The following is a 57671-nucleotide window of genomic DNA, read 5'->3' as shown; positions in this document are numbered from 1 at the left end:
GCGAAGCGTCAAAATTTTCGGTGCATACTTCGATAAGTTTGGACGAGTAGTCGGCAAGCTTTCGAGCATTTTACCTAGGATGAAAATACGGCCTTGGCGAGCTTGTTCAAGCGATTGCTCCAAAATAGCGCGGTTGATGCCGGCAATCTTGATATCCATTTGAATAGCTGTAACGCCTTCAGCTGTACCTGCAACTTTAAAGTCCATATCGCCGAGATGATCTTCCATCCCTTGAATATCAGAAAGAATTGCAAAGTGATCGCCATCTTTAATGAGACCCATAGCAATACCAGCTACTGGCGCTTTGATTGGTACCCCTGCATCCATCATAGCAAGTGTGCTTGCGCAAATGCTTGCTTGTGAAGAAGAACCGTTAGATTCCAAAACTTCCGAAACAAGACGAATCGTGTAAGGGAATTCAGCTTCAGATGGAATAACTTTGGAAAGTGCACGTTCTCCGAGAGCACCATGCCCGATTTCACGACGGCCTGGCGGACGAAGCGGACGTGCTTCACCAACGCTGAACGGCGGGAAGTTATAGTGATGCATGAAACGTTTTGTTTCTTCTGGTGAAATACCATCCAAAATTTGAACGTCGCCCATTGCGCCAAGTGTACAAATACTTAGTGCTTGTGTTTGTCCACGAGTAAACAGCCCTGTTCCGTGTGTGCGAGGCAAAATTGCCACATCACAATCGATTGGACGAATTTCATCAAGGGAACGGCCATCTGGACGAACTTTATCATGAGAAATAAGACGACGTACTTCTTCCTTCACGATGTCATAAAGAACTTCTTTAACATCAGAGAGAAGTTCTGGCGTATCGATATATTGCTCTTCAAAGTGAGCAACTGCTGCGCTGTTAACTGCATCAATTGCTTCTTGACGAGCATGCTTTTCTTCAACCTTAATCGCTTCAACCAAACCAGCAGAAGCATAAGCGCGAACATCAGCATTCACTTGCTCATTTACAGTATGTAGCTTAACTTCCATTTTCGGTTTGCCGGCTACAGCTTGCAGCTCTTCTATTTTTGCTACGATCTTTTTGATTTCGTCATGACCAAACATAATCGCTTCAAGCATTACTGCTTCAGAAACTTCGTTTGCTTCTGCTTCCACCATCATAATCGCATCTTTCGTTCCAGCGACAACTACAAAAATATCCGTTTCTACGCTTTGCTCCACCGTCGGATTAATTATGAATTCGCCATTAACACGACCCACGTTTACTCCGCCAATTGGACCGTCAAAAGGAACGTCAGAAATGGATAGTGCAGCAGAAGTACCGATCATAGCCGCAATTTCTGGTGAACAATCTTGATCCACGCTCATTACAATGTTCATAACTTGAACGTCATTCCGGAAACCTTCAGGGAATAACGGACGAATAGGCCTGTCCGTAAGTCGGCTGGACAAAATCGCCTTCTCGCTTGGACGGCCTTCACGTTTAATGAATCCACCTGGAATTTTACCAACAGCATACAAACGTTCTTCATAGTTAACAGTCAATGGGAAGAAATCCAGATCCTTCGGACCTGCTGACGCTGTTACCGTACACAATACGACAGTATCACCATACTGAACAGTGACTGCTGCATTCGCCTGCTTCGCAAGGCGGCCGGTTTCAATGGATAGCGGTCTTCCGCCTACCATCATCTCAATTCGTTGTACCATTTTATCCCTCCTAATAGTTATTCGATTAGTCTATTTCACTGCTAATTGGCAGTTTATTCCGAGTGTTTCCCTATTACAAAAAGCAACCCGAATCCGCTCATCCGTTATTCCCGGACGGCTGGACAACCAGGTTGCTTTTCTTTACGCATGTTTTAGCGGCGTAGGCCGAGTTTTTCGATCAATGCGCTGTAACGTCTAACATCATTGTTTTTAAGGTATGCAAGCAGCTTACGGCGCTGACCTACCATCTTGAGCAAACCACGACGGGAATGATGATCTTTCTTGTGCTCCCGCAAATGTTGAGTCAAGTTAACGATGTTTTCAGTCAGGATAGCCACTTGAACTTCCGGGGAACCCGTGTCAGTTGCATGTGTCTTATGCGTCTCAATCAGTTCGTTTTTACGTACTTGTGTAATTGCCATCCTAATTCACCTCCTTCTTGATAATCGCCATTAGCCTCGAAGCCGTCGGTGAGATCGGACATCCAAGCTAAGGTTAAGTTTGTCCGTATGTCACACAAAATGTATGACTACTTACAACGTTGTATAGTATAACACATAAGGTGGACGAATGTCGAGGAACATAAATAAAGAATACCCAACATTCGTTTACACACGAATGGATGATACGATCAGTTAGTTGTAACCATGGATCGCCTTCGCTTGCTCAGAATCAGATCCAATCTGCTCAACAAGCTCGGCAATGGAATTGAATTTTTTCTCCGAACGGATAAACGATAGCAATTGCAAACGCATATGCTCACCGTATATATCGCTGTTGAAGTCAAACAAATGAGCCTCCATTACAGGTTTCAGCTCATCTTTATTAAAGGTTGGTTTTAAGCCATAGTTTAAAACACCAGGGTATGCGGTATCACCAATCCAAGCCATTACCGCATAAACGCCAAGCCTTGGCGCGATATATGGGGCATTAAATTGCAGGTTTGCTGTTGGGAACCCGATCGTACGACCTCTTTTGTCCCCATGAACAACGATCCCTTCAACTTCATATGGCCTGCCAAGCAATCGTTCTGCCAGTTCAAGATCACCTTGCTCAAGTGCTTCACGGATATAAGTACTGCTTACTTTTACCCCGTTCTCGATCAAAGGCTCAATGATATGAACAGAAATATCAGGCTCTGCCAGCTGCTTCAAAGTCTCTGCATTACCTGAGCCTTTATGGCCGAAGTTGAAATCAAAGCCTACAACGACCTGCTTAGCACGGAGTGTGCGCAGAACCTCATTGACGAAGCGCTCAGGTGATACTGAAGCAAACTCAAGATCAAACTTCATTATGAATACAAGATCTACGCCAAGCTCTGCAAATAACGCTGTCTTCGCATCAAAAGGCGTAAGGCAACGATAATATTGCTCACCTTGTCCGAGAACTTCTTTCGGATGAGGATCAAATGTCAAAACCGCTGATAGCATCTCGGATTCCTTCGCCGCATTTACAGCTTGGCGAATCACGTTCTGATGTCCACGATGAACCCCATCAAAATGACCGATTGCTATGGAAAGCGGTTTGTCCAGCGACAACGTGGACAAACCGTTTAAAGGAAAACTTAATGGAATAATTTCCAACGCTGAAGCACCTGCATTTCCTATTAACTTTCTACAACGATAAGCTAAGCTGAAAACACTTTGATTGGCTTGAAAACATTTGCATTCAAATCAATCTGAAAAATACCTAGAAACGAGCTTTGATCATTATACAGACGTATAAGTTGTCCATCTAAAGTCAATGCTGCATGTTCGACTGAATGGCTGAGACTAACTTTCTGTCCTTGCAGTGCAAGTTTCCCAAACGATTCTGGAATCGTCACACGATCCAAATGTGTAATGGCTTCATCGGCGGAAATGATATGTCCGCTTAATTCACCGGATTGCTGCAATTGCTCGATTTGCTCAAGCGTCAAGCAGCTTTCCTTTGTAATACCGCCTGACATCGTTCGCGTCAAATGGGCCATCGTAGCAGGAACACCTAGTGCTTTGCCGATGTCCACACATAACGTGCGAATGTATGTACCTTTTGAACAAACGACAGAAAACGAAATCTGAGGCTGATCAAGATCGAGCTGAGTATCAATGAGATCTATTTGATGAATCGTTACTTTTCTCGATTTCCGCTCAACGGTCTTTCCTTCTCTAGCTAACTCGTACAATCGCTTGCCATCAACTTTGACAGCGGAATACATGGGAGGTACTTGATCGATCTCGCCTAAAAACTGCGACAGTGCATGGCGAACATCCTCTTCTGTAACCGATATTGGCGATTGCCGCGCAATAACTGTACCCGTTATGTCCTCTGTATCTGTTGCAATTCCAAGCTGCAATACGGCTTCATATGACTTAGGCCGCTCTTGCACATATTCGACTACTCTCGTTGCACGCCCAAGACATAGCGGCAATACACCCGTAACCATAGGATCAAGCGTTCCTGTATGACCAATTCGCTTCATCTTTAGCACTCGGCGTACTTTTGCAACCACATCATGAGAAGTCCAGCCTTCAGGCTTCCAAACTGCCAAAATGCCGTCCATCGCTTAAATCAACGCCTTTCTGACTGCTTCCACTAGCTCTTCAATCGAGGTCGTTAAAGAACCTTCAATCCGGCATCCTGCTGCACGCACATGACCGCCACCACCGAATGCTTGCGCAATTGCGGCTACATTGGCTTTGCCTGCTGAACGCATGCTTGCTTTGACTGCACCGTCTTCCGTTTCTTTAAATAGAATGCCGACTTCAACTCCATCCACATTAAGCGCATAATTCACGATTCCTTCTAGATCTTCAGGAACAGCACCTGTATTGCGCAAATCATCTTTGCCAATATAGACCCAGCCGATCTCTAAGTTATCCGTAAATGTGAGGCGATTGAGTGCGAGCTGGAGAAGCTTGAGCTTAGCCATAGTCATTTTCTCTAGAAGATGATCAGCGAGCTCATTGCCGGACACACCTAAAGCGAGCAAATGCGAGGCAATCTCCATGACACGCGGACTCGTGTTGGAATAACGAAACCCGCCTGTATCGGTCAATAAACCAGTGTAGATTGCTGTTGCACAATTCACATCTAATGCGATTTCTGCTCTCTCGATTAAATCATACAATATTTCAACAGTAGCCGCAGCTTCTGCCTGTATAACATTTATGGTGCCAAATCCATTGTTTGTTGGATGATGATCGATATTAAGCAGCTTTGCATCTGGTGCAAAGCTGCTCGCTACCTCTCCAATACGTTTGAAATCCGCACAATCGACCGAAATAATGGCATCAAATGTTTGCTGATTTACATCGCGCTTGTAATTGAGAATGGAATCAAATTGATGTAAGAAACGAAGTCTGGACGGTAGCTCGCTTTCATTAATCAGTACTGCCGACTTCCCAAGTTTCTCAAGCATCCAGCCTACGACAACAGTAGAACTAATAGCGTCACCGTCAGGCTGTACATGTGATACGACCAAAAAATGATCGTAAGTTTTCATGAACGCCAGCGCTTCATCTAGCTGCATCGAATAGCTGCTTTGATTTATCATCGAGCTGAATTCCCATTGTTGATGTTTTCAAGCAATGCCTCGATGCGGCTGCCATATTCAATACTGCTGTCAAACTTGAACAGCAATACGGGTGTATGGCGAAGGCGCATGCGCTTGCCAAGCTCTGTACGAATAAATCCTGTTCCGCTCGCTAGTGCCTTAAGCGTCGCTTCCTTCTGCTCTTCGCTGCCAAGCACGCTTAAATACACTTTTGCTTGTGAGAGATCACTTGATGTTTCAACACCTGTTACAGTAATGAATCCGATTCTAGGATCTTTCAACTCTGTTTGTATAATTTGGCTCAGCTCTTTTTTAATCTGTTCGCCGACCCGCCCTACTCGGATTTTTGCCATGCTTTACTCACCTCTCTACTGATTCCATGACAAATGCTTCGATAATATCGCCTTCACGAACATCGTTGAAACGATCAAGCGTGATACCGCACTCATAACCTGCTGCAACTTCTTTAGCATCGTCTTTGAAACGTTTTAGGGATTCAATTTTGCCTGTGAAGACAACGATACCGCCACGAACCAAACGTGCTTCAGCGTTACGAGAAATTTTACCGTCAGTAATCATACAACCTGCAATTGCGCCAACTTTAGTCACTTTAAATACGTTACGAACTTCAGCGTGGCCAATAACAACCTCTTTGTAGATTGGATCAAGCATGCCTTTCATTGCTTGTTCAATCTCATCGATTACGTTGTAGATGACGCGGTGCATACGAACGTCAACCTTTTCTTGTGCAATTGTTGCTTCTGCTTGTGGATCAGGACGAACGTTAAATCCGATTACGATAGCATTGGAAGCTGACGCCAAAATGATATCCGATTCTGTAATCGCGCCAACACCGCTGTGGATGATTTTTACGCGAACGCCTTCGATTTCAATTTTTGCGAGCGAGCCTTTAAGTGCTTCGGAAGAACCTTGAACGTCGGATTTGATAATAACGTTCAGATCTTTAATTTCACCATCTTTGATATGGTTATACAGATCATCAAGCGTTACGCGTGTATTCGCACCCATATCCGATTGACGCTGTTTAATGGAACGACGATCAGCAATATCACGGGCTTTGCGCTCATCTTCAAATACCATGAACGGATCTCCAGCTAATGGAACTTCTGTTAGACCAGTAATTTCTACTGGCGTAGAAGGACCTGCTTCTTTTAAGCGACGGCCTTTATCATTAACCATTGCTCTAATACGTCCGAAGCAGTTACCTGCAACAAAAGCATCTCCAATTTTCAAAGTACCGTGTTGAACGAGAATACGTGCAACTGGACCTTTACCTTTATCAAGCTCAGCTTCGATAACAGTAGCGCGAGCGCGTTTGTTCGGGTTAGCTTTGTAGTCATTCATCTCAGCAACGAGCAAAATCATTTCAAGAAGACCTTCAAGACCAATTCTTTGTTTAGCGGAAACTTCGACGAAAATAGTGTCGCCGCCCCACTCTTCCGGAACGAGTTCATATTCAGTCATTTCTTGTTTGATTTTCTCTGTATTCGCTTCTGGCTTATCGATTTTGTTAACCGCTACGATAATAGGAACGCCAGCTGCTTTCGCATGGTTGATGGCTTCAACAGTTTGCGGCATGATGCCGTCATCAGCTGCTACTACGATGATCGTAATGTCCGTAACCTGCGCACCGCGTGCACGCATAAGCGTAAACGCTTCGTGACCAGGTGTATCGAGGAACGTAATTTTTTTATGGTTAATTTCAACTTGGTAAGCACCGATGTGCTGTGTAATTCCGCCGGCTTCTCCGCCTGTAACATTCGTTTTGCGAATGGCATCAAGCAAAGTTGTTTTACCGTGGTCAACGTGACCCATAATGGTAACAACCGGTGGACGTGACACCAAATTTTCATCTTCGTCTGTTTCTTCTACGGTTTCGAAGGAATCTTCCTCAACAGGAATTTTCACTTCAACCTCTACCCCGTAGTCTGTTGCGATCAAATGAATCGCATCCATATCGATTTCTTGGTTGATCGTAGCCATTACGCCAAGGAAAATCAGTTTTTTAATAACTTCTGATGCATCCTTATGCAGCAATTTTGCCAATTCGCCAACAGTCATTGTACCGCGTACAATAATTTTCTTTGGCGTATTGTCAATTTTCTCGCGTGGCGGTTGTTGTTGGAACTTGCCGCCGCGACCTTTTTGACCACCACGGCCATTGTTGCCTCTGAAGCCGCCTGGTTTGCCGTCTTCAAATCTTTTTTGGCCAGGTCTTGCGTTTCTGTTGTCGTTACCGCGCGCTTGTCCTTGTGCTGGCTTAGAGTCGAAACGACTTTGGCCCGATGGTGCTGGACGGCTGCTTGCGTCTGAACGCGGAGCGCTTGGACGGCTGCCAGTATTGCTTTGTCCGCCTTGTGAAGGACGGCTTTGTCCAGATGATGCTGGACGACTGCTTTGACCGCCTTGACCTTGTGATGGACGGCTTGAACCCGCGTTAGAACCCGCTGGGCGATTACCTTGTCCGCCTTGTCCTTGGCTTGGACGGCTCGAATTAGAACTGCCTTGTGAAGGACGGTTGTTGCTTGATTGTGATGCTGGACGACTTGATTGTTGTCCTGCTGGTCTTTGTTCTGACTGCTGTTGGGTTGTTTGTGGTTTCGTATTAATAGAATTCATAGGCCCCTGTCTGTCTTGATTCGTATTTTTATTTTCTTGTACTGGCTGCGGCTTCTTCTCCTGCTGTTGTGGCTGCTGCGATTGCGGCTTGTTGGCAGTAGGTTGAGCGGAAGAAACCGTTACATTTGTTGTTTCTTGCGCGCGCTTTGCAGCTGCATTTTGTTTAATATTGCGGAAAAAACCTTCAACCTTATTTACCATTTCGTTTTCCATGACACTCATATGGTTATTGACTGGCAAATCAAGTCTTTTTAGGATCGTTATGATTTCTTTGCTGCTCATATTAAGTGACTTGGCATACTCGTAAACGCGCAGCTTATCTTTATTGTCCTTGCTGTCTTGTTTATTGTCCAATATGATCCACCTCCGTATTATGGCTCAGATGACTCGCAATCATTTTTCCGAATTGCGCATCGGTTACCGCTATTACAACCCGTTCTGGCTTACCAATCGCCTTTCCTAGTTGCTCACGGTCGAATGCTTCGGCGAGTTGTATTCCGTAGGTGTTGCATTTGTCACGAAACTTTTTTTTCGTATTGTCTGAAGCATCTCCTGCAAGGATAACGAGATGCACTTGTTTATTTCTTACAGCTTTGAGGACAATTTCATCGCCTGTAATCAGCTTTCCGGCACGCATTGCCATGCCAAGCTGTGATAAGCTCTTATTCTGCTTCATCGCTTATCAGCTCCTTACCAGCAATAAACTGTTCCTCTACCGCTATAAAATCCTGCTCAAGTTGATCGTAGATGTGTTCACCAACATGCTGCTTCAGTGCTCGATCAAGCGCCTTGGATTTCTTCGCTAATTTAAAGCAACTGACTTTACCGCATAAATATGCACCGCGGCCAGCTTGTTTGCCTTTCAGGTCAATCTGCACCTCTTCGGCCGGTGTCCGCACAATCCGAATGAGTTCCTTCTTCGGCATCATGTCCTGACAAGCGACGCATTTGCGAAGCGGTACTTTTCTCGGTCTCATTGTACACCCCTCCTCTGCCAGCTGAATTGACGCGTATCTGTTAAAAAATTCAGATTAGTCGATGGATACTGAATCCTGATGCATAACCGTAGTCATTGATTTCGGACGTCCATACTCCTGCTCTGCCTGCGTTTCGCTCTTGATATCGATTTTCCAGCCAGTCAGCTTGGCAGCAAGCCTTGCATTCTGACCTTTAATACCGATCGCAAGCGATAGTTGGTAATCCGGCACGATTACTCTGGCCATCTTCTCTTGTTCGAATACGATAACCTCTAGCACCTTTGAAGGGCTAAGAGCATTCGCAACATATTCATCCACGCTTTCAGACCAACGAACGATATCGATTTTTTCACCTTTAAGCTCGTTTACGATCGTCTGAACGCGCAGTCCTTTTTGGCCAACACATGAACCGACTGGATCAACCTCGGAGTTACGGGAATGAACCGCAATCTTTGAACGGAAGCCAGCTTCACGAGCAACCGAACGAATTTCTACTACTCCGTCATAGATCTCAGGCACTTCAAGCTCGAACAAACGTTTTAAAAGGCCAGGATGCGTGCGGGATAAAATGATTTGAGGACCTTTAGTCGTGTTCTCAACTTTCGTGATATACGACTTCACGCGGTCACCATGCTTAAACTTATCAGTTGGCATAAGTTCAGTCAAAGGCAATACAGCCTCAACCTTGCCTAGATCCACAAATAAATTGCGAACATCCTGACGTTGAACGATACCGTTAACGATATCTTCCTCTTTATCGATAAAAGCATTATAAATCAGTCCGCGCTCAGCCTCACGAATACGCTGAGTAACAACCTGCTTCGCTGTTTGAGCAGCGATACGTCCGAAATCACGCGGCGTAACTTCAATATCCGCAATATCGTCAAGCTGATAATGAGGATTGATTTCTCTTGAAGCCTCCACTGTAATTTCCAGACGCGGATCTAGTACTTCATCAACAACAGTCTTGCGGGCGTATACTTTGATAACACCAGTATGACGGTTAATATCGACGCGTACATTTTGAGCGGTATTAAAATTTCTTTTGTAGCTGGAGATAAGAGCAGCCTCAATGGCTTCAAGGAGCACATCCTTGGTAATCCCTTTGTCTCTTTCTATTTCTTGTAGTGCTTCAATAAAATCCATACTCATTGGACTGGATTTCCCCCTTTCAATATAGAAACGAATATTTAGAACACGATTGCGAGTCTGGCGCCAGCCACCTTATCGTAAGGAATGGTATATTCCTTTTTGGCTGTACGAACGACTGCATTTTCTCCATCAAATGCAAGTAGCAGCCCCTCAAATTCTTTAGCGCCGCTAATCGGTTCATATGTCGTTATGTAAACGTGCTTACCGATTGCTTTACGTACTTCATCTTCATTCCGAAGCGGTCTTTCTGCTCCTGGGGAAGATACTTCCAAGAAATAAACATCTGTAATTGGATCGTTTTTGTCCAATTGCTCACTTATGAATTCGCTGATACGACCGCAGTCATCGATGTCGATGCCGCCTTCTTTATCTACGAAAATACGAAGGAAATAATTGCTTCCTTCTTTTACATACTCAATATCAACCAGTTCAAATCCATTGCTGCTGAGGTATGGTGAAACCATTTCCTGGACAGCGGCTTTGATTTTGGATGTACTCAAATTCAGTTGACCTCCTGTTTATACGCACTATGCCATTTTGCCATTAACAAAACGTAAAGAGTGGGTTTCCCCACTCTTCTGCATCAAAGTCTTTATAATCATCATTGCCAGAAAAATTATAACATAACCGCACTATAGTGACAAGAAATCTTTTCTATTCAAGCCGCTTCTAGAACAGTGAAAGCTGATTAGATTCAGGCAATCCACGGAAGCAGCCCATGTTTCCAAGAACCTCAATAATCGTTTTTGTCGCCTTTGATTTCATTTGGAAATCCTCGATTGACAAGTACTCGCCATCGTCTCTTGAGGCTGCGATATTACGTGCGGCGTTATCGCCAATTCCCGCAATGGCAGCAAATGGCGGAATAAGGGAATCCCCATCTACAAGAAACTTCGTCGCGTCAGAACGATACAGATCGATCGGCTTAAAGGAGAATCCGCGCGCCGTCATCTCAAGTGACATTTCCAGCTGCGACACCATGTTTTTCTCTTTAGGGAGCGCATTAAATCCTTTGGCTTCAATCTCGATCAGCTTACGCAAGATCGCATCATATCCTTGGCAAAGCAGCTCCAAATCAAAATCGTCCGATCTTACTGTAAAGTAAGTAGCGTAATACTCTATTGGATGATAAAGCTTGAAATAGGCGGTGCGAACTGCCGAAATTACGTAGGCCGCGGCATGTGCTTTCGGGAACATATACTCGATGCGCAGGCAAGAATCAATGTACCACTGAGGCACCTTGCATCGCTTCATCTCTTCGATCCACTCTGGCGTCAAGCCTTTACCTTTACGTACACTTTCCGTAATTTTAAATGCAAGTCCAGCGTCCATTCCAGCTTTATAGATCAAGAACAACATGATATCATCCCGGCAACCAATTACCGTCTTGATGTTGCAAGTGCCGTTCTTGATCAGCTCTTGTGCATTTCCTAGCCAAACTCCCGTGCCATGAGACAATCCGGAAATTTGCAGTAAATCGGCAAACGAAGAAGGCTGCGTCTCTTGAAGCATTTGACGAACGAACTTCGTTCCCATTTCCGGCACTCCGTAAGTGGCTACCGAAGAGCGAATTTGCTCGCCTGGCACGTTAAGTGCTTTGGTCGAGTTGAACATGCTCATGACTTTAGGATCATTCATCGGTATTGACGTTGGATCAACGCCGGTCAAATCCTGCAGCATCCGCATCATTGTCGGATCATCGTGCCCCAGAATATCGAGCTTAAGCAAGTTTTCATCAAACGCGTGATAGTCAAAATGAGTTGTCTTCCATTCCGCATTCACATCGTCTGCTGGAAATTGAACAGGTGTTATATCTTCAACATCGATATAATCGGGAACAACGACGATACCGCCTGGATGCTGTCCCGTGCTTCGTTTTACACCCGTACAGCCACTAGCAAGTCTGGCAAGTTCAGCACCGCGCCATTTCTTGCCATGCTCTTCCTCATACTTCTTAGTGAAACCATAGGCCGTTTTCTCTGCAACCGTACCAATCGTTCCTGCACGGAACACACACTTCTCGCTAAACAATATTTTTGTATAGTTATGAGCAATCGGTTGATAGTCTCCGGAGAAGTTCAAATCGATATCGGGAACTTTATCGCCTTTGAAGCCAAGGAAGGTTTCGAACGGAATATCCTGTCCTTCACCCTTCATCGGCTTCTCGCATTTCGGACATAATTTGTCCGGTAAATCGAAGCCGCTCGGAATACTTCCGTCCAAAAACCATTCGCTATGCTTGCAATCCGAGTTTTTGCACAAGTAATGAGCAGGCAGCGGATTAACCTCTGAAATACCCAGGAATGTGGCAACGACCGAGGAACCAACCGATCCCCGTGAGCCGACCAAATATCCATCTGCGTTCGATTTCTTAACAAGCTTCTCCGAGATCAAGTAGTTGGCAGAAAACTTAAATTTGATAATAGGAATAAGTTCTTTCTCCAGCCTGTCGATAACAACCTGAGGAAGATCTTCCCCATACATCGACTTCGCTGTGTCATAACAAGTGTTGCGAATTTCCTCGTCGGCACCCTCAATAATTGGAGCAAATAGTCCAGTAGGGAACATATCATACGGCTCAAATCGATCAGCAAGCTCAACTGTATTCGTAATGACGACCTCACGAGCTCTTGCTTCCCCTAAAAATGCAAATTCCTCCAGCATTTCTTCCGTTGTACGGAAGTGAGCATCTGGTTTGCGTATACTCTTAAGCGGGCTAAAACCAGTGATCCCATGAATCGTTATGTCACGATACATTTTGTCGCGCGGATTCAAGTAATGAACGTTTCCTGTAGCAATAACCGGCTTGCCCAGCTCATCCCCGATTTGGCAAATCCGGCGATGCGCCTGCTCAATTTCCGCACGGCTGCCTACTAGCCCCTTCTCAACTAAGTGCATGTAGAAATCAATCGGCTGGATTTCAAGGACATCATAGAAACGTGCAACCTCCAGCGCTTCTTCGTACGATTTATTTAGAACCGTTTCGAAAAATTCACCTTTCTCGCAACCAGAAATAACGAGCAAGCCTTCACGGTGTGCAACAAGCTTCGTTTTTGGAATTGTTGCTACCCGTTTGAAATGCTCTGTATGCGAGATGGAAATAAGCTTGAATAAATTTTTCTTCCCAACAGCATTAAGTGCATAAATATTGCTGTGGAAAGGCCGAGAATTAGATAAATCAATGCCCACATAGTCATTTAACTGATGTAGATTCGTAATATTTCGCTCAGCTGCATCTGCAATCAAGCCATACAAAACGCCGCCAAGAGCAAGGGAATCGTCTACAGCGCGGTGATGGTTGTCGAGACTAACCTTATATTTATCTGCTAACGTATTCAAACGATGATTTTTGAGCGTTGGAAAAATAAATCGAGCGAGCTCCAGCGTATCGAGCACTGGATTTTTCACTTCCGGCATGCCGAAAGCTTTGCAGTTGGCTTGAATAAAGCCAATATCAAATCTTGCATTGTGGGCGACAAGAACATCATCACCAATGAATTCAATAAATTCTCTAAGCTTAGGCTCAATATCCGGCTGCCCTTTTACCATATCATCATTGATGTTAGTCAACTGCGTAATGTGGTAAGGAATTTTTTCATGCGGATCAATAAGGGTAGAGAAACGATCAATCTCTTTGCCATCACGCATTTTAACGCCGGCAAGCTCGATAATTTTGTTATTAATAACAGAAAGGCCCGTTGTCTCTATATCGAAAACAATATAAGTTGCCGTCGCAAGTGGCTCAGGCCTTGATTCCAGCACCATTGGCACTGCGTCGTTCACGATGTTCGCTTCAACACCAAAAAGAACTTTTATGCCGTGTTTTTTGGCTGACTTATTCGCATCCGGATAACATTGAACATTGCTATGGTCCGTTACTGCAATCGCCTTATGTCCCCATTTGGCAGCCGTCTTTACATAGACATCTACCGGAGTTACCGCATCCATAGCGCTCATGGTTGTATGGAGATGAAATTCGACGCGCTTTTCTTCCGCTTTATCCATACGCTCAGCAGGTGTTCTGACCTCATGCAAATCATTCGGCATCATCACAAGCTCCGGTTCTTGCATGAAGCGATCATATTCTATGCGGCCGCGAGCTTTTACCCACTTGCCATTGGCAAGCTGGTTCAATATTTTTACATCGTCCTTCGTCTTCGCAAACATCTTCATCGCGATAGAATCGGAGAAGTCAGTCACGTTGAACGTAAACAATGTGCTTCCGTTACGAAGCTCTTTCACTTCGAGGCCGAATACAGCGCCTTGTACTGTAATTTTTTTCTCTTCTTCGATGATATTCATCAATGGAACCGGCTCTTCCCGAATATCATAACCAACCGCTAGCTTGATTTCACTCTCATCGACGAGCTCAGACTCGGATTGCGCGCTCGCCATCAGCTCCTGCACATATTCCCGTTCTTCCTGCACCATCCGAAGGGAGAATTCATCCAAGATTTCTTGCCTGGATTCGCTGACGATCATTTTCACTTTGCATGCGCGCTGGAAATTTTCATTAAAGAAACGAATAATTTCATCATCTAATCGTTTCTTCCGAGCGAGATCCAATCCCGTATTGTCTAGAAGAGATAGAGTTAGTAAGTCTCCTTCAACCGTGATCGAAGATTTCTGCAGCCATCCATTTACGGAAGCGATCTCGCGCTGTGCCCACTCCATGAACAAACCCCAGTATTGCAGCACAATGGATTCAGTCTCTACAACAGGATCATAAATCAGCAAGAAACTGACTGCAGCGATAGACTCAAACTTCATTCTAGCCGCCTGGCATAGCCCATTATAGGCCTGTAAAGGCACCATGGACGTTTTGCGGATGCAAAACGTCCATTCTTGATTGCTGTTGCTAACGATAACTTGATCTATATATCCATCTTGAAAATAGGTTTGTATAAGTTCTTGCGGCAGCTGAATATGCTGTAAAAGCATTTCAAAACTCTGCCGTTTTTTTGCGGTTTGGCTCATAAAATACCACTCCTTAAGATCCGAACCGAACTAGCTTCAGTCCTTAATAAGCTCTTGCAAATACAACAGTATGTTTGGATGGATCTCCACATACGAGACATGTTTCTTTGTGCGATTCAGGGGCAAATGGAATATTCCGGCTTGTCGCTCCAGTTTCTTCTTTGACCTGCTTCTCGCAAGCAGCAGAGCCGCACCAGCCAGCTTCTACGAAGCCGCGCTGTTCTTCCAAAAAGCTTTTCATTTCATCAAGCGTTTCAACCGAACGAGAGTTGTCAATACGGAACTGCTTCGCACGATTAAACATTTCTTGATGCGTTTCTTCAAGCATAGCTTCAATTTCTGCTAGAAGATTAGCTTGCTGTACAATACGCTTCTCTCCAGTAACTCTGGAAACAAGCACAACTTGTCCATTTTCCATATCACGCGGTCCAAGCTCAAGGCGTAGTGGAACACCGCGCATCTCATATTCGTTAAACTTCCAGCCTGGGCTCACGTCAGCACGATCGTCCACGCGTACGCGAATACCGGCTTTCTTAAGCTCTGCATAAAGCTCATCCACACGGCCAACAACCTGCTCGCGCATTTTTGCAGGGCCAATTGGAATCATAACCACTTGTGTTGGAGCAACTTTAGGAGGCAGCACCAGACCACGATCATCGCCATGAACCATAATAAGGGCGCCGATTAGTCTTGTGCTCACGCCCCAAGAAGTTGTATGAGCGAATTGCAATGTATTCTCACGATCAAGGAATTTAATATCAAAAGCAACTGCAAACTTCGTACCCAAATAATGCGATGTTCCGGCTTGAACAGCCTTCCCGTCCTTCATCATCGCTTCGATCGAATACGTATCAACCGCACCAGCGAACCGCTCAGAAGGCGTTTTTTCACCTTTAATTACAGGGATAGCAAGGAATTCTTCAACGAACTGCGTGTAAACATCAAGCATCTGCATCGTCTCTTGACGCGCTTCCTCTTCTGTTTCATGCGCAGTATGGCCTTCTTGCCACAAAAACTCACTCGTACGAAGGAATGGCATTGTGCGCTTCTCCCAGCGAACGACGTTTGCCCATTGGTTAATGAGCAGCGGAAGATCGCGGTACGATTGAATCCATTTGGAATACATGTGTCCAAACATCGTTTCCGATGTTGGACGAATTGCAAGGCGTTCTTCGAGCTTCTCGCCAGCTGCTTCAGTTACCCAAGGCAGTTCGGGATTAAAACCTTCAACATGCTCTTTTTCTTTCTGGAAAAAGCTCTCTGGAATAAAGAGCGGGAAATACGCATTGCGATGTCCCGTCTCCTTAAAGCGGCGATCCAGATCACGCTGAATATTTTCCCAAAGCTCATAGCCCTCAGGACGGAACACAATACAGCCTCTTACAGGCGAATAATCCATAAGCTCGGCTTTTTTAATAACATCAATATACCATCTGGAGAAATCCTCGCTTTGAGGCGTGATTTCTGTAACAAACTGTTTATCCTTAGACATAAGCGACTATTTACTCCCCTTTTACCAATCGTAAAATATCATTATAAGTTACTACGAGCATTAATAACATGATGAGCGCGAAACCGACAAAATGTACCATGCTCTCACGGTTCGGATCAATCGGCCGGCGTCTAATCGCTTCAATTCCGAGGAATATGAGGCGGCTTCCATCAAGGGCAGGAATCGGCAGCAAATTAAATATTCCTAAATACAAGCTTAGCAGTGCTGTCCATGATGTTAACTGAGCAATGCCTTGCTGAGCAATCTGGCTTGTTACTTCTGCTGTTCGCACAGGTCCGCCAAGATCATCAAGCTTGAACTCTCCGAAAATAAGCTTCTTGAAGCCTTCAAAAATGCTTACTGTCATGTTTTTCATGAGCTTGCCTGCGCCTGTGAACGTTTCAGAGAAAGTAGCCGGACGTGTTGGCAATGCGGCACTGATCCCAACCTTGCCTACACCCTCTTTATTCGGTTCAGGTGTTATAACAACTTGCTGAGCTTTGCCGTCACGAATAATATCCATTTTAACAGGAACATTCGGTGATTTACCGATAATCGCGATCATTTTATCAAAATCAGCTCCGATTTTGATGCCGTTGACTGCATCGATGACATCGCCCTTTTTCAAATCTACTTTATCAGCTGGCATGCCTTCTGATATTTCATTAACAAGCAGCTTATCAGGCGACTCAACAGGAACACCTGCTAACTGAATGTAGGTAGCAAACAATACAAATGCAAGCACAAAGTTCATCATAGGGCCAGCAAAAATAGCAAGTGCACGCTGCGCTACTGTTTTGCTGCCAAATTGTCTGTCGAGCGGCGCGATTTGTGTTTCTTTGCCTTTTGTGATCATCAAAGCAGTAGGGTGTACCGAGAAAATCTCGTTTTCCCCTTCTACGTCAAGTGTAACAGATAGCTTGCGCTCAAGATCGATCGCCACGATTTCTCCGCGAATAACACCGCTGCGGTCATCAAGACGATCCAAATAAAGTCTAGTCACTTTATTGTCTTTCAGACGAACCGCGATCGTTTGACCGGGCTGGACATCAACAATTTCTGGATCTTCTCCCGCCATTCGAACGAAACCGCCGGCAGGTATTAATCGAAGCGTATATCTCGTCTCGCCACGTTTTACCGAAAAAAGCTTCGGCCCGAAGCCAATTGCGAATTCTCGCACCAATATGCCTGCGCGTTTTGCGAAATAGTAATGACCCCATTCATGGATCGTTACGATCACGAAAAAAACGAGTATGGTCAAGAAAACAACTTGAATCATGTGCATTAAGCTGAAGCCTCCTGTTCGTTACGGCCTGTACATAGATTATCATTATTCTCCCGTCCGATACAAGAGAACCGGAATTTAACCGATATTATACGGATTGGGCCAGCTGTCTTGCCCAAGCGTCCACTTCTGAGATCATCTGCAAATCATTGATATCAGCTGCTTCGTGCTTGCCAACGACCGTTTCCAATATCCGTTCAATGTCAAGAAACGTAATTTCACCCTTCAAAAACCGTGCCACCGCAACCTCGTTTGCAGCATTGTATACTGCAGGAGCTGATTGACCTAGCTTCCCGCACTCGAATGCCAGCCTTAGACATGGATATCTTTCAAAATCCATCTCGCGAAAATGCAGCTTTCCGATTTGTGCCAGGTTCAGCCTGCTTGTCGGGGTTACATTCCGTTCCGGATATGACAACGCATATTGAATCGGTACTCGCATATCCGGCATTCCAAGCTGCGCGATTATGCTGTGATCGGTAAACTCCACATAAGAATGAATGATGCTCTCCGGATGAATAATGACACCTATTTGATCGTATGTAACATCGAACAGCCATCTTGCCTCAATAACTTCTAGCCCTTTATTAACCATAGTCGCTGAATCAATCGTAATTTTTGCGCCCATCGACCAATTGGGATGATTTAGCGCTTCAGCTACTGTTACACCCTCAAGCTGTTCTCTTGTGCGATCACGAAAGGAGCCGCCGGAGGCTGTTAATGTAATTTGATTGATAGATTTGCGATCTTCGCCGTTTAAGCATTGAAAAATCGCCGAATGTTCACTGTCTATCGGCAAAATCGATACTCCGCGCTGTTTCGCACGTTCCATTACGATATGACCAGCCGTTACGAGTGTCTCTTTATTCGCCAAACCGATCATTTTCCCCGCATCAATCGCCGCCAATGTTGCCGGCAGCCCTCTGCTTCCCATAATTGCTGTCACAACGACATCAGCGTCCGTCCCAGCGGCTACTTCAACAAGTCCTTCTTCGCCATAGACAACCTTTGTTCCAGGCGGCATATGGGGACGAGCGGCTTCTGCGTCTGCTTTGGAAGCCAAGCTAACGAGCGAAGGTTTAAATTGTTTGGCTTGCTCTATAATCAAATCGACATTCGCACCAGCGGACAAGGCAACAACCTGATAACGATCAGGATCATGGGCAATAACGTCCAGCGTCTGTGTTCCGACTGAACCTGTCGAACCTAATATACTTATTTTTTTCACACAAAATCCTCCTGACTTATACAGGCAGCAGCCCAGTAAGCACTAACAGCGGAAATACGATTAGCCAGCTATCGCATCGGTCGAGCACTCCGCCATGTCCTGGCAGAAGCGTACCTGTATCCTTTATATCTCTCACGCGTTTATAAGCAGATTGAATCAAATCCCCAAACTGTCCAGCTACAGCGGCAATTAAACCGATTAGCAAAGCCTTTGGCAAATCAATAAAATCGGGCATCGTGAGTGCGAATACTGCCGATACGATTAAGGATAACAATACGCCGCCTAAGGCGCCTTCGATCGTTTTGTTCGGGCTGATTGATGGCCATAGCTTCGTTTTCCCAATGGCTCGTCCAGTAAAATAAGCACCGATATCCGAAGCCCAAATACAGCCAAAGGACAAAAACGTCCACAATAGGCCATGCTCCTCAATTTGACGAGCTTCGCCCATTGCTGAAAAGCCGTAACCTACATATAAAGCGCCTAGCAACATAAGTGCGGCGCCATCAATTGTCGTTTTATTTTTGGTAATCACGGTTAGGGCAAGCAGCAAGAAGGCCAGCATCCAAACAATAGTCAGGAAAGATGGAATAACAATTCCCCAATCAGACCATGGAAGCACAAACAGTAGCACACCCGCATATCCGAGCAAAGTTGACGGATGCGACCATGCTACACCATTCATTCGCGCATATTCAGTAAAACCAATAATAGCTAGCAATACGAGGAGAGTTGTATATAACCATCCGCCTGCTATTGTTAAACCTATGAAGCCTGCACCTGCTACAATTCCAGTAATCAATCGTTGTCTCAATGAAAAGTCACACTCCGTCGCTTGAAGCTACAATCCACCATATCGACGCGCGCGGCGCTGAAACTCCAAAATCGCTTCTTGAAAATGCGCTTCCGTAAATTCAGGCCAATACACATCCGTAAACCACAATTCACTATAAGCAAGCTGCCACATCATAAAATTACTTAATCGCAATTCACCGCTTGTACGAATGAGCAAATCTGGATCGGGCAATCCACTTGTAAGCAAACGATCGGCCATTACTTTATCATCGATATCATCGATTGCAAGATTTCCTTGCTGAACCTCAGATGCGATGCTTTTCACAGCTTCAAGCATTTCCTTACGGCTTCCATAGTTTAAGGCAAAGTTTAGAACTAGCCCTGTATTGTTAGCGGTCTTTATAATGGCTTCTTCAACTGCACTGATCGTAAATGAAGGCAAATCCTCTTTATGTCCCATCATGCGAACCTGCACGTTGTTGGCTATCAATTCTTCTAATTCAATTTCAAGAAATTGCTGCGGAAGCTTCATAAGAAAATCCACTTCAGCTTTAGGTCTCTTCCAGTTTTCCGTTGAAAACGCATATAACGTCAAATATTTGACGCCTAACCGATCCGCTGCAATGGTAATACGTTTGACCGCTTTCATGCCGGAATGATGACCAGCCATACGTGGCAATCCACGATCTTTAGCCCAACGGCCGTTCCCATCCATTATAATTGCAACATGCTCAGGCACATTTTCTGAGGCCACAGAATCAGTCGGCTGTAAGGACGATTTGCCTAATTTGGCCCAAAGTCGCTCGATCATCTTACTTCCTCCCAACCGAAATCAAAACCAAACCCCACCTATCGGAGGGGCCCAGAGATTATTATACTTCCATAATTTCTTTTTCTTTGGCAACAAGCACTTTATCTACTTCAGCAATAAATTTATCAGTTGCCTTCTGAATATCCTCTTGGTGACCACGTGATTCATCTTCAGAAATTGTTGTTTTCTCAAGTTTTTTCACGCTGTCGTTAGCATCCCGACGAATATTGCGAATAGCTACCTTTGCTTCTTCGCCAAGCTTTTTCGAAGTTTTCACAAGCTCTGCCCGGCGCTCTTCTGTAAGCGGTGGGATAGAAAGACGAATCGATGCACCGTCATTGGAAGGTGTCAGTCCAAGATCCGATTTCATAATCGCTTTCTCGATTGCCGACATGGACGATTTGTCCCATGGTTGAATGAACAACGTACGAGAGTCTGGCGTACTGATGTTAGCAAGCTGATTGACAGGCGTCATTGCGCCGTAGTATTCCACTTGAATACGGTCAAGCAAAGATGAATTAGCTTTACCAGCGCGCAAAGACGATAAATCACGTTTTAGCGCGGAAATTGCTTTATCCATGCGTTCTTCTGCGTTTTTTTTCAGCTCTTGTGGCATTATTTCGCACTTCCTCTCACTATCGTTCCGATTTTCTCACCCAGCACGACGCGTTTAATATTCCCTTTCTCTGTAATCGCAAATACGATAAGAGGAATATTATTATCCATGCAAAGTGAAGCTGCGGTTGAATCCATTACGCCTAGATTACGGTTAAGCATGTCGAGGTATGTAAGCTCCTCAAATTTCTCAGCTGTGCTATCTTTAAATGGATCAGCAGAATATACGCCATCCACTTTGTTTTTCGCCATTAATATTACTTCTGCTTCGATCTCAGCTGCGCGAAGCGCTGCTGTTGTATCTGTTGAGAAAAATGGATTACCAGTTCCTGCAGCAAAGATTACGACGCGTCCTTTTTCCAAATGACGGATAGCACGACGTCTGATGTACGGTTCAGCGATTTGTTGCATCGCGATCGATGTTTGTACGCGAGTAGGTACATCGATTTGTTCCAGTGCATCTTGAAGCGCAAGTGAATTCATAAGAGTAGCCAGCATTCCCATGTAATCAGCTGTTGCACGGTCTATGCCTTTTGCAGAACCTGCAATTCCACGCCAAATGTTGCCGCCTCCGACAACGATGGCCACTTCTATGCCAAGTGCTACGACTTCCTTCACCTGATCAGCAATTGAAGATATGACCGTCGCTTCAATGCCATAACCTTCCTGACCAGACAATGATTCACCGCTTACTTTCAAAACGATACGTTTATACACAGGATGCTCCAACGTTAATACCTCCATCATGCACCTCAGTAAATGAGGTCCTTCAAATATGTTCTAATCATACAAGCAGGCGGGGCGGACGCCCCGCCCCGCCTGTGCGTTCGGATTAATGTTTAACTTGAGCCATAACTTCTTCAACGAAATTGTCAACTTTTTTCTCTAGACCTTCACCAAGCTCATAACGAACGAAGCGACGGATGGAAATGTTTTCACCAATTTTGCTGATTTTTTCATTAAGCAATACGGAGATTGTTTTGTCTGGGTCTTTAATGAACGATTGCTCAAGAAGACAGAACTCTTCGTAGTATTTCGAGATACGGCCTTCAACCATTTTTTCAACGATTTTTTCAGGCTTGCCTTCGTTAAGTGCTTGAGCTTTCAAAATTTCGCGCTCTTTTTCAAGCTCTTCAGAAGAAACCTCGTCACGGCTAACGAATTTAGGGTTAGCTGCAGCGATTTGCATAGCTACGTCTCTTGCAAACTCACGGAATTGATCCGTTTTTGCAACGAAATCCGTTTCACAGTTTACTTCAACGATAACGCCGATACGGCCGCCTGCATGAATATACGATTCAACTACGCCTTCGGTTGCAATACGACCAGCTTTATTTGCTGCTGCCGCCAAACCTTTTTCACGAAGTACTGCAATTGCTTTTTCAACGTCATTGTTTGTTTCGTCCAAAGCTTTCTTGCAATCAAGCATTCCAGCTCCAGTTCTTTCACGAAGCTCTTTTACCGCGCTAGCACTAACTGCCATTGTAAGCCCTCCTATAGGTTTCACGAAGTCTATGTAGCTTCGAGAATCATTAATTGTTTTTTTTAGTGATTTACATTCAAAAAAAGGGCAGTGAGAGGTTTATCACCATCTGACCACCCTTTGTTGACTAATTAAAGCCTTTAAATTAAGCCGTTGTTTGTTCGCCTTGGTTAGCTTCAACGATTGCATCAGCCATTTTCGAAGTCAACAACTTAACGGCACGAATTGCATCATCGTTACCTGGGATTACGTAGTCAATTTCGTCTGGATCACAGTTCGTATCAACGATACCAACGATTGGGATACCAAGTTTGCGAGCTTCTGCAACAGCAATACGCTCTTTGCGTGGGTCGATAATGAACAACGCGCTTGGCAAACCTTTCATTCCTTTAATACCGCCAAGGAATTTTTCCAAACGGTCTTTTTCTTTGTTAAGGATGATAACTTCTTTCTTAGGTAGAACCTCGAAAGTGCCGTCTTCAGCCCATTTTTCAAGTTGTTTCAAACGATCAATACGTTTTTGAATCGTTTGGAAGTTAGTCAAAGTACCGCCCAACCAACGTTGGTTGATGTAGAAGTTGCCGCAACGCTCTGCTTCTTCTTTAACGGAATCTTGAGCTTGTTTTTTCGTACCTACGAACAGCATAGTGCCGCCGTCTGCAGCGATCGATTTAACAAAGTTGTACGCTTCGTCAACTTTTTTCACCGTTTTTTGCAAATCAATAATGTAAATCCCGTTTCTTTCTGTGAAGATATAACGATCCATCTTCGGGTTCCAACGACGAGTCTGATGACCGAAGTGTACCCCAGCTTCTAGTAGCTGTTTCATGGAAATAACCGCCATTTCTCCAACACCTCCTATAATGGTTTTTTTTAGTGCTCCTCCGCTAGTCGCATCTTTCGCCAAAACTTCCGCCGGGCGGAAGCACCGTTTGACAAAATTGACCTGCGTGCGTTTTTAACACCGTGAATTAATATACCATAAATACACATCGCATGCAACAATCGTTTCAGAAAAGATAGGATAGCTATTTTTTGTTGGCAGTTAGAAGATTTACTTCTGAAGATGTTAAAGGCTCGCCGGTTACGATCCGAATGGCTTCTTCAACCGTTATCTCCTCATGAAACAAAAAATAACCGGTGCGAACCAGCTTCTTTGACTTTTTCATTTTTGATACAAAAGCGGTTTTATCTTTAATAATATTATTCGAAGCAAGCAGCTCTGCTGTATTCGTCAGACTAGAGCCTGCTTTAATTCTTATAACATGCTTGATCTCAGACTGTTCCTGAACAGGGACTGTCGTAGCCGTAGGCGCAGCTTTATCAGTCTTCGCCTCGCTTGTCTGCTCCTTAGCTTTGTCAGAATCAGCAGAAGGCTTAGTCTCCTGTCCCCCTGTGTTGTCCTTATTAAGCTGTTGCGAGTCTTGATTTGCCTTTAACAAAGCATCAACTTCTAGTTGAGTGTAAAGCTTCTCATCTGACTCTTTTCCTAAGTTACTTAGCCTTTGCCTGCTTTGCTCTCCTGAGAGCATTAGCTGGAACAACAAAGCGCCAATGATGATACCTGCACCTAATCCCATAAGAAATACCCGACTTTTAAGCATGGACAGAATCCTCCTGCTTAGCAAGCTGTATAATAAGCTGTACCTCACCTTTGTTCATACCAAGCTTTTTGGATATCGCTTCAATCGATTTCCCTTGCTCATAAAGTGTAAACAGCTCTTTATATCTGTCCTGGATAGTGTTCATCCGAACTGTCTCTTCTATAATATGTTCAACAACAGGCGCATCTTTAACAAGTTGTTCATTCGAATTTAATGAGACCGCTGACAATGGGGTTTCCACTGGACGAATGTAGGCCGTGGACTCGGACATTTTCTTTTGCAACTGCTCTGTGAGCTGTTCGCATTTCCGCTCCAATTCTACAATACGCTGCTCCTTGCGATCCGCATCTAATTTCGATTCTTGCTGAGCAGTTCTAACGAGGAGTACGAGATCCTCATTATCCTTCTCCATGTTCTCCATAAACTGCTCCAGCGCGGTTTCCATGTTTTGCATCGATTGTGACGGTAGAGCTGTATCCTGCTTCTTACGAGGCATTACAAAGGCACCGACAATAACAACCGCTCCTAGTAATACGATATATTGCAAGTATGGCTGCATCGTTCATAGCCTGCCTTTCATATGATGCCTTCTTTTTATAACTTAATATCAAGCCTATGGCCTTTGTACGGATGTGTAGGAGCCGCCTCCTGTTCATCAACATCCGAGGATAACTGTGTACGCTTACGTTTTGCCTGCTGATAAGCGTTACCTTGCTGACCTTCTTGATCACTGCGAATATGAAGTCCGTTTGATTGCTCGATCGCTGTGTTTTTCCCTCTTAGAAGCTCTGTTTGTTTGGCAGACTGATTGGCCAACGTATTCTGATCAGCTATAGGTTTATGCATCGCTTGTCCATGCATGCCGCTGAATTCTTGCGTTCGTGGTACAGACATTTGCAAATCAATGGATTTGAACGTCATATCTGCTCACCCCTTTGCGCCATTCATCAATTTCAAGCGTTATTTGGTATAAGGAACTAAGACGATATCCCCTTCGGAATAACGGAAGGTCACCCGCTGCGCTGAATCCTTCACAAACTTTGTGTACCTGCCAATTACAATTTTTGTTCCGCCAAATACAATATTGCTGACATCGATCTTCGATCGATCTGTGTTCTCCAGCGTTTTCTCTATCTCAAGAATACGGCTTCTCGTCTCATCATTCTCAAGCACGGTCTGACGTTTTGTGGCGGTCAGCTTAACGCGCAATGCCAGCTTCTCAGGAGTTAATTTCCCTGTCACAGCTAATTGATCCAAAATAACAAGCGCTTTATCCGTTTTATCTAAATTATCCATGTTCTGCCTTAATCTCGTTCTTAGCTCGAGCAGCTCCGAACGATATTCAGGGTTTACGCCTACTTCAATGGTTGTGGCTGTGGACATCGAGTTGCCAATCGTTCGCGCGCTGACAAGGTCACCTGCTTGTACAAGTCCGCCTACGATCAATCCTTTAGCGCCAGAGCACACAACATTTTTTCCGGCTTTTACATGCGAATGCATGATGCTCTGAGATACCAGCACCTCTTCGCCCGCGATAACATTGCCTTCTTGTATAAATGAGCTCCGGACGTTTCGTCCAGCTTTTACAAAACCTTTGTTGCTTCCCAATATTCCGCCTGTAATTTCAACAGAGCCTTCTGATTCGATTTCTGCCCCTTCAACTCCGCCAATAACTCGGATATCGCCCGAAGCTTTAACCCTGAATCCGCTTAGAACATTGCCTCTGATGACTACTGTACCAACAAAATCAATATTGCCGACACTATAATCCACATCACCGTTTACTTCGTAAACAGGAAACACATTAATTTTTTCTTTTTCAGTAAGCGAAATCAAGCCGTCAATTGCCGAATACATAGCCGTCTGCTCGTTGTTTAAAACGACATTTTTGCCTACTTTAAATCTAACGTGCTTGCCGAGCCTAGGAGCAATTTCTTCTCCCGTTACCGTCCTGCCAACAGGACCTGCAGTAGGCTCGAATCGCTCAGCAATCAATTGTCCACGCTTGACATTTTTTAGCTGAACAACTTCTTTAAAGTCAACCTTCCCATCCTCGAGCTCCGTTGGGGCGTTCACATTTTTATCCATATCATAAACTAGCTTCACATATCCGTCTTTACCAGGTGTAGGAGACTGCCCTTGCGCAACAAGTGTTTGTTCTTTGAAATATGCGAGAGGATTAGTGCCAATCTGACTCAGAACTTCTTTACGAAGGCCAAAAACGATCCCCTTGCTATGCAAGAATCGTTCTAGCTCATCGCCGTTACATTCGAATTCGTCCGAAATCCTGCTAAAGGTTAAAAATGCAGACAAATTATCGGCAGATGTCTGTATGCGTAGGTATGATTCTAATTGAAGATTTTCCACGTAGCTCCCCCCTTTTAATGTTGCATGAGTTGATCTTTATGCTTAGCCAAAGCTCCTCGCAGCCTCAAAATCGCTTTAGAATGGAGCTGGGATATTCTCGACGGTGATAGTGACATTACTTCAGCAATTTCACTTAATGATAATTCCTCATAATAGAAGAGAGAAACGACTGTTCGTTCCTTTTCCGTAAGTCTTTCAATCCCTTTAACCAATGATTCTTTCAAATAAAACTCATGAACCTTATGATCCGGGTTTTTCGCTTTATCGTCCACTAGCAAAGACATTCTTGTCTCCGATTCCTCTTCACGAATCGGGTCCTCCAATGAACAGACCGTTGTTACCGCAATATCTTGAAGCATATTAATGAATTCTTTCTCCGTTACATCAAGATAGCGGCTAATTTCTGCATCTGTCACAGAACGCAAGTACTGCTGCTCTAAATGCTGATATGCCTCTTCTACTCGTTTAGCCTTCTCTCGCACAGAACGCGGGACCCAGTCACCTTGTCGTAAGCCATCTATAATAGCACCACGAATACGCCATGACGCATACGTTTCAAACTGCAAGCCGCGGCCGTAATCAAATTTTTCAATTGCATCAATAAGACCCATTACGCCATTGCTTGCAAGGTCATCTCTAATGACGTTTTTTGGGAGTCCAATGGCCATTCGATTCGTTACATAATCAACCAGCGGCAAATATTGTTCAATCAACGTTTTTTTCGCTTCCAAATCGCCTTGTTCTCTCCAGGCTTGCCACATCTGCAAGTTTGTCAAATGAGGGGTCTTCTGCTCAATCATCGACTCACTCTCCTGTCAGGTGACGAATGGCTTTAACCAATTCTTCAGGCTGTGTATTTTTTGTATTTAACAATTGCGGAGGATTTAACGGACGAAAATCGCTTGCATCATCTTTCTGAGTTTCGATTGGCTGCTTGCCGGCACCATCTTTAATCTGTGATTTCAACAATTGATTGATATCTTCTGACTCATCAGGTGTTTGTATATCTAGTTGACTGCCTTTTCCTTCTTCATCTTCAATTTCCGAGCCTATTAGTGCTGGCGGTTGAAGGATGTATGCCAATATTGCCCGTACTCCATACGCAAGAACAAAAAAAGCGATGAAAGCATACATACTTCTAAGCAGCATAACAGTAATCGGATTGTTACCGATTGAGAAAGCTACCGTAAGCACGGTGCCGAAAATTCCAAATACGACATTCCATCGCCATGTTCCGAACATTTTAAATCTCCTTTGTTCCAAATTGCACACTTCTTATAGAAAGCATTCCGCTAGTACTGTCAAACTCTATCGTTCTACCAAAATTTCCGCCCGTATCTTGAGAGATAATCGGAATTTTGAATCTTCTAAGCATTTCTGTACAGGATTCAACATTGCGCGGGCCAATTCTTAGCGAATCACTGTGTCCAGACATAGCAAACATTTGAGCTCCACCAGCCATCTTAGCTTTCATGCGTTCAATGTATGCACCTGCTGCTATCATCCGATCAAGCAGCTCGGGTATGGCGGTATCTGCATATTTAGCTAGATTCATTTTGGTCTCACGGGCAATGTCTGAAGATGGCAGCATGACATGTGCCATACCGGCTATTTTTCGCGTTGGATCATACAAGGTAAGTCCAACACATGAACCTAAGCCGGTCGTTTTGAGTATCGCCCCATCCGTTGCAATATTTAAATCTGCCATGCCGACTTTGACCAAATTTTGTTGTATCATTCGCTAACGACTCCCAAAGCCCTAAAAATTTTCTCAAACGACTCTGGATCTGGAATGAGGAAAAAATGTCCTTCAAGCGACTGACAATCCTCCAAAAAGGTCGTTTCAATAAGTAGGGCCGAGTCCCCCATCTCTCCGTATTGCATTAAACCGTAGCTAAGCACGGCACCTGCCATATCTACTGCTATAGCGGGTACGGAGGGGGCCATTGCTAAATGAGTGAAATCAGCTAATGAAGATAAATAAGAGCCTGCTAAAATATTGCCAATCTCACAAAGAGCAGACAGCTCCATTTCTGAATAACCGTCCTGCTCTTCAATATTTAAGGAAAGCAGCTGACGCAACAATCGCCTTGCCGAATCTTCTTCAATGATAAAAAACATGTTGCCGGGAGCTTCTCCTTCCACTCGAAGAAAAACAGCAATGACGATTTTTTCGGAACCGCCAACACGCTCTGCAACTTCTTCAAATGGAAGCAAACTTACCTTCGGCACCGCCATATCAACTGGCTTATCTAACAAACGGGATAATGCAGTAGCAGCATTGCCTGCTCCAATATTGCCGACTTCTTTCAATACATCTAATTCAAATGCTTCAAAGCGGCTAAAAAGGTTCACAAGTTATTCCTCAAGCTGCTCAAGTTGAATAATTTCATTCTTGTTGAGCACTTCGGACAAGTTCAGCATGATGAGAAGTCGACCTTCACCAAGCTTTGCAATGCCTCTTAAGTATTTAGCTTTAATGCCTCCAACAATTTCGGGCGGCAAATCAATCGTATCTGTATCAATGTCGATGACATCATTGGCTGAGTCTACGATGAATCCAACTTCGATGTCAGCTACTGAAACAACAATAATTCTTGAGTTTTCTGTAGTTGCCGTTTCCGTTAGATTAAATCTGCCTCTTAGGTCAATGACAGGAACGACCACACCGCGAAGGTTAATAACCCCTTTAATAAAAGTAGCTGTTTTCGGAACGCGTGTAATTGGAGACAATCTTTCAATCGTACGGACCTTATCTACTTCAATTCCATACTCTTCGCTGCCTAGTGCAAACACGATAACCTTTAATTCTTCTCCCATCGTAAAAACCTCCCTATTTGATAAGTGCATTCGGATCGATAATCAATGCGACATAACCATCGCCAAGTATCGTTGCGCCGGAAATTGCTTTAATATTCGTTAAATATTTGCCCAGCGTTTTTAGCACGATTTCACTTTGACCAATAAATTCATCGACCATTACAGCTGCCCACTTCTCGCCTTTTCGAACGACTACAATTTCCGTTTCAAGCTCGTCATTCTCATTAAAATCAGGAGAGTCAAGCACTTTGCTTAGCGATACTAGAGGTATGATGGTATTTCTGAACTCTATCATTTTGTTGCCATGCACTTGAAGAATTTGTTCTTTGCGGATAATGCCTGTCTCAACGATCGAAGACAATGGGATAGCATATTTCTCCGACCCCAGCTTGATCAGCATTGCGGAAATAATGGATAGCGTAAGCGGCAATTGAACAGAAAATTTCGTTCCTCTACCAAATGCAGAATCTATCGTTACGTTTCCGCCTAGAGAAGTAATTTTTGAACGAACGACGTCTAGACCAACACCGCGTCCGGATATGTCCGAAATTTTATCTGCGGTACTGAAGCCAGCCGCAAAAATAAGCATATTAATTTCATCCGGCGTCAGCAGTTTTGCTTCGTCAGCCGTGACGACGCCATTTTTAATGGCTGTTTTTAGCACTCGTTCATGGTGTATACCGCGGCCATCCTCTTCCACTTCAATGAAGACATGATTTCCGCTATGGAACGCGCGCAAGAAAATCGTACCGGTTTCTGGCTTGCCTGCTGCAATTCTCTCTTCCACCGTTTCGATTCCATGATCAACCGAGTTGCGCAATAGATGAACAAGCGGATCTCCAATTTCGTCGATAACCGTACGGTCAAGTTCCGTATCGGCTCCAGTAATAACAAGATCGATTTTTTTGTCTAGCGATTTAGCTAAATCTCTAATCATACGAGGGAAACGATTGAATACCGAATCCACAGGTACCATGCGAAGCTTAAGTACAATACTTTGAAGATCAGAACTTACGCGTGCCATATGTTCCACAGTTTCAGTCAAATCACTGCGTTTGATTTCACTAGAAAGCTGTTCCAGCCTAACACGGTCAATAAGCAATTCGCTAAACAAGTTCATGAGCGTATCGAGCCTCTCAATGTCTACACGAATCGTCTTCGACACATTAGCTGGTGTGCTGGCAGCAGGTGCCGATCGAGCTTGTCCTTTTGCTGCTTCAACAGATGTAACTGCTGTTTCGGTTTGCGGCGCAGCCGTTTCAGCAACTTCGACAACCTCTACTGCCGCAGCTGCGTTAGATTGGCCAAGCACGGCTAATGACTCTGCATCCAAAGAAGTTACAACAGCGGATTCAATTTCTGAAATATTAAGCAGCTGCGCTTGAAGATCTTCCTGCTGCAAGCGTGAAATCGTAAATACCGTAAAAGTGAAATTGAATTTTTCTTGTTCAATGTCTTGAACAGATGGATCTGATTTAATAACTTCACCATTGCGCTCTAGCAAATCAAATACCATATAAGCACGAACGGCTTTTAGCAAGCAATTATCGCGAATAGCGATTTGAATATGAAAAACATTATGTCCTGTTTCTATCGATTGAAGCAAAATCGAAGATTGAAACTCATCAAGCAGCATCGTCCCTGATGCGCTTGATTCTGCAGCACTTGGTGCATTAGCCGCTACGGTTGGAGCCTGAGTCGCTTTGCTTGCGCTATAATCACTTTTCAAGATGATTTGCAGCGATTCAACGATCGAGGTAACGTCTGCTTTCCCTGTACCGCCGTCCACAATATCCTGAACCATTGCTTCAAGCGCATCTAACCCTTTAAACAAAGTGTCAAAAATAAAGCTGTCCATTTTTAACTTGCTGTTGCGAACGAGGTCAAGCACATTTTCCATTTCATGCGTCAGCGCTGCTAAATCTTCAAAACCCATCGTAGCTGACATTCCTTTGAGCGTATGCGCTGAACGGAATATATTTTGAACGATACTAAGCTCCTCAGGCTCGCTTTCCAGACGAAGCAAATTTTCATTCAAGGATTGCAGGTGATCATTAGATTCATCGATAAACATCGATAAATAGGCATTCATATCCATTTCCTAGCACCTCCTGTTAGTATGGTGAAGCCATTCTAGCCTATCTATTTCAGCACTGCTTGCTTCAGTTGCGATGCAATATGCTGCAGTGGCAATACTTTACTCACACATCCAGCTTCAACAGCCGATCTCGGCATTCCATAAACGACACAGGTTTCTTCAGCTTCTGCTATGGTCGTTTCAATTCCACATTCGGATAACAGCTTCATTCCCTTCGCCCCATCGCTGCCCATGCCTGTCATTATGACCGCATGACGCTTCAGTTCGCGATGTTCAGCCAAGGATTCAAACAATACATCTACAGAAGGACGATGTCCGTTGCGCTGCGGCTGTTCAGTGAGCGCAATCGAGTAGCTAGAAGCATCTTTGACAAGCTCCATATGAAAGCCGCCAGGTGCGATATAGGCAACGCCAGCAACTACTTTCTCTCCCTGCTCTGCTTCTACGACATGAATCTCGCTAAAGCTGTCTAGCCGCTGTGCCAACGATTTGGTGAACTTAGGAGGCATATGCTGAACAATAAGCACCGGTGCTGGGAAATCAGCTGGCAAAGAAGTGATTACCTCATGCAAAGCTCTAGGACCGCCTGTCGAAGTTCCAATGGCTACGATATGTTTAAAGGTAGAAGCTGTCTGGACTGTCTTTGCTTTTTTTGTTGAAGGTGGCTCAGAGAAATGAGATTTAGGTTCAGCCTGCGGTGCCTTTTCGACTGATTTGCGAGGTGCAATCTTAGATTTGGCATCGTTAGGCTTTGCTTCATCTTGCATATTGCTTGTAAGCTTATTATGTAAAGGGGGAACCGAGCGCTGTTGCCCTTGTTTATCTTCCGCTTTCTTGAACGGCAATTTGTTCCGATCTTTAGCAGGAGTAGACAATGCTTCAAACGGCAGCTCCTCATGGTGTAAAATGTTGTTCGAAACTACTTCTTTTTTCGCTTTTGGCAAGCTGCTATCATCTGCTTTTGTTTCTTGTTTCTCGCTAATCGTAATCACTGGCTGATAACGCTTCGTTAATACTGCGATACGCAATTTCTCAAGCAGAACCTCTCCAACTTGGCGAATATCATTAGAGATCGTTGCTGATGGTTTTCTAATGAAGTCGAATGCACCAAATTGCAGTGCTTTAATCGTTTCTCTTGTATTGTCTTCACTTATACCCGAGAGCATAATGACAGGAGTTGGATGATCCTTCATAATAATCTGCAATGCGTCAATTCCGTTCATTAACGGCATTTCAAGATCTAAGGTAACGACATCCGGTTTCCATTCACGAACCGCTTCTATTGCTTCATGACCGTTTTTAGCTGTAGCTACGATCTTAAACTGTGAATCTTGAATGATTAAATCACTAATGATCTTTCGCATAAATGCGGAATCATCTACAACTAGTACGCGATAAGGAACCATTCCATTTCCTCCTCACTTCCAAAGGATTATCTTGAGAGTCTGAACATTTTATGCAGAAATCCTTTGACACCGCCGTTAATTGCAGTATTCTGTGGTATTTCAAGAAATTGCTTTGCGATCCGGTCAATAGCAACGGATGCTTCGCTTCCAGGATAGGCTACAGTAAAGGGCACTTGACGCTTCACAGCTTTTGACACATTTGGGTCATCCGGCAAAATACCAAGATGAGGCAAATCGGATTGAAGAAACCTGTGTGCAACCATGCTAATTTTATCAGCGGTTTGTTTTCCTTCACGGAAATCAGCGGCTCGATTGACAATTAATTTGAAGTGAACATCCACCTCCATCGCTTTAACCATCTTAATTAAGGCGTAAGCATCTGTAATTGAAGTAGGTTCGGGCGTTGTCACAACGATTGTTTCTTGCGCTGCAGTTATAAATTTAACCGTTTCCTTCGATAGGCCTGCGCCAGTATCAAACAAGATCACATCATACCTGCCATGCAGCTTGCTAATCTCATCAGCGAAACGGTCAAGCTGCTCTGTAGACAAATCCATCAAATCTCTAAAACCAGAACCACCTGCAATAAAGTTCAGCCCTTCCGGGCCTTCCTGCACGATTTCCCAAATTGTTTTCTCCTGCTTGAGCAGATGATACAAATTGTACGTGGACGAAACGCCCATAAGCACATCGATGTTGGCCATTCCGATATCTGCATCAAAAACGAGCACTTTTTTACCCAATCGTTGGAGCGCTAATGCAAAATTCAAGCTGAAATTCGACTTTCCAACTCCGCCCTTTCCGCTCGTTACCGTCACTACACGAGTCGTGCGGCCTTCATCTTGAAGCTCCTGCTGCTTGACTAAATTACGTAATGCTTCAGCTTGATCCATCATAAACCGTTGCTCCCGAGCAGCTGCTTAACGTATAAATCCACTTGAAACTTCTCGATATCGTCTGGAACGGTCTGTCCACTCGCCATATAGGTAGGAAGCAATTCAAAATTCATAATGAGATTAAAAATTGCTCCGTAAACCGAAGTTTCATCAAGCTTTGTAAACAACACTTTTCGAACGCCGTATTTGCAAAAATGATTGGCTACTGCTGACATATCCTTCGTCTTGCCAGTCATGCTAAGCACAAGCACCGTTTCGTTAGCCTCGGTCGTTTGAAGCAAGCTGCTGACCTCTGATACATGAAGCTCGCTGCGAAAATTCCTTCCAGCTGTATCCATATAAATGAGCTCTCGCTCTTCAAGCTGCTTGAAAGCACGGGGCAAATCCATCTGCGAGAAAACGACCTCTAGCGGCACGTTCAAGATGTTGGCATAAGTCCTAAGCTGATCCACGGCTGCAATTCGGTAGGTGTCCGAAGTAATGAACCCCACTTTCCTGCCCTGCTTGATTGTTTGTTCAGCTGCAAGCTTCGCAATAGTCGTCGTCTTGCCAACTCCGGTTGGACCAACAAAATGAACCACTCTTACATGACTGCTAATACTGCTGCCACTGTAGGGTTGCAGCCACTCTTGCAGCAGCTCTGCCGCATGCTCCCATACTTGTTCCTTTGAAAAAACGATTTTTTCTTCGGATTCTTTGTCAGAAATAGCTTGTATCAAACGCTCAATCCACTGCAATTCCATTTCTTGTTCTATCAAGTGTTCTCTCAGTGCAATCAAGTGCTCTGACATAGAAATAAGATTGTTTTGCTGTTTCGAGAGTTTTAACATGTATTCTCTTAAATCTCGAATCTCATCAATGATGAATTGCTCTCGTTCTATTTTGTCCTTCTGAGGCTCTGCAATCGGTACTGAAGAAACTGCTTGAACGTTTGGAGGCTCCATTACAGCCGTTGCTGTTCGCTGCGCCGTTTGCAAAATTTGCTCAACGACCGCATCCACTTGAGGATCCGGGTTTCGCTGAGGTTTTGCTTGGGGATTCGATTGATTCGATTCGATAGCGGCGATAACCTCCATCTTTTTCTTACGAAACATCCCCATAAAGCCGCCAACTTTAATTTCCTTCGTATTCAATATAACTGCATCTTTCCCAAGCTCGCTTCGAATCAGAGAGACCGCTTCTGGCAATGCACTGACGACATATCGTTTTACTCTCATAGATTCACCACCCCGACACTCTGAACTTCAATATTTGGTTCAAGCTCACTGTAAGAAAGTACGGGTACATCCTGCATCGTTCTCTCCACAATTTGTCTCAAATACATCCGAATGGTAGGTGATGCGAGTACAACAGGCTGTTGGCCAGCTTGAATCTGACGATTTACATGCTCATTGAGCTTCTGGTAAATCTGTTGAGTGGAAACGGGATCCAGTGCAATATAGCTGCCTTGATCCGATTGCTGCACAGACTCAGCAATTTTTTTCTCAAGCTGCGGTCCAACTGTTATCACTCGTAACGTATCGCTACCAGATGAAAACTGCTGTGTAATTTGTCTTGATAGCGACTGTCGTACATACTCTGTCAATATATCAGGGTCTTTCGTATAGTTTCCATGATCCGCTAATGCTTCAAAGATGGTAACTAGATCTCGTATAGACACCTTTTCTCTTAGAAGCTTCGACAACACTTTTTGTACGTCGCCAATGGTAAGAATAGACGGTATAAGTTCATCAATAAGCGCAGGATAGGACTCTTTTACATTTTCTACAAGCTGCTTCGTTTCTTGACGTCCAATCAGCTCATGTGCATGTCGTTTAATAATCTCAGTTAAATGCGTAGCAACGACTGAAGGCGGGTCAACGACTGTATAGCCGGAAAGTTCGGCACGTTCCTTCATTTGCTCATCAATCCAAATTGCAGGCAATCCGAAGGCTGGCTCTGTTGTTTCAATACCAACGACCGAATCGTCCTCAAATCCAGGGCTCATGGCCAAATAATGATTAAGCAGCAAATCGCCGCGAGCGACGGTGTTGCCTTTAATTTTGATGACATACTCATTTGGCTTCAGTTGAATGTTATCCCTGATCCGGATGACTGGTACGACGAGCCCAAGCTCCAGCGCACATTGCCTGCGTATCATGATGATTCGATCAAGCAAATCTCCTCCCTGCTGCGTATCCGCAAGCGGGATAAGACCATAACCAAACTCAAATTCAATCGGATCGACCTGCAAGAGGCTAATTACACTCTCTGGACTGCGAACCTCTTCAATTTGCTGTTCTTCGACAAGCATTTCCTCTTGCTCTTGTTGCTTATGTATAGCTTTCTGCATATACCAGCCGCCAAAGGCCAGCATAATAGCGAATGGCCAAGTTCTTAATGGACCGATTGGTGTAAGGCCTAGCAAAGCGATTGTTCCAGCTGCAATAAATAGCAGCTTCGGGTATTTGAATAGCTGAGCGGTTACATCCTCTGCCAAGTTCCCCTCTGATGCCGCTCTAGTTACGATAAGACCAGCAGCTGTGGAAATAAGCAATGCAGGTATTTGACTGACGAGACCATCACCAATCGTAAGGATCGAGAACGTCGAAAGCGACTCGCCAAAGCTCAAGCCATGAATCGCCATACCAATGATAAATCCGCCAACTAAGTTGATGACTAGAATGATAATGGAAGCAATTGCATCACCCTTTACAAACTTGCTGGCACCATCCATTGCCCCGTAAAAGTCCGCTTCACGTTCAATTTTGGAACGACGTGCTTTCGCTTGATGTTCATTAATCAAACCAGCATTCAAATCTGCATCAATACTCATTTGTTTACCCGGCATCGCGTCGAGCGTGAATCGTGCTGCAACTTCCGCTACCCGTTCAGAACCTTTCGTAATAACGATGAACTGCACGACTACGAGAATGAGGAAGACGATAAATCCAATTGCAATTTCTCCACCGCCAACCCAGCTGCCAAACGTAGCTACGACTTCCCCTGCTTCCGCATGTGACAAAATATTTCTAGTAGTAGAAACGTTCAGCGCAAGTCGGAATAAGGTAGTGATTAGTAGAATTGCCGGAAATATAGAGAAATCAAGAGCTTCCTTTGTATTCATTGCAATAAGTAATATCATCAATGCTATCGAAATGTTTAAAATGATGAGTATATCGAGTAGTAGGACTGGGATCGGGATTATCATCATGAGTACAATTCCAATTACGCCAAATAGTATTACAAAGTCCTTTGCTTTCATGACGCCTCCACCTCCCGTAGTGTTATGATTTCAATCGGCCTTTCATCTTATATACATATGCGAGCACCTCAGCCACAGCTTGGAACAGATCTGGAGGTATGACATCCCCAATCTCCGCTCGTTCATAAAGCGCTCTGGCAAGCGGTTTATTTTCCATTGTCACAACACCGTTTTCTTTCGCTATTTCTCTAATGCGAAGCGCTACATGATCCATGCCTTTGGCGATGATTCTTGGCGCTTCCATTTTGGTTGCATCATATTTCAATGCAATAGCGAAGTGTGTAGGGTTGGTAATGATGACATCCGCTTTAGGAACCTCTTGCATCATACGCTGCATGGCCATTTTGCGTTGACGCTCACGAATGCGGCTCTTAATGATCGGGTCACCTTCAGATTTTTTGTATTCATCCTTAATATCCTGCTTAGACATTCTCAAACTTTTGTTATGCTCATAACGCTGATAGAAAAAATCTGCTAATGCGAGTACGGCGAGCACCACACCAATTTCTATACCTAGTTTTATCGTTAAACCAGCGGTAAAACTAAATATTTGTTGGATTGGCAAGCTAGCAAGCACTAATATACGGTTCCATTCTTTGGATATGGTCATATATACAAGCACCGCTACAATAAGCAGTTTTAAAACACTTTTCAAAAATTCGACTACTGTTTTAGCTGAAAAAATTTGCTTAAAGCCGTTGATCGGGTTCAATTTGCTTAATTTCATTTTTAGAGGATCACCGGTTAGCAAAAAACCGTACTGTACAACGTTGCCGAGGACACCGACAAGAACGGTTACCGCAAAGATTGGCAGTAAGATCAGCAGCATTTCAATTGCCACATCATTGAAGAGCGACATAATGTTGCCTGTCGTAACATCCATCAACAGCCAGTCTTCAAACAGATTGCCGAAGAGCATCATGATATGTGTCTTGAAATAATTGCCCATCATAATGAAGCTCATAAAAACAAAAATTAATATTAATGAACCCGGTAAATCAGCCGATCTCGCAATTTGACCCTTTTTTCTTGCTTCATCCTTTTTCTTCGGAGTTGCTTCCTCAGTCTTCTCTTGACTGAAAAGCTGCAAATCAAGCTCTAGACGGTAATTTCGCATGGGAAGCTTCCTCCTATTTCACGTCAGGCGGCGGTCCTTGCACGATACCGAATAACTGTTCCAAAGCATCAAACATGATGGAAAACAATCTTTCGAATATGCCAGCAAGACTTGGCATTAACAACACTAGCAAAATCATGCCTATAATTAGCTTTAGAGGTATCCCGATTACAAAAACATTGAACTGAGGAGCTGTTTTGGTTAAGAAGCCTAATCCAACATCCGTCAGAAACATCGCTACTACTAATGGCGCTGACACTTGAATGGCCAGCAAAAACGTGTTTGCGAATGTTCTTGTTAAAAAATCAGTAATGCTGCCGCTCATTATTCGGCTAAATAAATCATTGGACAAAGGCATCCATTCGTAACTGTCCATAAGGCCTGTTAATAAAAAATGATGACCGTTCATCATTAAGAAAACAACTAAGATCATCATGTATTTAAAATTGCCGAGCAATGGGGCTGACGTACCTGTATGGGGATCTACGATATTTGCCATTGCAAAACCAACCTGCAAATCCATTAAGGCTCCCGCGGTCTGAACGACCGTGAAGAACAAGTAGACTACATACCCAAGCAGTACGCCGACCAATATTTCTCGAACCAGAACCAAAATATATTCAGCGTCCGGAACCATCGTCTGCTTCACGCCGTACGTTAAGAAAACGATAAACGAGATAAAAAATCCGAGCCCAATTTTGAAAACATTCGGTACGCCTCGCGACGAAAAAACAGGCGCTACGACGAAAAACGCAGTTATTCGACAAAAGATTAACAAAAAAATAGGGAAACCCTGTACGATCGCGTTCATACACTCACAACCTAACCGATGTAATTATGAAGATTGTTCAGCAGATTGTAAGTGAAGTCGATAACCGTATTTAGAATCCATGGGCCAAAAATGATGATGGACACGAAAACCGCTACAATTTTCGGAACAAATGCCAGCGTCTGCTCCTGAATCTGTGTTGTTGCTTGAAATATGCTGACTAGTAACCCTACGACCAAAGCAAGAACGAGCATTGGTGCACTGGCTTTCAAAACAACGAATACGGCCTGGCTGGCCAACCCGATTATGAAATCAGTACTCATCAAAAGTCCCTCCCTGCTAGTATCACGTGTTGAAACTTAACAACAAAGATTTTACGATCAAATACCATCCATCTACTAATACAAATAGCAGTATCTTAAACGGCAAGGAAATCATAACAGGAGGCAGCATCATCATCCCCATTGCCATCAGTGTGCTTGCGACAATCATATCGATGACTAGAAACGGAATGAATATCATAAATCCCATTATAAAAGCTGTTTTCAACTCGCTTATGGCGTATGCAGGTATTAGTACTGTGATCGGTATCTCTTCAAATGAAGCCGGCTTCTCTGTTTTCGTATAATTCATAAAAAGCATTAAGTCCTTTTCCCTCGTATGAGAGAACATAAACTTCTTCATCGGAACGGAGGCTTCCTTAAAAGCTTCTGTTTGAGAGATTTGACCTTTTAAATAGGGCTGCAATGCAACATCATTTACTTGAGAGAACGTTGGAGCCATGATAAAGAAGGTAAGGAACATTGCCAGTCCAATCAATACTTGATTGGGCGGCATTTGCTGTGTTCCAAGCGATGTTCTTACAAAGCCTAGAACGATAACGATCCTAGTAAAGCTTGTCATTAGTACCATAATCGCTGGCGCGATACTTAGTACTGTAATTAATAGAAGAATGGATAATGCGCTAGTATCGGGCGTGTCACCGCTTCCGTTGCCAATATTGATGGATACGTCGGGTAACGGCTCCGCAAATGCTTGATTATGTAATAACATCGCAAGCAATTGAACAACAACGATTGATATCCACCACTTATTTTTCATCATCCATCAACCGTTCATTTGATTTAGATTCATGCAATAACGATTCCAATTGCTGCTTGCGGTCAGCTTGCTGACTAAGCTTATTTTGCAACAAATCCTGAAAGGAAGACGTCTTGTTCCACTGCTCGTTCGTAGGATCAGAGCCATTTGGATTGTTGCGATCTTTGAACTTCTTAAGTATTTGTGAGACTAAATCCTTTGACCAAGCCGATTCCTGTTGCCGCTCCAGCGCTGAAATAACAGCACTTGCTTGCTCAGGATCATCTAGCTTGTCAATTAGAGTTATGTTCTCGCCGACGCCAACGATATAAATCCGACCTGCAATCTCGACGACCTGTAATGAGTTATTCTGTCCTAGCGCAATACCGCCGAGTGAACGAAGCGATCGATTCGTTCCCCACATGCGATTGCGCTGCGACAACCATTTAATGACTAAAATAATTAATACGATAACGATGGCAAGCGATACGATAACCCAAATCATGTTGCCCGCAAGATCATTTGTTCCGGTAAACATCATTTGTCCTTCATCGTTTGCGCTGCTGCCGCCTTGTGCCGCAGCAGCCGCAAATTGTGGCCCAATCGCCATCCCAAGAGCAGACACCATTGAAATGCGCGAAGCTATGTTAAACATAATGTCTAACCGTTATCCGAGTGTTTTCTTGATCGCTTCAATTACACGATCAGCTTGGAACGGTTTGACGATGAAGTCCTTTGCGCCTGCTTGAATCGCATCAATTACCATTGCTTGCTGACCCATTGCTGAACACATAATTACTTTAGCATTGCTATCAATTTTTTTAATTTCTTTCAGAGCGGAGATTCCGTCCATCTCAGGCATCGTAATATCCATTGTTGTCAAATCAGGTTTCAATTCCTTGTACTTCTCAACTGCTTGTGCGCCGTCTTGGGCTTCACCGACGACTTCGTAGCCGTTCTTTGATAAAATGTCACGAATCATCATGCGCATGAAAGCTGCGTCGTCTACGATAAGAATGCGGTTTGCCATCTTTTTATCCTCCTAGGATGCTATTGTAATTTTTGAATGCGGTCCCATTGGCTTACGATATCCGTTACACGAACACCAAAGTTTTCATCTATGACAACAACCTCGCCTTTTGCGATCAGCTTGTTATTCACTAGGATGTCGACTGGTTCGCCAGCTAGCTTGTCCAGCTCAATAATAGAACCTTGCGACAGCTCCAAAATATCTTTTATCTGCTTTTGGGTCCTTCCTAATTCTACCGTGACCTTAAGCGGTATGTCGAGAAGTAAATTGAGGTTTGTCTCATCTGGCTGAATAATTGGCGCATTGCCAAAATTAGCAAATTGCACAGGCTGTACATTAACATTTCGACTAGCTGCATGACCATATGTATGAGGCCCCGGCGGCTGCATCGACATGTCGTAGCCAGCTGCAGGTGTTTGATACGGCATAGAAGGCATTTGAGGCGCCTGTGAAGCCATATTCATTTGCGGCGGCACAGCGTTCAAATGAGCTGCTGCAGCCGTTTCTTGCATTGCCATAGCTTGTTGTGCTGCCGGCGCTGCTGCAGCCGTTTGAGGCGCTGGAACAGCAGGCTGAGCTGGCTGATCATCTACCACTCCCATTAATATATCAACCATTTGTTTCGCAAACGGAATGGGCAGCAGCTGCATGATTGTTGAATCTATGAGATCTCCAATCGTAAGCCGGAATGATATTTTTATAAACATATCTACCGGTGGCAAATGCTCCATGCCATCACCGTTATTAACATCTAGAATGTCAATGCCCGGCGGCGAAATATTGACAAAACGATTAAATATCGTTGACATCGACGTAGCAGATGATCCCATCATTTGATTCATCGCTTCTTGAACTGCACTAATGTGAATTTCATTAAGCTCTTCTACAGTGATGTTGGTGCCTTCACCGCCAAGCATCAAATCAGCAATGATTTGGGCATCTTTTGTTTTTATGACAAGTGAATTAATGCCTTGAAAGCCGTCTACGTATTGCACACTAACTGCAACATGAGGCTTAGGGAAAATGTCAGCAAGCTCATCTTTTCTTACAATAGTAACTTGTGGTGTAGTAATATCTACTTTCTTGCCAAGCAACGTTGACAATGCTGTTGCCGCACTGCCAAATGTTATGTTTCCAATCTCACCCAGAGCAGACTGTTCCATATCGGATAAAAAGTCTGAAAGTTGTGTTCCGACTTCAGTGTGCTGCTCCGGTTCCGGCTCACTGGAGGATTGACGTAGCAATGCATCAATTTCCTCTTGTGACAAATAGTCCTTACTCGTCATAATCTTCTTCCACTCCTTCAGTGACAATCTCATCTACTTGAACAGCTAGCCGATCCTTAACAGAGCCTGCACTGCCAATGAATTTAAGCTTGTCTCCAACTTTAATGTTGAGACCATCATTAACTGATTTATTCAATGAAATAACATCACCAATATTCAGTCCTAGAAACTCTTGAATGGTTAGCGACGATTCGCCAAGCTCGGCTACGATAGGAAGCTTCGCTTTATTTACTCGCTGCTCCAATATTTCAACTTCCTCTGGCGCGCGAGCTTTCTTCTGCGATACAAACCAGTGATGAACAGACAGCCTGGACATAATCGGTTCAATAACGACATGCGGAATACAAAGGTTAATCATACCCGTCGTATCGCCGATTTTGGTGCTGAATGAAATGAGAGCGATCGTTTCATTGGGCGATACAATCTGCATGAACTGCGGGTTCGTTTCCAATGCTTCCAGCCTAGGAGAAATATCGATTACTGTTTTCCAAGCCTCCTGCAAGCCTTCAAACGTTCGACTGAAAATTTTCTCCATAATAATGGTTTCAATTTCAGTTAAGTTGTTGATTTTGGATGGCGCTATGCCTTGTCCGCCTAACATTCGATCCAGCATTGCGTACGCTACGTTTGGATGAACTTCAAGCACCATACGACCTTCCAGCGGCTCCGCTTCAAAAATGTTCAATATCGTCATCTTTGGTATCGAACGAATAAATTCATCGTAAGGCAATTGCTCGACCTGCACGACATTAATTTGAACAAATGTGCGAAGTTGTGCTGAGAAATAGGTTGTCAAATACCGTGCGAAGTTTTCATGAATCCGCGTCAAACTTCTAATATGATCCTTCGAAAAACGTACGGCGCGTTTGAAATTATACACACTGACTTTTCGCGTCGTTTCTTCCTTCTTTAAATCCTCTGCATCCATTTCACCGGAATCCAAGGCAGCTAGTAGCGCATCAATTTCATTTTGCGATAAAACATCAACCAAATATCTCACCTCCTTCGAGGAATGTCTGCGTAGTCAGTTAAAGTGGAGCAAGTGTAAAGTCTGTGATTTCTACCTTAATCAACTTACCTTTAGGAATAATAGGATTGATTAAGTTGAGAAGCTTCGACTCAAGTGCGTCTTCACCTTGAGAACCCTGCAGCTCATCTGCTGTCATATCAGCAATAACACGGTTAATAATTGGGCGAACTTCAATCTCAAGCAGTTTATCAAAATCTTCTTTTGTTTTCTTCTTGTCGAGCTGGAAAGCAAAACTCAAAATAACGACATATTCACGATCTTTCAGATTTCTTCTGAATTCCTTTAATTCAGAAGTTACGGCCACACGCTCATCAGCCGATAAAGCTTTAACCTCAATCGTTTTTGTCTCCGTCGCCTGCTCCTTAGGGTCAGTAAAAAACGACTTGAACAAGATGATTGAAACAATGGCGATTAAAGTTATGGATAACAAAATCGTAATTAACCAAGGTAGCATTTTCTTCATGACGATGGACCCTCCGTTTGCTCACTCTTTTGGGCCGCCGCAATAAGGCCAATTGTGCGAAGATACTGCCCATTAAGCTGCAACAGTTCCGTTGTTTTTTCTTTTACAACCAGCTTCTTGCCCGTCGTAAGTGTAATCACCGTATCCGCTGATTCTTCAATCATTTCAATTAATAAAGCATTTATTGTGACCTTTGTTCCGTTCAACCGCGTTACGGTAATCATCAGTTGCCCCCTCACACCTAGGGGAGGCGTTAAGCCTCCCGCTCGTTATGACTTACTTATCGTTTTAGATTAACTACCTCTTGCAAAATTTCATCAGAAGTTGTGATAATACGTGAATTCGCTTGGAAACCACGTTGTGCAACGATCATTTCTGTAAATTCAGCAGTTAAGTCAACGTTAGACATTTCCAGCTGACCGGCAATGATTGCGCCTGTACCGAATTCAGGATCAGTCGCGAACGTCATGAAATCCTCAATAGAAGCATCCGGATTAGCATTCGCTGTAACACGGTACATATTGCCGCCCAGTTTCTCAAGACCACTAGGATTTACAACTTTGGCTACGCCAAGCTGTGCAACGGCTTCCGTACCATCCGCTGTTACACCCATGATCGTTCCGTCTTGACCAATGGAAAACGCCGTAATTGCCTCATCAAGTACGATAGGCTCTTGATCAACGCTTAGTACGAAATAGCCATCGCCTGTAACAAGCTGTCTATTCGAGTCAAGCGTAAAGTTGCCCGCACGTGTTAAAAGCATTTCAGAATCTTCGCTCGCTCTAACTACGAAAAATCCGTCTCCGTCAATACGAAGGTCTGTCGGTTGGTTCGTTGTCATTGCGCTTCCTGCGGTATGTACGGTATCGATAGAGCCGATAGACACGCCGAGTCCGATTTGTTTTGCGTTAACGCCACCGCGCACGCCTTCCTCAGGTGCGGTAACGCCCGCAACCGTTTGGCTCAAAATATCTTTGAACATGACGCGCCCTGCTTTAAAGCCAACCGTGTTCACGTTCGCAATATTGTTACCAATAACGTCTAGCTTTGTTTGGAAGCCGCGCATACCGGACACGCCCGAATACATCGATCTTAGCATTTTCGTAATTCCTCCTAGGGAATGGATTAAAATCTTATGGGCTTCAAAAAAATGTTAGCACTATCATAAACTGCTTCAATCGGTCCACAGCTTGAGGCTCCCTGATAGGTCCAGCCTTACGATAATATAATAGCGCTGTCTATTTGCGTAAATACGTTGCTTCGCATTTGCGCGCCATCCATTGCAGTCACAACTGTACGGCTTGGGACATTCACAATCATGGCAATGTCTCGGAAAACGATTAATGAATCCTGAGCGCCTTTGGATGCAGCCTCTTCGACCGCATTCATTATTTTGGTTAATGACTCTGGTTGCAAGTTAATGCCTCGCTGCTGCATTCTAACCTCGGCATGATGACTAAACTTTAAAACCTTGCCATTAAGTATTTCTTGAAATTCAGATGGCTGAGCTGAACGGTTGACAACTGTCTTACTAGGCTGCAGAGGTGTCGACTTAACCGGGAAAATATGACCGATTTTTATGCCTTCACTCATTATTTATCAGCCCCTTCCTCAGCACCAGCTGGATCCGAAGGATTCTTGTCTACGCCGTTATCTTCCCCTGTAGAATCCTCTGGCGTTGGTGTTTCACCCGTTGTTTCCGAGATAGAGTTGACATAATCAAGAGCAATCTCGGCTCCGCCTACCCTTGCATAAAGGAGACCATCCTTCGAAATAATGGAATCAACTACGCCTTTGGCGGTCTTGATTGCACCAGCATCATCATATTCATTCCATTCAATCGTTTTACCGATTAAGCTGGATGCTGAACCAATGTTTTGACGCATTAAAGATAGCTCGGTGGACATATTCATCAGCTGCTCTACAGAAGTAAATTGCGCCATCTGAGCGATGAACTCTTTATCCTGAAGCGGCTGCATGGGATCCTGGTTGCGAAGCTGCGTAACGAGAATACTTAGAAATTGATCTTTTCCAAGCGTATCCGTGTTTTTTTTGTTTGCTGCAGCTTGTACATTCTCTTTGCTGTAATTCGGCCAAACTACGCGAGTAGAAACGCTATCTGCCATTTCCGATCACCTCCGATCTCTCTAACCCTCTACTAACTCCACTACGCTTTAACGTTGATGCCTCTGCCAAATCCAAGACCCTGAATTGTCGCTTGTTGAACCATTTCGGTTTCAAATTGAGACTCATTCACAGTATCGTCAGTGTTCACAGCATTACGATTGGATGACTGCTGCTGATTGCTTCCTTGTCCATGCTGCTGTTGAAACAGCTGCGCAGCTGATTGACCTTGCGAAACCTCAAGCTTATCTACCATAAGGCCTTGTGCTTGAAGCGCTGACCGCAGTTGAGCCATTTGATTATCCAGCATGTCCTTGGCCATTGCCGTATCTGTTTGGAAGATCGCGGTTAGAAGTCCATTTTGCATCGTTATTTTAACGTCTACTTGCCCTAAATGCTCTGGGTATAACATGAGCTTCGCTTCTGAAACGCCATTCAATGTGGTAAGATCAAATTTCTGTACGATCATACCTGTCATGGATTGGGCAAATTCATCAGCGACAACAAATGAAGTAGCTGCTGCATTAGCAACAAGAGAAGTAAACGTCCGCATTGTATCCGGATTGTTTGTTCCAAGCTGCATTTGCGGAATCAATTCAATAGAAGAGTCAGATACATCTGATGCGATTGCCTGCTCCATACCCTGAACTGCAGTTGTTAATAATGCAGGATGGGCGGTTTGCTGTGACAGTCGTTGCAATAGCGTACTAACGTCAGCTTGCTGTACATTTTGAGCCGTAAACAGTTGTTGTGTAAAAGCGGTCGATTTCGTATGAGTCTTAGTCGTATCCACCGGCTCGCCTTCCAAAATCGCTGTTAACGCCTTAAGCTGTTGTGCCACCAAAACCGTTGGCTCTTGCTGTCCAACCAATTTTGTTGTTCCCTGCTGCAGCATCACTTGCATTTGCAGCAACGTATCCTGCAGGCTTGATTTGATATTTACTGCATTCTTCCCCTCTAATGAAATAGAGGAATCTTCCTCACCGCTAGTCGGTTGACCAATCGGTTGCTGAATGACAGGCACTGGAATGCCAAGCAGAGCAAGCAAAGCATTCATTTGATCAAGCACGTCTTCCAACTGTTGGAGCTGCTGATCATCTTCAAGAGAAGCCTTGCCGTCTTCACCATTTGTTGCATCCAATTGCGCTAGCAAACCATCGATGATTGACATGAGGTCAGATAATGTTGGTGCTGCAGCAGCGCCATCCACCAAAGCCATAGCTTCCTTAGATACGTTTGCAACTAAAGGTGCAGCTTGTGTCTGACTGCTGCTGCCAGCAGTTTCGCTATTAATTTGCTGCACTAACGTTTTCTGAAACGCTGCTCCGCTTGTATTGCCGCTCGCTTGTCCAGTTGTTGTACCTTGTGCTTGCGGTTGTACTACAGCAACTTGTGAAATGTTCATTTCCATTTTTCTCACCTCCTTTCAAATAGAGGGAAAACATAAGGTCAGACATTAACTTCCTGTCATTAATTTAGCTACAATTTTTGCTGTAGTCGTTTCATTAATTCCAGACATTTCTGCAATAATGGATGATCTTGTTTGATTATCCACCGCATTTAAAATCCGAAGCACTTTACTTGGACTCACATCTATCATTTTGATTAGAAGCTCTGCAGCGCTCTTTGCATTCATAGCTGTAAACGTTGCACTTAATTGCTCTTGATCAAGAACAGAGGAAGCAGGCTTCGTTGTTGGCGATTTCTGCGAATCAAGTCTTGCTTGAAGCGCGGCAATTTGCAAATCCTTTGCCTGCACGTTATCCTTCAGCTTCATCGCTGCATCAGCTGCCGTCTGAGGATTCATCTTCTCCATAATGCGCACTCGATCATCAGGCCGCATATTTGCAAATACGAGCACCATTTCATCTAAAGTCATACTTTGCAAGATTGGAGCAGCTTTACTTGGCGTAATTTTAGAAAACATGCTTGCCAGTTCTTGAATTTTCGCTTGATACTGCTCATCCTCAAGCAATTGATCATCGTTTACACCTTTAAGCTGGATGTTATCACTTTCCAAGTCCTTTACTTCTTGCTCAAGCGTCGCTTTCGTTTGATTCGCAGCTGCCAGTTCGCTTTCAATTGCAGTAAGCTGTGTTTGCAAATCTGCTATTTTTGCTGACATATTCGCTGTCTTCAAAGCATCATCATTTCCAGGCCCGCCTGCAACCTTTGGCTCGGGAAGCACGTCTTTTAGAAAGGGAACTGAGTTTCCGGCTTCCAGCATTTTATTGCGGAAATCAATATTGAACAAGGTGTACAAAACACCGAGCAATACGATTGCGAATAAAATTGGTGTCATCAAAAACATAATTCTCTCTAGCGTGCTATATCCTTGCTTTTCATTATCCATACCCGCCAATTCCACTCACTCCCTCTAGCCGGTGTCACGCATCACTTTATGGGGTTGGTATCATGAAACGGACGCTTGCCATCTCATCTAGTTCGTTCTGCTCTTTGATTTGCATCGCATACTGGAACCGATCACGCGCATGATCTTTTGCTTTAAGCCACACTTTCTCATCTTTCATCTTGTCTGAAAGCTTAAGTCGGCTTTGCTCAACCGCCTTCTGTGCATGCAACACATCTTTCAATTTGCTTGTAATGCAAGTGACCAAATAGTCCAAATAGTGCTGAATAACTTGAAGCTCAGATAAAGGAACAGCAGTCTGTGAAGATTCAAGCAGCTTGCTTTCCCATTCTTGCTGCTTCGCACGCAATTGCTCTAACGACAATTCTTCAGCCGCTAGAGCACCAATGGCCGATGAAAGAATCCATTCCGCCTGTGTTTTTTCACTAGATTTTAAATCAACAACCTTTTGAAAAGTATAACGAAACGATGCCATCTCGTGATTCAACTCCTGTAGAAGTCATTAATTAAACGACTTTGCGCTTCCTCTAAGCTCACCTTTTCATTGGTCTTTTGCTTTGTGTAGCTTTGAATCGGTTCAATAAATTCTAGCGCCATATCAATTTCTACATTTGATCCTCGTTGGTACGCCCCTATATTGATCAGGTCTTCCGAATCTTTATATGTAGCTAGCATTTTTTTTAGTTCATTCGCCGCATCTTGCTGTTCTTCTGTGACAATTTCCTTCATAACACGGCTGACAGAAGCTAAAACATCGATGGCAGGAAAATGACCCTTATGCGCTAGCTGACGACTTAAAACGATATGACCATCTAATATTCCGCGGACAGCATCCGCGATAGGTTCATTCATATCGTCACCATCAACAAGAACGGTGTAGAAGGCGGTTATAGAGCCTGTTGGCCCTGTCCCTGCACGTTCCAGAAGCTTTGGCAGTGCAGCGAATACAGAAGGTGTGTAACCTCTAGTAGCAGGCGGTTCACCAATAGCCAGACCTACTTCACGAAGAGCCATTGCATACCTTGTAACGGAATCCATCATCAACATAACGTCCAGACCGCGATCACGGAAATATTCAGCAATGGATGTCGCAATTAATGCGCCCTTCATGCGAATGAGTGCTGGTTGATCTGAAGTTGCAACAATAACGACCGAACGGGACAAGCCTTCTGGGCCAAGATCCTTCTCGATAAATTCAAGCACTTCACGACCACGCTCGCCGATCAACGCAATTACGTTAACATCAGCTGAAGTATTGCGAGCAATCATACCAAGCAGTGTACTTTTCCCTACACCGGATCCGGCGAATATGCCTACACGCTGACCACGCCCGACGGTAAGAAGCCCATCGATCGCTCTTACACCGATACCGAGTGGTTCAACGACGCGTGGCCGTTTAAGCGGATTGCTTGGTTCATTATAAGTAGAATAATGCGGCATACGCCTTGGCAAAAATGAACCATCCAGCGGATTTCCAAGCCCATCGAGCACTTTACCGAGCAGCTCTGATCCGACTTGAACAGTCAAAGGTTTGCCTGTACCTACAACATCACAGCCCGGGCTAATGGACTGAAGATCACCGAGAGGCATTAATATTACTTTATTATCACGAAAACCAACGACCTCTGCCTTGATAGGCTTTGCGCCTTTGGAAGGATAAATAAAGCAAACATCGCCAATGCTCGCATCAGGTCCTTCTGACTCCACGGTTAGGCCGATGACCTGAGTAACTTTGCCATTGACCCGAACGGGATCAAGCGGCTGCAAATGCTCGATATACTTAAGCACATCTAGATTATTCACTATCATAGGCTTGACCTCGTTCTTCGCCACTATGATGAGCAAGATGTATTAATTCTTTTTTGATCTCAGCAAGCTGCGTGTCAATTCGAGCGTCTATGCTGCCAAATGAAGAGCGAATGACACAACCATTGTCTTTAACCGTCGAGTCAGGCAAAATTTGCAATTCCGCTTGAGAATCGATGGCCATATGAAGCTCTTCTCTAGCCGCTTGCACGAATGCAAGCTGTCCAGGTGCAACACATAGAGTAATAACTCCTTGCTCTCTGCGTCTAGACAATGATTTGCGAATGAGCTCGATTGCCATTTCAGGAGCCGTTGATAGCTGCTGCCCAATAATTTTTTCGGCAATCGCACAGCTTAGTTCAACAAGAAAGGGTTCTGCTTCCTGAATGATTTGTTCTCTCATTTGAAATGCAGTTTTTAGCACATCCGATGCTTCAGCCAGCTTTTGCTCCCAGATCTCACGCATTTCCTTTTCGGATTGCGCGGCTCCTTCGGCATAACCAAGCTCATAGCCTGATTGCCTGGATGCTTCTGATGCTGATTCATCTTCTGTACGTTTTTCAAGCCACCATACATCGATTTGCTGCTGTGTATCAGCAAGAAGCTTTTCACTTTCTTCTGCTGCATCACGCAGTCTCTCTTCTGCATATAGCTGAGCATCATTTAATATTTGATCTCGCAAAGTTATCGTTTCTTCATCAGGAACGGGTTCCATATCCTCTTCCTGATCCAGCGATTCATTGATTTCAAGATTCCGTTGATGCAGCCATTCGAGCTGCTTCAATTGATCAAGAGTAATCACACTCGAAGATTTGATCAAATTAGACAATGATATCGTCTCCTCCACCACGGGCGATGATGATTTCACCTGACTCTTCTAATCTGCGAATCGTAGCAACAATGCGTGTTTGCGCTTCTTCAACATCACGAAGCCGCACTGGTCCCATAAATTCCATTTCTTCTTTGAATGTTTCGGCCATACGCTTCGACATATTGCGGAAGATCGCTTCTCTAACTTCTTCACTTGCCACTTTAAGCGCAAGCTGAAGATCGGAATTCTCGATATCGCGAATGATTCGTTGAATGGAGCGATTGTCGATATTGACAATGTCCTCGAAAACGAACATCCGTTTTTTGATTTCTTCTGCAAGCTCTGGATCTTGAATTTCAAGCGCATCGAGAATCGTACGCTCCGTCCCGCGATCGACACCATTCAATATTTGAACGATAGAGTCGATACCGCCAGCATTCGTGTAATCCTGGGTAACGGTTGCGGACAGTTTTTGTTCAAGCACTCTTTCTACCTGCGAAATGACTTCTGGCGATGTGCTATCCATCAAAGCAATTCGCCTCGCAACCTCTGCTTGTTTCTCTTGCGGCAGCGATGAAAGAATGTGCGAAGACTGCTCCGATTGCAAATACGATAATACCAAAGCAATCGTCTGCGAGTTCTCATTTTGAATAAAGTTCAAAATTTGTGTAGGTTCCGCTTTTCTAGCGAAGTCAAATGGTCTTACTTGAAGCGTTGCCGTTAACCGGTTAATAACTTCAAGAGCTTTTTGTTCACCAAGCGCTTTCTCCAAAATGTCTTTGGCATAAGAAATGCCGCCTTGCGTGATATACTCTTGAGCCATACAGATTTGGTGGAACTCGCTTAAAATCGTTTCACGATCACTACTGTCCACTTTACGGACATTTGCGATTTCAAGTGTTAGCTGTTCAATTTCTTCATCTCTTAAATGCTTGAATATTTGAGAGGATACATCAGGTCCAAGCGTAATAAGTAAAATGGCAGCTTTCTGTCGACCAGATAATCCTTGCATTGATTTTGACACATGAACCACCTCTATTCATCCACAAGCCATGTGCGAAGAAGGTTAACGAACTCATCCGGTTTTCGTTTGGCAAGTGTTTCAAGATTTTTTCTAGCCTGACTGTCGTTGTTGACACTTTCCAAATCAAGAGTTGGATATTCCACTTTAGCTGGAGCAACCAATTCGATTTCTTCCTCGGCAACCTTCTTGCGTCTGCGTGCTAACATGTAGATGAGTCCGCCAATGATAGCAAGAGCAGCAACACCAATTCCGATAATCCAAGGTGTTGATAGTAGGCTCGATTCCTTAGCAGAACTGCTTCCAGAAAATGTTCTTGCAATAAGAGCAACTTTTTTCTCTATCAATGCGTCATTGGTTACATCTTGACCAGAATCAGCTAGTTGTGCGCGCACCAATGCAGTCAAATATGTCATAATGGCCGTTCTGCTTGCTTCATCATTCATTTGTGACTGTTCGATGCCGATACTAATAGAAAGGTCTTTTAAAACAAAAGGTCCGGATTCGATGTTGTTGTTGATTCGAGTCACATCATAATTCCGAATGGTCGAGTTCGATTCTGAAGAATTGCTGCCCGTCGCAGCCGCTTCGTAGCCTGGTACGTCAGTTTCTCCAGTTCCAGCAACACCGCCAGCGTCTCCTGAATTGCCAGTCGAAGTACTGTTATTCAGCTGTTCACTAATGATAATGCCGTTATTGTTGTTATTGTCTAGCGGCTTCACAACAGATTCCTGCGATGTCTTCTTATCGAAGTTCATGCTGCTAGAAACTTGAACGACTAAATTATCAGCTCCAACGATTGTTCCTAGAAACTGCTGGATATTTTTCTTGAGCTCAGCCTCATATTTGCGCTGAATGACGAATTGGGACTCAACCGCATCTGAATTATTAGCTATTCCGCCAGCAACATCAGAGTAGATTAATTCGCCTTGAGGACTTGAGATCGTAATATCCTTAATTGCCAAATCCGGAACCGCTGTTTTTACCAGGTTGTAATAGCCGTCGATTTCCTTCTGACTTGGACGATAGCCAGACACGAATTTCATCATAATCGATGCTGATGCTTGCTCCGCGTCTTCTGCAGATAGAAATACACTTTCTTTTGGCAAGTTAACCAAAACCTTCGAACTGTCCACACCTTGCATCGCATTCAGCAACTGTTGAACTTCACCGTTCAAAGCATTCAAATATTTTACATTGAATTCATTTTCGGTTGTGCCAAACTGGCTTGAGCTTGCATTAAATGCTTCAAAACCAATGGAACCGTTTTGAACTAAACCTTGAGAACCTACATCTACTTTTATTCGTGCTGCATCTGTGCTCGGTACTGAAATGCTTTTCCCATTGTTGCTGAGCTGGTAAGGTATTCCGCTTCCGTCTAAGTAAGTCATAATAGCAGCTGCGTCTGTTGTATCCAAACCTTGAAAAGCAATTTCGTATTCCGTTCTCGTAAATACAATTGTTAACAAAATAATTGCTAACAATAGTCCACTAATAGATGCCCCCAACCAAATTTTTTGTTTTCTGCCCGTCTGGCTCCATAATTGTGTAAGCCTACCTCGAAACTGGGCGATTCTCTCGTTCACATTTTCACCTCACCCAAATACTATGCTAGGTCTTCATGATGGTTAAATTTGCATCCGCATCATTTCTTGATATGCCTCGACCATTTTGTTGCGGACTTGTGAGGTAAGCTGCAAACTTAGTTGCGCCTGCTCAGAAGCAATTAAAACCTTTGAAACGTCAACCTGACCTATTAAGTATTTGTCGTTAAGCTTATGAACGTTCTTTTCCTGATCACTTACATTATTAATTGCCGTTTCTAGATATTGACCAAATGATTGCGTCAATTGTGCCGGAGTCGCTTCTTGAACCGATTTAGTTTCAATGAGTTTGGTTGGCTGAACCGGGCTAAGCGACATCGCTTGTATCATCATTACTCCCCCAATACTTCATATGGAATTGTTAATCAATTACTTTCCTATTTCTAGTGCCTTAATAAACATTGATTTGGTAGCGTTTAGCGCGGTTACGTTTGCTTCGTAAGATCTTGTAGCTGCAATCATATCTACCATTTCCTTCGTTACATCCACATTCGGCATATTTACATAGCCGTTTGCATCAGCATCAGGATGCGTTGGATTATAAATGAGCTTGTTTGGCGATTGATCCTCTTTAATTCTCGTTACTTTAACTCCTTGAGCAGCGGAGTTTTCATTCATTTGCTGAGAAAGCACATTTGAGAAGGACTGCTGCAGAGGTTCAATGACAACCATCTTTCGCTTGTACGGCTGGAATTGTCCATTTACAAAACTGCCTCTCGTCGTTTCAGCATTCGCTATATTAGAAGAAATTACATCCATCCGCAGTCTTTGTGCTGATAGAGCCGAAGCGCTGATATCAAACCCTGTGGACAATTTCATCGTTAAGCTCTCCCTTCAATCGCTGTGCGCATCATTCTTACCTCATGATTAATCTGTTGGACATAAAAGTTGTAGCTTAATTGGTTTTTAGCTAGCAAAGACATCTCACGATCGACATCAACATTATTTTCATTGTTGTTCATCGAAGTTGTTTCATCGGTAATAAGTTTGGGTATAGGTACATTAGAAGAACCTGCTCCAATAGCAATATGCTTTTGATTCGTTCGTTTGCCGATCAATTGCCCTTGCGTATTTCCCATGGATTGCTCTAATAATTCCTCAAACAAAACCTCTGACCGTTTGAAATGCGGCGTATCACCGTTTGCCACATTGTTAGAAATGACGCGCTGCCGCATTTCAGCTGCTTGAAGCGCACCTTCCATTCTTCCAAATGCTGCGCCATTCAACAAATTCACGTAGTTTCACCACTTTCACATAGGGGATCTTCTTAACGTATTCAACAGATTACTGCTCATTCCTTCTTTGTTCGACAGTAAATATTAAAAAAATGAGATACATGTGTCGATTTTTGCCGACATGATAATATTCAACAATTTCCTAAATTATTACAATAAGAAAAAAGCCCTATCTTTAAAATCAGATAGGGCAAAAATGGTCTAAACGTCCTATAATTATCGCTTCATCTTATCTAATTCTTGCAATAATTGGTGATTTAATATTTTAATGTATGTGCCTTTCATGCCTAATGACCTTGTTTCTATGACACCAGCACTCTCCAGCTTCCTAAGCGCATTTACAATAACTGAACGAGTAATTCCTACTCGGTCAGCGATCTTCGATGCGACAAGCAAACCTTCCTTGCCATCAAGCTCCTCGAAAATATGCTCGACCGCTTCTAATTCGCTAAATGACAACGAACCGACCGCAACGGCAACGACTGCACGACTGCGAACCTCTTGCTCAATCTCATCCGCGCGCTCCCGTAAAATCTCCATGCCAACAATCGTTGAACCATATTCAGCTAAAATAAGGTCATCGTCATCGAAAGTACCGGATAAACGGGTCAGGACCAACGTACCTAGACGATCTCCTCCGCCAATAATAGGTACAACCGTCATAATTTCTTGATCACCTAACCGCGGAAAAGTTTCGTAAATTCCCGAATCTGGCTTCACATTCGTCATCGATTCCTGCATATCAAGAAACCGAACGTTGCTCTCTTGCGGGAAACGAAGCTCATCAGCTGATAACGTTCGCATGAAATCGTGATCAAACGCATCTACTGCGGAGCAGCCAAGTATTTTACCTCTCCGGCTGACGACAAACACATTGGTTTGAATCGTTGTACAAAGTACTTCTGCCATTTCCCTGAAACTCAGCGCTTTGCCAGCTGCGCGTTGCAACAACCGGTTCAGCGTTCTAGTCTTCGTTAGTAAAGTCATTCTAATGCCTCCCAAAACTCATAACAACTACAGTATATATTGACTCAAATCGCGATTTTGCGCAATGCTTCCGAGTTTTTCTCGAACGTATTCCGGCGTAATCGTCATTTTTTCGAGCGACAGCTCAGGCGCTTCAAAAGATAGATCCTCCAGCAGCTTCTCCAAAATCGTATGCAAGCGACGCGCGCCAATATTTTCAGTATTGCGGTTAACATCTGCGGCAATGGACGCAAGCTCACGAATCGCCTCATCCGTAAATTCGATCTGAATGCCTTCCGTTTCAAGTAGAGCTGAATACTGCTTCGTTAAAGCATTTTTTGGTTCTTTCAAAATACTTACAAAATCGTCCAAGCTAAGACTAGTCAGCTCTACCCGGATCGGGAAACGACCTTGAAGCTCTGGTATCAAATCCGAAGGTTTGGCAACATGAAACGCGCCAGCAGCGATAAACAACACATAATCCGTTTTAACGGGACCATATTTTGTCATGACAGTAGAGCCTTCAACGATAGGCAAAATATCACGTTGAACACCTTCCCTAGATACATCTGGGCCAGATCCACGTGATGGGCTCGCAATTTTGTCAATTTCATCTATGAAAATAATGCCAGATTGCTCAGCTCTTGTAATCGATTCGGTAATGACATCATCCATATCGATTATTTTGTTAGCTTCCTCCTGCGTCAACACCTTGCGAGCTTCCTTTACAGGCAGCTTGCGCTTCTTCGGCTTCTTCGGCATTAATTGACCGAACAGCTCCTGCATATTCATGCCCATGCCCTCTGGACCCTGGCCTGAAAGCATATCCATCATATTAGGTGAGGAGTCCTCTACCTCAATTTCAATGATTTCGTTTTCCAGCTTGCCAGCCGCGAGCTGCTCTTTAATTTGCGAACGTTTTTGAAAGAGCGCATTTTCCACTTCCGGCTCTTCCTTTTGCTCTTCTGATTGCTGTTGATTGCCAAACAACATTTCAAATGGATTTTTTTGCGATTTAGCCTTAGCCGTTGACGGAGCAAGCAAAGAAACGATGCGATCATTAGCTAGCTTTTCTGCTCTGTCTTTTACTTTTTCCGTTTTTTCTGTTTTCACCATACGTATAGCTGTTTCCACTAGATCGCGGACCATTGATTCAACATCACGGCCTACATATCCGACCTCAGTAAATTTCGTCGCTTCTAGTTTCACAAATGGTGCCTTAACCAGCTTTGCCAAGCGGCGTGCGATTTCCGTTTTACCTACTCCGGTAGGTCCGATCATCAAAATATTTTTCGGAACGATTTCATCGCGCAGCGTTTCATCGAGCAAACTTCTCCGGTAACGATTGCGAAGCGCAATGGCTACAGAACGTTTCGCTGGTTTTTGCCCAACAATATACTTATCAAGCTCCGCTACGATCTGACGAGGCGTCAGTGCATCATTTCCCATTATAAAATCCCTCCGATTTCTATTCTTCGCTAAGACTTTCCGAAGTTTGGCCTTCTATCCAAAATCCTGTTACTCGATTTATACGATCTCTTCAACAATAATATTATGATTCGTGAATACACAAATTTCTGCCGCTATTTCTAGCGATGAACGTGCGATATCCTTTGCTTCCATTTGAGGTGCATGACGCTGAAGCGCTCTTGCTGCCGATAATGCGAAGCTGCCGCCTGAGCCGATTGCTAGAATGCCGTCATCTGGCTCAATGATCTCACCGTTGCCTGAAATAAGCAGCAAGCCGGTTTTATCCATAACGAGCATCATCGCTTCCAATCTACGAAGGACACGGTCTGAACGCCATTCCTTGGCAAGCTCAACAGCTGAGCGCTGCAAGTTGCCGTGATGCTCCTCCAGCT

61 protein-coding genes (2 of these 61 running past the window's edge) are annotated in these 57671 nt (G+C 44.0%); all 61 read right to left on the bottom strand.

Annotation, left to right across the window (positions count from 1 at the left end):
- Nucleotides 1–1674, bottom strand: the 5' portion of a protein-coding gene (pnp, locus tag AC1DOV_RS14855; RefSeq protein ID WP_076269189.1) for a polyribonucleotide nucleotidyltransferase. The gene continues 426 nt to the left of window position 1, outside the view; 1674 of the gene's 2100 nt are visible here — the first part of the coding sequence; it begins with the start codon at nt 1672–1674; the stop codon falls past the left edge of the window.
- Between the two features lie 152 nt (nt 1675–1826).
- Entirely contained in the window at nt 1827–2096 is a 270-nt protein-coding gene (gene rpsO / locus AC1DOV_RS14850; RefSeq protein ID WP_053375765.1) for a 30S ribosomal protein S15, read from the bottom strand.
- A gap of 213 nt (nt 2097–2309) precedes the next feature.
- Nucleotides 2310–3257: a bifunctional riboflavin kinase/FAD synthetase gene (locus AC1DOV_RS14845; RefSeq protein ID WP_430054921.1), complete on the bottom strand. Its 948-nt coding sequence runs from the start codon at nt 3255–3257 to the stop codon at nt 2310–2312.
- A gap of 44 nt (nt 3258–3301) precedes the next feature.
- Nucleotides 3302–4216 (bottom strand): tRNA pseudouridine(55) synthase TruB, encoded by a 915-nt coding sequence (gene truB, locus AC1DOV_RS14840; protein WP_076269187.1) that lies wholly within the window; start codon nt 4214–4216, stop codon nt 3302–3304.
- A 3-nt stretch (nt 4217–4219) separates the two neighbouring features.
- Entirely contained in the window at nt 4220–5209 is a 990-nt protein-coding gene (locus AC1DOV_RS14835) for a DHH family phosphoesterase (protein WP_477550301.1), read from the bottom strand.
- The gene (rbfA, locus tag AC1DOV_RS14830; RefSeq protein ID WP_054028943.1) at nt 5206–5562 is read right to left on the bottom strand and encodes a 30S ribosome-binding factor RbfA; all 357 of its coding nucleotides are present in this window, start codon (nt 5560–5562) and stop codon (nt 5206–5208) included. The genes AC1DOV_RS14835 and rbfA overlap by 4 nt, the downstream gene beginning before the upstream one ends.
- A gap of 7 nt (nt 5563–5569) precedes the next feature.
- Nucleotides 5570–8203, bottom strand: a complete 2634-nt coding sequence (gene infB, locus AC1DOV_RS14825; RefSeq protein WP_477550300.1) for a translation initiation factor IF-2 — start codon at nt 8201–8203, stop codon at nt 5570–5572.
- Nucleotides 8193–8525 (bottom strand): L7Ae/L30e/S12e/Gadd45 family ribosomal protein, encoded by a 333-nt coding sequence (locus AC1DOV_RS14820; RefSeq protein ID WP_054028945.1) that lies wholly within the window; start codon nt 8523–8525, stop codon nt 8193–8195. Before AC1DOV_RS14820 ends, infB begins: the two co-directional genes overlap by 11 nt.
- A complete protein-coding gene (gene rnpM, locus AC1DOV_RS14815) occupies nt 8512–8826 on the bottom strand; it encodes an RNase P modulator RnpM (RefSeq protein ID WP_076269184.1) in 315 nt (104 codons plus the stop codon). Before rnpM ends, AC1DOV_RS14820 begins: the two co-directional genes overlap by 14 nt.
- Before the next feature lie 54 nt (nt 8827–8880).
- Nucleotides 8881–9978: a transcription termination factor NusA gene (gene nusA, locus AC1DOV_RS14810; protein WP_054028947.1), complete on the bottom strand. Its 1098-nt coding sequence runs from the start codon at nt 9976–9978 to the stop codon at nt 8881–8883.
- A 38-nt stretch (nt 9979–10016) separates the two neighbouring features.
- Complete coding sequence (gene rimP / locus AC1DOV_RS14805) at nt 10017–10478, bottom strand: ribosome maturation factor RimP (protein ID WP_076269183.1); 462 nt, start codon at nt 10476–10478, stop codon at nt 10017–10019.
- A 169-nt stretch (nt 10479–10647) separates the two neighbouring features.
- Nucleotides 10648–14955 carry a PolC-type DNA polymerase III gene (locus AC1DOV_RS14800; protein WP_477550299.1) on the bottom strand — a complete coding sequence of 1436 codons (4308 nt, stop codon included), beginning with the start codon at nt 14953–14955 and terminating at the stop codon, nt 10648–10650.
- A gap of 43 nt (nt 14956–14998) precedes the next feature.
- Nucleotides 14999–16447 carry a proline--tRNA ligase gene (gene proS / locus AC1DOV_RS14795; protein WP_076269181.1) on the bottom strand — a complete coding sequence of 483 codons (1449 nt, stop codon included), beginning with the start codon at nt 16445–16447 and terminating at the stop codon, nt 14999–15001.
- A gap of 10 nt (nt 16448–16457) precedes the next feature.
- Nucleotides 16458–17732, bottom strand: coding sequence for an RIP metalloprotease RseP (rseP, locus tag AC1DOV_RS14790; protein WP_076269180.1), 1275 nt, complete (start codon nt 17730–17732; stop codon nt 16458–16460).
- 88 nt (nt 17733–17820) lie between these two features.
- Nucleotides 17821–18960, bottom strand: a complete 1140-nt coding sequence (locus AC1DOV_RS14785) for a 1-deoxy-D-xylulose-5-phosphate reductoisomerase (protein ID WP_477550298.1) — start codon at nt 18958–18960, stop codon at nt 17821–17823.
- A gap of 16 nt (nt 18961–18976) precedes the next feature.
- The gene (locus tag AC1DOV_RS14780) at nt 18977–19771 is read right to left on the bottom strand and encodes a phosphatidate cytidylyltransferase (RefSeq protein WP_430054928.1); all 795 of its coding nucleotides are present in this window, start codon (nt 19769–19771) and stop codon (nt 18977–18979) included.
- A 27-nt stretch (nt 19772–19798) separates the two neighbouring features.
- Nucleotides 19799–20563: an isoprenyl transferase gene (locus AC1DOV_RS14775; protein ID WP_477550297.1), complete on the bottom strand. Its 765-nt coding sequence runs from the start codon at nt 20561–20563 to the stop codon at nt 19799–19801.
- 61 nt (nt 20564–20624) lie between these two features.
- Nucleotides 20625–21179: a ribosome recycling factor gene (gene frr, locus AC1DOV_RS14770; RefSeq protein WP_339208952.1), complete on the bottom strand. Its 555-nt coding sequence runs from the start codon at nt 21177–21179 to the stop codon at nt 20625–20627.
- Nucleotides 21179–21907: a UMP kinase gene (gene pyrH, locus AC1DOV_RS14765; protein ID WP_053377774.1), complete on the bottom strand. Its 729-nt coding sequence runs from the start codon at nt 21905–21907 to the stop codon at nt 21179–21181. The genes frr and pyrH overlap by 1 nt, the downstream gene beginning before the upstream one ends.
- A gap of 103 nt (nt 21908–22010) precedes the next feature.
- Nucleotides 22011–22685, bottom strand: coding sequence for a translation elongation factor Ts (gene tsf, locus AC1DOV_RS14760; RefSeq protein ID WP_339208950.1), 675 nt, complete (start codon nt 22683–22685; stop codon nt 22011–22013).
- Nucleotides 22686–22806: 121 nt separating this feature from the next.
- Complete coding sequence (gene rpsB / locus AC1DOV_RS14755) at nt 22807–23505, bottom strand: 30S ribosomal protein S2 (protein WP_054028957.1); 699 nt, start codon at nt 23503–23505, stop codon at nt 22807–22809.
- Nucleotides 23506–23689: 184 nt separating this feature from the next.
- Nucleotides 23690–24265, bottom strand: coding sequence for a hypothetical protein (locus tag AC1DOV_RS14750; protein ID WP_477550296.1), 576 nt, complete (start codon nt 24263–24265; stop codon nt 23690–23692).
- Nucleotides 24258–24824 (bottom strand): DUF6115 domain-containing protein, encoded by a 567-nt coding sequence (locus AC1DOV_RS14745; RefSeq protein ID WP_477550295.1) that lies wholly within the window; start codon nt 24822–24824, stop codon nt 24258–24260. Before AC1DOV_RS14745 ends, AC1DOV_RS14750 begins: the two co-directional genes overlap by 8 nt.
- A gap of 35 nt (nt 24825–24859) precedes the next feature.
- A complete protein-coding gene (locus AC1DOV_RS14740) occupies nt 24860–25186 on the bottom strand; it encodes a hypothetical protein (RefSeq protein WP_441911325.1) in 327 nt (108 codons plus the stop codon).
- A gap of 39 nt (nt 25187–25225) precedes the next feature.
- Nucleotides 25226–26632 (bottom strand): DUF342 domain-containing protein, encoded by a 1407-nt coding sequence (locus tag AC1DOV_RS14735; protein WP_076269171.1) that lies wholly within the window; start codon nt 26630–26632, stop codon nt 25226–25228.
- A 14-nt stretch (nt 26633–26646) separates the two neighbouring features.
- Nucleotides 26647–27432 (bottom strand): FliA/WhiG family RNA polymerase sigma factor, encoded by a 786-nt coding sequence (locus AC1DOV_RS14730; protein ID WP_054028962.1) that lies wholly within the window; start codon nt 27430–27432, stop codon nt 26647–26649.
- A 4-nt stretch (nt 27433–27436) separates the two neighbouring features.
- Nucleotides 27437–27874, bottom strand: coding sequence for a hypothetical protein (locus AC1DOV_RS14725; protein ID WP_477550294.1), 438 nt, complete (start codon nt 27872–27874; stop codon nt 27437–27439).
- 1 nt (nt 27875) lies between these two features.
- The gene (locus AC1DOV_RS14720; RefSeq protein ID WP_076269169.1) at nt 27876–28370 is read right to left on the bottom strand and encodes a chemotaxis protein CheD; all 495 of its coding nucleotides are present in this window, start codon (nt 28368–28370) and stop codon (nt 27876–27878) included.
- On the bottom strand, nt 28367–28987 hold the full coding sequence (locus tag AC1DOV_RS14715) for a chemotaxis protein CheC (RefSeq protein ID WP_076269168.1): 621 nt from the start codon (nt 28985–28987) through the stop codon (nt 28367–28369). The genes AC1DOV_RS14720 and AC1DOV_RS14715 overlap by 4 nt, the downstream gene beginning before the upstream one ends.
- 3 nt (nt 28988–28990) lie before the next feature.
- On the bottom strand, nt 28991–29452 hold the full coding sequence (locus AC1DOV_RS14710; RefSeq protein ID WP_477550293.1) for a chemotaxis protein CheW: 462 nt from the start codon (nt 29450–29452) through the stop codon (nt 28991–28993).
- A 13-nt stretch (nt 29453–29465) separates the two neighbouring features.
- Nucleotides 29466–31550, bottom strand: a complete 2085-nt coding sequence (locus AC1DOV_RS14705) for a chemotaxis protein CheW (RefSeq protein ID WP_477550292.1) — start codon at nt 31548–31550, stop codon at nt 29466–29468.
- Between the two features lie 44 nt (nt 31551–31594).
- Nucleotides 31595–32956 carry a protein-glutamate methylesterase/protein-glutamine glutaminase gene (locus AC1DOV_RS14700; protein ID WP_441881270.1) on the bottom strand — a complete coding sequence of 454 codons (1362 nt, stop codon included), beginning with the start codon at nt 32954–32956 and terminating at the stop codon, nt 31595–31597.
- A gap of 26 nt (nt 32957–32982) precedes the next feature.
- On the bottom strand, nt 32983–33852 hold the full coding sequence (locus AC1DOV_RS14695; RefSeq protein WP_339208931.1) for a MinD/ParA family protein: 870 nt from the start codon (nt 33850–33852) through the stop codon (nt 32983–32985).
- On the bottom strand, nt 33849–35069 hold the full coding sequence (flhF, locus tag AC1DOV_RS14690; protein ID WP_477550291.1) for a flagellar biosynthesis protein FlhF: 1221 nt from the start codon (nt 35067–35069) through the stop codon (nt 33849–33851). Before flhF ends, AC1DOV_RS14695 begins: the two co-directional genes overlap by 4 nt.
- Nucleotides 35066–37096 (bottom strand): flagellar biosynthesis protein FlhA, encoded by a 2031-nt coding sequence (gene flhA, locus AC1DOV_RS14685; RefSeq protein ID WP_076269162.1) that lies wholly within the window; start codon nt 37094–37096, stop codon nt 35066–35068. Before flhA ends, flhF begins: the two co-directional genes overlap by 4 nt.
- A gap of 22 nt (nt 37097–37118) precedes the next feature.
- Nucleotides 37119–38213 carry a flagellar biosynthesis protein FlhB gene (gene flhB / locus AC1DOV_RS14680; protein WP_076269161.1) on the bottom strand — a complete coding sequence of 365 codons (1095 nt, stop codon included), beginning with the start codon at nt 38211–38213 and terminating at the stop codon, nt 37119–37121.
- A 13-nt stretch (nt 38214–38226) separates the two neighbouring features.
- On the bottom strand, nt 38227–39024 hold the full coding sequence (gene fliR / locus AC1DOV_RS14675) for a flagellar biosynthetic protein FliR (protein WP_076269160.1): 798 nt from the start codon (nt 39022–39024) through the stop codon (nt 38227–38229).
- 11 nt (nt 39025–39035) lie between these two features.
- Entirely contained in the window at nt 39036–39305 is a 270-nt protein-coding gene (gene fliQ, locus AC1DOV_RS14670; RefSeq protein ID WP_054028974.1) for a flagellar biosynthesis protein FliQ, read from the bottom strand.
- A 22-nt stretch (nt 39306–39327) separates the two neighbouring features.
- Nucleotides 39328–40035: a flagellar type III secretion system pore protein FliP gene (fliP, locus tag AC1DOV_RS14665; RefSeq protein ID WP_372239010.1), complete on the bottom strand. Its 708-nt coding sequence runs from the start codon at nt 40033–40035 to the stop codon at nt 39328–39330.
- A gap of 37 nt (nt 40036–40072) precedes the next feature.
- Nucleotides 40073–40717 (bottom strand): flagellar biosynthetic protein FliO, encoded by a 645-nt coding sequence (locus tag AC1DOV_RS14660; RefSeq protein WP_477511424.1) that lies wholly within the window; start codon nt 40715–40717, stop codon nt 40073–40075.
- A gap of 12 nt (nt 40718–40729) precedes the next feature.
- Nucleotides 40730–41092, bottom strand: a complete 363-nt coding sequence (locus tag AC1DOV_RS14655) for a response regulator (protein ID WP_076269158.1) — start codon at nt 41090–41092, stop codon at nt 40730–40732.
- A 20-nt stretch (nt 41093–41112) separates the two neighbouring features.
- Nucleotides 41113–42378, bottom strand: coding sequence for a flagellar motor switch phosphatase FliY (gene fliY / locus AC1DOV_RS14650; protein WP_475449022.1), 1266 nt, complete (start codon nt 42376–42378; stop codon nt 41113–41115).
- On the bottom strand, nt 42368–43369 hold the full coding sequence (gene fliM, locus AC1DOV_RS14645) for a flagellar motor switch protein FliM (RefSeq protein ID WP_054028979.1): 1002 nt from the start codon (nt 43367–43369) through the stop codon (nt 42368–42370). Before fliM ends, fliY begins: the two co-directional genes overlap by 11 nt.
- Nucleotides 43370–43406: 37 nt before the next feature.
- A complete protein-coding gene (locus AC1DOV_RS14640; protein ID WP_076269156.1) occupies nt 43407–43871 on the bottom strand; it encodes a flagellar basal body-associated FliL family protein in 465 nt (154 codons plus the stop codon).
- Nucleotides 43868–44095 (bottom strand): flagellar FlbD family protein, encoded by a 228-nt coding sequence (locus AC1DOV_RS14635; protein WP_054028981.1) that lies wholly within the window; start codon nt 44093–44095, stop codon nt 43868–43870. The genes AC1DOV_RS14640 and AC1DOV_RS14635 overlap by 4 nt, the downstream gene beginning before the upstream one ends.
- 56 nt (nt 44096–44151) lie before the next feature.
- Nucleotides 44152–44970 (bottom strand): flagellar basal body rod protein FlgG, encoded by an 819-nt coding sequence (gene flgG / locus AC1DOV_RS14630; protein ID WP_076269155.1) that lies wholly within the window; start codon nt 44968–44970, stop codon nt 44152–44154.
- Nucleotides 44971–45086: 116 nt separating this feature from the next.
- Nucleotides 45087–45464, bottom strand: a complete 378-nt coding sequence (locus AC1DOV_RS14625) for a TIGR02530 family flagellar biosynthesis protein (protein WP_441881284.1) — start codon at nt 45462–45464, stop codon at nt 45087–45089.
- Nucleotides 45464–45997, bottom strand: a complete 534-nt coding sequence (locus AC1DOV_RS14620; protein WP_477527611.1) for a flagellar hook capping FlgD N-terminal domain-containing protein — start codon at nt 45995–45997, stop codon at nt 45464–45466. The genes AC1DOV_RS14625 and AC1DOV_RS14620 overlap by 1 nt, the downstream gene beginning before the upstream one ends.
- Nucleotides 45998–46038: 41 nt before the next feature.
- Complete coding sequence (locus AC1DOV_RS14615; protein ID WP_477550290.1) at nt 46039–47406, bottom strand: flagellar hook-length control protein FliK; 1368 nt, start codon at nt 47404–47406, stop codon at nt 46039–46041.
- A gap of 45 nt (nt 47407–47451) precedes the next feature.
- Nucleotides 47452–48348 (bottom strand): MotE family protein, encoded by an 897-nt coding sequence (locus AC1DOV_RS14610; RefSeq protein ID WP_441881439.1) that lies wholly within the window; start codon nt 48346–48348, stop codon nt 47452–47454.
- 46 nt (nt 48349–48394) lie between these two features.
- Nucleotides 48395–48841, bottom strand: a complete 447-nt coding sequence (gene fliJ, locus AC1DOV_RS14605; protein WP_477550289.1) for a flagellar export protein FliJ — start codon at nt 48839–48841, stop codon at nt 48395–48397.
- A gap of 8 nt (nt 48842–48849) precedes the next feature.
- Nucleotides 48850–50175, bottom strand: a complete 1326-nt coding sequence (gene fliI, locus AC1DOV_RS14600; RefSeq protein ID WP_076269150.1) for a flagellar protein export ATPase FliI — start codon at nt 50173–50175, stop codon at nt 48850–48852.
- Nucleotides 50162–51001 (bottom strand): FliH/SctL family protein, encoded by an 840-nt coding sequence (locus AC1DOV_RS14595; RefSeq protein ID WP_477550288.1) that lies wholly within the window; start codon nt 50999–51001, stop codon nt 50162–50164. Before AC1DOV_RS14595 ends, fliI begins: the two co-directional genes overlap by 14 nt.
- Complete coding sequence (gene fliG, locus AC1DOV_RS14590) at nt 50994–51995, bottom strand: flagellar motor switch protein FliG (RefSeq protein WP_179089844.1); 1002 nt, start codon at nt 51993–51995, stop codon at nt 50994–50996. The genes AC1DOV_RS14595 and fliG overlap by 8 nt, the downstream gene beginning before the upstream one ends.
- 23 nt (nt 51996–52018) lie before the next feature.
- On the bottom strand, nt 52019–53590 hold the full coding sequence (gene fliF / locus AC1DOV_RS14585; protein ID WP_076269148.1) for a flagellar basal-body MS-ring/collar protein FliF: 1572 nt from the start codon (nt 53588–53590) through the stop codon (nt 52019–52021).
- Between the two features lie 42 nt (nt 53591–53632).
- Nucleotides 53633–53938, bottom strand: a complete 306-nt coding sequence (gene fliE, locus AC1DOV_RS14580) for a flagellar hook-basal body complex protein FliE (protein ID WP_076269147.1) — start codon at nt 53936–53938, stop codon at nt 53633–53635.
- Between the two features lie 39 nt (nt 53939–53977).
- Entirely contained in the window at nt 53978–54427 is a 450-nt protein-coding gene (flgC, locus tag AC1DOV_RS14575) for a flagellar basal body rod protein FlgC (RefSeq protein ID WP_441881295.1), read from the bottom strand.
- A gap of 2 nt (nt 54428–54429) precedes the next feature.
- The gene (gene flgB, locus AC1DOV_RS14570) at nt 54430–54843 is read right to left on the bottom strand and encodes a flagellar basal body rod protein FlgB (protein WP_339208914.1); all 414 of its coding nucleotides are present in this window, start codon (nt 54841–54843) and stop codon (nt 54430–54432) included.
- A gap of 216 nt (nt 54844–55059) precedes the next feature.
- A complete protein-coding gene (gene codY, locus AC1DOV_RS14565) occupies nt 55060–55830 on the bottom strand; it encodes a GTP-sensing pleiotropic transcriptional regulator CodY (protein ID WP_076269144.1) in 771 nt (256 codons plus the stop codon).
- A gap of 27 nt (nt 55831–55857) precedes the next feature.
- Nucleotides 55858–57258, bottom strand: a complete 1401-nt coding sequence (gene hslU, locus AC1DOV_RS14560; protein WP_441881297.1) for an ATP-dependent protease ATPase subunit HslU — start codon at nt 57256–57258, stop codon at nt 55858–55860.
- A 78-nt stretch (nt 57259–57336) separates the two neighbouring features.
- On the bottom strand, nt 57337–57671 hold the 3' portion of the coding sequence (gene hslV / locus AC1DOV_RS14555; protein ID WP_076269142.1) for an ATP-dependent protease subunit HslV. It continues 211 nt past the right edge of the window; only the last 335 of its 546 coding nucleotides appear in the window; its start codon lies off the right edge, out of view — the gene reads right to left on this strand; the stop codon is at nt 57337–57339.

This window comes from Paenibacillus sp. 01T47 (assembly GCF_056398245.1).
This window is presented reverse-complemented; position numbering and strand designations above follow the sequence as displayed.

Bases quoted from the DNA above. Each gene is read 5' to 3' on its own strand.
- nusA (WP_054028947.1), bottom strand. From the start codon at position 9,978: ATGAGTATGGATTTTATTGAAGCACTACAAGAAATAGAAAGAGACAAA.
- rpsO (WP_053375765.1), bottom strand. From the start codon at position 2,096: ATGGCAATTACACAAGTACGTAAAAACGAACTGATTGAGACGCATAAG.
- fliI (WP_076269150.1), bottom strand. From the start codon at position 50,175: ATGATAGTGAATAATCTAGATGTGCTTAAGTATATCGAGCATTTGCAG.
- AC1DOV_RS14745 (WP_477550295.1), bottom strand. From the start codon at position 24,824: ATGCAGCCATACTTGCAATATATCGTATTACTAGGAGCGGTTGTTATT.
- AC1DOV_RS14750 (WP_477550296.1), bottom strand. From the start codon at position 24,265: ATGCTTAAAAGTCGGGTATTTCTTATGGGATTAGGTGCAGGTATCATC.
- proS (WP_076269181.1), bottom strand. From the start codon at position 16,447: ATGTCTAAGGATAAACAGTTTGTTACAGAAATCACGCCTCAAAGCGAG.
- AC1DOV_RS14625 (WP_441881284.1), bottom strand. From the start codon at position 45,464: ATGAGTGAAGGCATAAAAATCGGTCATATTTTCCCGGTTAAGTCGACA.
- fliJ (WP_477550289.1), bottom strand. From the start codon at position 48,841: ATGGCATCGTTTCGTTATACTTTTCAAAAGGTTGTTGATTTAAAATCT.
- rbfA (WP_054028943.1), bottom strand. From the start codon at position 5,562: ATGGCAAAAATCCGAGTAGGGCGGGTCGGCGAACAGATTAAAAAAGAG.
- fliE (WP_076269147.1), bottom strand. From the start codon at position 53,938: ATGATACAAGCGATGTCGCTTAGCCCGGTTCAGCCAACCAAACTCATT.
- fliY (WP_475449022.1), bottom strand. From the start codon at position 42,378: ATGACGAGTAAGGACTATTTGTCACAAGAGGAAATTGATGCATTGCTA.
- AC1DOV_RS14740 (WP_441911325.1), bottom strand. From the start codon at position 25,186: ATGACGTTCAAATCCATTGATTTGCAAATGTCTGTACCACGAACGCAA.
- flhF (WP_477550291.1), bottom strand. From the start codon at position 35,069: ATGAGAGTAAAACGATATGTCGTCAGTGCATTGCCAGAAGCGGTCTCT.
- AC1DOV_RS14775 (WP_477550297.1), bottom strand. From the start codon at position 20,563: ATGATCGAGCGACTTTGGGCCAAATTAGGCAAATCGTCCTTACAGCCG.
- frr (WP_339208952.1), bottom strand. From the start codon at position 21,179: ATGCCACAAGAGCTGAAAAAAAACGCAGAAGAACGCATGGATAAAGCA.
- AC1DOV_RS14835 (WP_477550301.1), bottom strand. From the start codon at position 5,209: ATGATAAATCAAAGCAGCTATTCGATGCAGCTAGATGAAGCGCTGGCG.
- codY (WP_076269144.1), bottom strand. From the start codon at position 55,830: ATGACTTTACTAACGAAGACTAGAACGCTGAACCGGTTGTTGCAACGC.
- rnpM (WP_076269184.1), bottom strand. From the start codon at position 8,826: ATGAGACCGAGAAAAGTACCGCTTCGCAAATGCGTCGCTTGTCAGGAC.
- AC1DOV_RS14695 (WP_339208931.1), bottom strand. From the start codon at position 33,852: ATGATGGATCAAGCTGAAGCATTACGTAATTTAGTCAAGCAGCAGGAG.
- truB (WP_076269187.1), bottom strand. From the start codon at position 4,216: ATGGACGGCATTTTGGCAGTTTGGAAGCCTGAAGGCTGGACTTCTCAT.
- AC1DOV_RS14620 (WP_477527611.1), bottom strand. From the start codon at position 45,997: ATGGCAGATAGCGTTTCTACTCGCGTAGTTTGGCCGAATTACAGCAAA.
- AC1DOV_RS14705 (WP_477550292.1), bottom strand. From the start codon at position 31,550: ATGGATATGAATGCCTATTTATCGATGTTTATCGATGAATCTAATGAT.
- AC1DOV_RS14720 (WP_076269169.1), bottom strand. From the start codon at position 28,370: ATGATACAACAAAATTTGGTCAAAGTCGGCATGGCAGATTTAAATATT.
- AC1DOV_RS14660 (WP_477511424.1), bottom strand. From the start codon at position 40,717: ATGTTTAACATAGCTTCGCGCATTTCAATGGTGTCTGCTCTTGGGATG.
- AC1DOV_RS14710 (WP_477550293.1), bottom strand. From the start codon at position 29,452: ATGGGAGAAGAATTAAAGGTTATCGTGTTTGCACTAGGCAGCGAAGAG.
- flgC (WP_441881295.1), bottom strand. From the start codon at position 54,427: ATGAAATTGTCCACAGGGTTTGATATCAGCGCTTCGGCTCTATCAGCA.
- rseP (WP_076269180.1), bottom strand. From the start codon at position 17,732: ATGCACATGATTCAAGTTGTTTTCTTGACCATACTCGTTTTTTTCGTG.
- fliP (WP_372239010.1), bottom strand. From the start codon at position 40,035: ATGTTATTACATAATCAAGCATTTGCGGAGCCGTTACCCGACGTATCC.
- AC1DOV_RS14640 (WP_076269156.1), bottom strand. From the start codon at position 43,871: ATGAAGAAAATGCTACCTTGGTTAATTACGATTTTGTTATCCATAACT.
- rpsB (WP_054028957.1), bottom strand. From the start codon at position 23,505: ATGGCGGTTATTTCCATGAAACAGCTACTAGAAGCTGGGGTACACTTC.
- AC1DOV_RS14800 (WP_477550299.1), bottom strand. From the start codon at position 14,955: ATGAGCCAAACCGCAAAAAAACGGCAGAGTTTTGAAATGCTTTTACAG.
- AC1DOV_RS14615 (WP_477550290.1), bottom strand. From the start codon at position 47,406: ATGGAAATGAACATTTCACAAGTTGCTGTAGTACAACCGCAAGCACAA.
- fliG (WP_179089844.1), bottom strand. From the start codon at position 51,995: ATGCAAGGATTATCTGGTCGACAGAAAGCTGCCATTTTACTTATTACG.
- flgG (WP_076269155.1), bottom strand. From the start codon at position 44,970: ATGCTAAGATCGATGTATTCGGGCGTGTCCGGTATGCGCGGCTTCCAA.
- fliQ (WP_054028974.1), bottom strand. From the start codon at position 39,305: ATGAGTACTGATTTCATAATCGGGTTGGCCAGCCAGGCCGTATTCGTT.
- AC1DOV_RS14635 (WP_054028981.1), bottom strand. From the start codon at position 44,095: ATGATTACCGTAACGCGGTTGAACGGAACAAAGGTCACAATAAATGCT.
- flhB (WP_076269161.1), bottom strand. From the start codon at position 38,213: ATGCGAAATTACCGTCTAGAGCTTGATTTGCAGCTTTTCAGTCAAGAG.
- AC1DOV_RS14820 (WP_054028945.1), bottom strand. From the start codon at position 8,525: ATGAAGCAGAATAAGAGCTTATCACAGCTTGGCATGGCAATGCGTGCC.
- fliR (WP_076269160.1), bottom strand. From the start codon at position 39,024: ATGAACGCGATCGTACAGGGTTTCCCTATTTTTTTGTTAATCTTTTGT.
- AC1DOV_RS14655 (WP_076269158.1), bottom strand. From the start codon at position 41,092: ATGGCAAACCGCATTCTTATCGTAGACGACGCAGCTTTCATGCGCATG.
- hslU (WP_441881297.1), bottom strand. From the start codon at position 57,258: ATGGGAAATGATGCACTGACGCCTCGTCAGATCGTAGCGGAGCTTGAT.
- AC1DOV_RS14700 (WP_441881270.1), bottom strand. From the start codon at position 32,956: ATGGTTCCTTATCGCGTACTAGTTGTAGATGATTCCGCATTTATGCGA.
- AC1DOV_RS14725 (WP_477550294.1), bottom strand. From the start codon at position 27,874: ATGTTCGGAACATGGCGATGGAATGTCGTATTTGGAATTTTCGGCACC.
- AC1DOV_RS14730 (WP_054028962.1), bottom strand. From the start codon at position 27,432: ATGATTGAGCAGAAGACCCCTCATTTGACAAACTTGCAGATGTGGCAA.
- AC1DOV_RS14610 (WP_441881439.1), bottom strand. From the start codon at position 48,348: ATGGATAATGAAAAGCAAGGATATAGCACGCTAGAGAGAATTATGTTT.
- flhA (WP_076269162.1), bottom strand. From the start codon at position 37,096: ATGAAAGCAAAGGACTTTGTAATACTATTTGGCGTAATTGGAATTGTA.